Origin of the sequence: Streptomyces sp. NPDC051041 (genome assembly GCF_044456065.1) — a bacterium.
Lineage (GTDB): Bacteria > Actinomycetota > Actinomycetes > Streptomycetales > Streptomycetaceae > Streptomyces > Streptomyces glaucus.
Map to the genome: position 1 here is coordinate 283713 of NZ_JBITFM010000006.1, position 57421 is coordinate 341133.

The following is a 57421-nucleotide window of genomic DNA, read 5'->3' on the forward strand; positions in this document are numbered from 1 at the left end:
GCGGAGGAGGGCCTCGACCCGGCCTACGGCGCCCGCCCGCTGCGCCGCCTCGTCCAGTCCGCCATCGGCGACCGCCTCGCCAAGGAGATCCTCTCCGGCGAGATCAAGGACGGCGACACGGTCCGGGTGGACCGCTTCGGCGACGAACTCCTGGTGGGTCCGGCGACCGGCAAGACCCTGTGAGCGGCGCCGGCCGCCCGCGGACCCGCCCCCACCGGGGTGACGGGCCCGCGGGCGGCCGGCGGCGGACGCGCGGCGGGGGACGCGCGTGCATCCACCCGGCGGAGCGGGGCACTCCGTGAAGCGAAGGGAAGACCGCCGAAGGGGCGGCTGCGAGTGACCGGATCGTGTCAGCCCGGAGCTGACAGGACCGTCGGGGCTTGCCACCCCCCTCCCCGGATGAGGGAGGATGGCGGGATCCGTACGAAGGGAAAATCACGGTGAGCATCGACCCGTCCTCGATTCCGAACTTCGGGGGCCAGCCCGAGCCGCAGCCCCAAGGACCGGCGGGCCCCGTCGTCCCGGATCAGGACCTCGTGAAGCAGCTCCTCGACCAGATGGAGCTCAAGTACGTCGTCGACGACGAGGGCGACCTCGCGGCGCCGTGGGAGCAGTTCCGTACGTATTTCATGTTCCGCGGCGAGGGGGACCAGCAGGTCTTCTCGGTGCGGACGTTCTACGACCGGCCCCACAAGATCGACGAGAAGCCGCAGCTGCTGGAGTCCGTCGACGACTGGAACCGCCGCACCCTGTGGCCCAAGGTCTACACCCACACCCACGACGACGGCACCGTCCGCCTGATCGGCGAGGCGCAGATGCTGATCGGCATGGGCGTCGGCCTGGAGCACTTCGTCTCCTCGACGGTCAGCTGGGTGCGGGCCGCCATCGAGTTCGACAAGTGGCTCGTCGAGCAGCTCGGCCTGGAGCAGGAGATCAACGACGCGGAGAACCCGCAGGACGGCGAGGAGTAGTCCCCGCCCCGGTCCGCAGCGGTGCGCCGGCGGGTACGCGCCGGACGTGAGGGAGAGCCCGGTCGGGGCACGGACCACCGCGGTCGTGTGCCGGACCGGGCTCTCGCCGTGCGCGCCGGCGCTACAGCGTCTTCAGCCGCCGCACCGCCTCCTCCAGCACGGACGTCCGCTTGCAGAACGCGAACCGCACGAACGGGGCGCCCTCCTCGCGGTGGTCGTAGAAGACCGCGTTCGGGATCGCGACGACCCCCGCGCGCTCGGGCAGGGAGCGGCAGAAGGCGACGCCGTCGCTCTCGCCGAGGGGCCGGATGTCGGTGGTGACGAAGTACGTGCCCGCCGGGCGGAAGACCGTGAAGCCCGCCTCCGCCAGGCCCGCCGCCAGCAGGTCCCGCTTGGCCCGCAGGTCCTCGCGGAAGGCGGTGAAGTAGGACTCGGGCAGCGCCAGCGCCTCGGCGACCGCGTACTGGAACGGGCCCGACGACACGTACGTCAGGAACTGCTTCGCCGAGCGGACGGCCGCGACCAGCCCGGGGGAGGCCGTGACCCAGCCGACCTTCCACCCCGTGAACGAGAACGTCTTCCCGCTGCTCGAAATGGTGACCGTCCGCTCCCGCATCCCGGGAAAGGCCGCCAGCGGCAGGTGCTCGGCCCCGTCGAAGACCAGGTGCTCGTACACCTCGTCCGTCACCACCAGCAGGTCCCGCTCCACCGCCAGCCGGGCGATCGCCGTCAGCTCCTCCCGGGTGAGGACGGTGCCCGTCGGGTTGTGCGGGGTGTTGATCAGCAGCAGCCGGGTGCGGTCGGTGACCGCGTCGCGCAGCTCGTCGAGGTCGAGGCGGAAGCTCCCGCCGTCCGGCCGCAGGGTGACCGGCACCCGCCTGCCGCCCGCCATCGCGATGCAGGCGGCGTAGGAGTCGTAGTACGGCTCGAAGGCGATCACCTCGTCGCCCGGCTCCAGCAGGGCCAGCAGCGAGGCGGCGATGGCCTCGGTGGCGCCGGCGGTGACCAGGACCTCCGTGTCGGGGTCGTACGACAGCCCGTAGCGCCGCAGCTGGTGCGCGGCGACGGCCGAGCGCAGCTCCGGCACGCCCGGACCCGGCGGGTACTGGTTGCCCCGCCCGTCGCGCAGCGCCCGCACGGCCGCCTCCCGGACCTCCTCGGGACCGTCGGTGTCCGGGAAGCCCTGGCCCAGGTTGATCGACCCGGTCCGCACGGCCAGCGCGGACATCTCGGCGAAGACCGTCGTCCCGAACTCGGCGAGGCGGCGGTTGAGGAAGGGGCGCGGGGTGGAGGTCATGCCGGTCATCCTGCGCCGAAGCTCTGGAGTTCCTCAACTCCGCTTTGCCGCGCGCGGGAGACGGGCATCCCCCGGTCACACGACGCGCGAGGCGCCCACGGGGGGCCGCTTCGGGGGAACGGAAGGAGGGTGACGCCATGGTCGTCGGCATCATCCTGGTGGTGGTCGTCGCAGTGGTGGTCGCCGCGGTCGCGGCCGGTCGCAGGGGTGCGCGGAGGAGCCCGGTGCGCCCGGCGGCGTCCGGCCGGGGCGCGCGGCGCTCGTCGGGCAGGCGCAGCCGCGGCAGCGGCGGCGACAGCTGGTGGGCCGGATCCTCGTCCGGGGGCCACTCCTGCGGCGGCGGTTCCTCCTCCTCTTCCTGCGGCGGGGGGTCCTCCTGCGGGGGCGGGTCGTCCTGCGGCGGCGGAGGGGGATGCGGAGGCGGCAGCTGACACGGGGCAGCCGGGTCCCGGAGGGGGGACCGCGTCCGGGGAGCGGGGTCCGTGCCACACGGGCCCCGCTTCCTCGTGCCCGTGTTCCCGTCGTCCGGCGGGACGCCCGTGTCCCCCCGTTCGGCAGGCGCTCGAAGGATGGACGCGCGCCCCGGCGCACGCTCGGGCCGTGCCAGCGCACGCCGGGGTTGAACAGGTGAAAAGGTGAGCCCTCCGAGCGTGGAATCCCCCTGAACTTGGGTAAAAACGCTGTGGCGGCGGCACAGTTCGTGATTCCCTCTAAAACCAGCGCAGCCCCTCGGACACCCCGCGGACACGCCTCCGGCGACCGACTGGGCTGAAACCGGGCCGCACCCCCGGCGAGGCCGGGGTGACCGCAGGCCCACCCTTCCTCTCCTTGTGCGCTTGCGGAGCCGATCCATGCTCACGACCCTGAACACCGCCTACACCGACACGCGCGCCGCCGACCTCGCCTGGGCGCTGGGACGCGAACCGCTCCCCGCCCTGGCCACCCTCGATCTCGAACTGCCCGGCGCCAAACTCCAGTTGAGGCTTCTGGGCGCGTCCCACCAAGTGCTCCTGGAGGAACGCAGAGGCAGCTGCTCGGAGACGGTGGCGTGCATCCCGGGCAGCCGCACGCCGCTCCCGCTGGGCGTCGCCAAGCGGGTGGGCGACTGGGAGTACAGGTTCGCGGCCCGGGTCGAGGCGCTCTCCCCGGAATCCTTCGCGGGCCGCGCCCAGGAACTGCTGGCCCTGGTGACCGACCACCCGCACGGCCTCGCCGGCGTCTTCCCCGGCAGCCCGCACGCCTTCACGGCGCTGCTGGCCCAGCACCACGAGGGACAGGTGCACTGGCGGACCTGGCACGCGTACCCGCAGGACGGGCAGTTGGTGGCGACGTGGACCCGGGTCGGGGCGCGGGTGCCCGCGGCGCTGTGAGGCCCCCGGCGAGGCCCGTGCGCAGCTCCGGGCACAGGGGTCCGCGGCGCTCCGGCACCGGCGCGCACGGCCCGGTCAACTCGGGGCAATCGTAAACAAATCTCATACATGTGGGTGACGAAGCGCAGCACAGGAGTGACGTACCGTCACTTCGTGATTGAACAACGCACGCCCGCCCCGCCCGGCGCCCAGTCCCCCTGGGCCGGCCCCGGCGGCCCCGGCGCTCCCGCGTGGCTGCCCGTCCGGCCGGGCACCGGAAGGTTTCTGGTCCTCGCGGGTGTCTTCGTCTGCGCGGCCTGCGGACTCGTCTACGAACTCGAACTGGTCGCCCTCGCCTCGTACCTGATCGGCGACTCGGTCACCCAGGCGTCCGTCGTCCTGTCCGTCATGGTCTTCGCCATGGGCCTCGGCTCCCTCGCCGCCAAGCGGCTGCGCCGGCTCGCGGCGGCCGGCTTCGGCGCCGTCGAGGCCACGCTCGCCCTGGTCGGCGGCTGCAGCGCGATGGCCCTGTACGCCGTCTTCGCCTGGACCGGCGACTGGGGCGGCACGGGGGCGAGCGGCTCCCGCTGCCTGCTGGTCGCCTTCTCCCTCGCCATCGGCCTGCTGATCGGCGCCGAGGTCCCGCTGCTGATGGAGCTGATCCAGCGCATCCGCCACCAGGACGCGGGCGGCGCGGTCGCCGACCTGTCCGCGGCGGACTACGTCGGCGGCCTGGCCGGCGGTCTCGCCTTCCCCTTCCTCCTCCTGCCGCTGTTCGGCCAGCTGACCGGCGCCCTGCTCACCGGCGCGGTCAACGCGGTCGTCGGCGGCGCCCTGGTCCTCGGCCTGTTCCGGCGGGACCTGACCCGCCGCGCCCGCCGGCTGCTGCTCGCCGTCAACGCGGCCGTGCTCGCCGTCCTCGGCTGCGCCGCCGTCCTCGTCGACGACTTCGAACGCGCCGCCCGGCACGCCGTGTACGGCGACGACGTCCGGGTGGCCGTGCGGACCGACACGCAGGAGGTGGTCCTCACCGGCGGTGCGCGCGGCCGGCCCCTGAACCTGTACCTCGACGGGCGGCTGCGGGTCAGCGCCCGCGACGAGCGCCGCTACCACGAGGCGCTGGTCCACCCGGCCATGGCCGGCCGCCACGCGCGCGTGCTGATCCTCGGCGGCGGCGACGGCCTGGCCGTCCGCGAGGTGCTGCGCCACCCGGGCGTGCGCCGGGTCGACGTCGTCGACGTCGACCCCGGAGTGGTCCGGCTGGCCCGCCGCGACCCCGCCCTGTCCGCGCTGAACGGGCACGCCTACGACGACCCGCGCGTCCACGTGACCGCGGCGGACGCCTTCCACCGGCTGCGCCGGGCGCCGGCGGCCCCGTACGACGTCGTCGTCTCGGACCTGCCGGACCCCGGCGTCACGGCGTGCGCCAAGCTGTACTCGCAGGAGTTCTACGGCCTGGCACGGCGCGTGCTGGCGCCCGGCGGCCGGCTGGTGGTGCACGCCGGGCCCGTCTCCGCCCGCCCCCGGGCGTTCTGGACGGTGGAGTCGACGCTGCGCGCGGCCGGTCTGCGCACCGCTCCGTACCGCGTGGCCGGCCGCGCCCCCGGCCGCACGGCCGACGACGACCGCGTCGCCCGCCCCCGCTCCCGGACCCCGCACGACTGGGGATTCGTCCTGGCCGCCGCCGGTACGCCCCCGCCCCTGCGCCTCGACGCGCACGCCCCGCGCCCGCGCACCCTCACCCAGGCCCGCCTCACCGCGGACGCCCGCGCGGCGGCCCGCACCCGGCTGCCGGAGCTGCCGGCGTCGACGCTGGTGCATCCGCGGTACTGAGACACCGGCCGCGACGCGACGGGGCCCGGCGCGCACGGCACCGGCGCGGGGTGACTTTTCCACCGCCGGGGGTGCAGTCCGGCGCCCACTGGGTACGCTCCGCAGACATGGAGCACGAGGTGTTCGTTCCGGTTCCGGCCGAGCGGCTCAGGGAGGTGCTGGACGATCCCGCGCGGGTCGCCCGGGCGGTCCCCGGGCTCCAGCAGGACGCCGGCGCCGATCCCGGCACGGGCCGGCTGAAGGTGCGGGTCGGCGGCCACTCCGTCACCTACCGGGGCGCGCTCGGGCTGTCCCGCCGGGACGACGGGTCGTACGCCGTCCGGGGCGACGCCACCGAGGCGCGCGGCACCGGATCGGTCGCCTTCGCGCTCACCCTGCGCGTCAGGACCGCGGACGGCGGCGCCACGCTCGCCCTCGACGGCACGGCCACGGCGGACGGCCGCGTCACGGAGCTGCCGGCGGACGCGGTCGGCGCGGCCGTGACCCGGCTGCTGAACCGCTGGGCGGAGAACCTCGGGGCGCTGGCGGCCCAGGAGGCCGCCCCACCGGAGACCACGGTGTCCCTGGCCACGGAGGAGTTCGAGCCCGAGGCCACCACCGACTTCGAGACGACCCCGGACGCCGACGACGCCCCGCCGCCCCCGCCGCAGCCGGACACGGCCGCCCCCGCCCCCACCGGCGACGCCCCCACCGGCTCCGGTGCCGAAGCCCCCCCGCCCGCGCCCGCCCCCGGCGAGGACTTCCCGGAGGCCGCCGAGCCCCCCGCCGAGGCGGCGCACGCGCGGCGCACCATGATCGGGCGCAGCGCGGAGGAGGTCGACCACGCCCCGCCGCGCGGCCGTTACGCCCCCGTCCCCGCGCCCCGGACGGCCACGCCCTCCGCCCCCCTGCGCTGGGCGGCCCCGGCGGCCCTCGCCCTGGCGTCGGCGATCGCCCTGGGCCGGGCCCTGCGCAGACGCCGCTGAGCGTGCCGGGCCCGCGGACCGCACGCCCTCTTGATCGCCCCAGTAGGGTCGTCCCGTGAGCAACGAACCCATCACGCTGACCGCGGGCGACGCGGAGGTGACCGTGCTGCCGGGCAACGGCGGCCGGGTCGGAGGGCTCCGCGTCGGCGGCGTGGAACTGCTCCGCCAGGGCGAGCGCTTCGGCTGCTTCCCGATGGTCCCCTGGTGCGGGCGCATCCGCGACGGCCGCTTCCGGGACGGCGCCACCGTCCACCAGATGCCGTTGAACTCCCCGCCGCACGCCATCCACGGCACCGCCCGCGACGGCGCCTGGCGCACCGCCCGCACGGGCCCGCGCGAGGCGGTCCTCACCCACGACCTGGCCGACCCCTGGCCCTACCCCGGCCGCGTCACCCAGGCGTTCGCCCTCACCGAGGACACCCTGACGATCACCATGGCGGTGGAGACGTACGAGTCGTCCTTCCCCGCGCAGATCGGCTGGCACCCGTGGTTCAACCGGAACCTGGGCGGCGCCGACGTGCGGATCGGCTTCGAGGCGGCCTGGCAGGAGGAGCGCGGCGACGACCACCTGCCCACCGGCAACCGCGTCGCCCCCCGGCCCGGCCCCTGGGACGACTGCTTCGGCATGCCCGGCGGCGTCGACGTCACCCTGACCTGGCCGGAGCAGCTGGAGCTGAGGGTGACCAGCCCCGAGGAGTGGGTCGTGGTGTACGACGAGCAGGCGGAGGCGGTGTGCGTCGAGCCGCAGACCGGCCCGCCCGACGGCCTGAACACCCGGCCGCGCCTGGTCACGCCGCTCGAGCCGCTGGAAGCCCGCACGGTCTGGAGCTGGCGACGCCTTTAAGCTGGCCGGTATGACGGACGTACGCGGCGCGCTGCTGCAGCAGATCAAGGACAAGGCCGTGGTGCACGGCAGGGTGACCCTCTCCTCGGGACTGGCGGCCGACTACTACGTCGACCTGCGCCGCGTCACCCTCGACGGAGAGGCCGCCCCGCTGGTCGGCCAGGTGCTGCTGGACCTGACCGCGGACCTGGACTTCGACGCGGTCGGCGGGCTCACCATGGGCGCCGACCCGGTGGCCGCCGCCATGCTGCACGCGGCCGCCGCCCGGGGCCGGCGGCTGGACGCCTTCGTCGTCCGCAAGGCGGCCAAGGCGCACGGCCTGCAGAAGCGCGTCGAGGGACCGGACATCGCGGGCCGCCGGGTCCTGGTCGTCGAGGACACCTCCACCACGGGCGGCTCCCCGCTCACCGCCGTGGAGGCCGTGCGGGAGGCGGGCGCCGAGGTCGTGGCCGTCGCGACCATCGTGGACCGGGCGACGGGCGCCGCCGAGAAGATCCGGGACGGCGCGGGGGTGCCGTACCGGTACGCGTACTCCAAGGACGAGCTGGGCCTGGACTGAGCCCCACTCGGCTCATCCCGGTTCGTCTGGGAAGATGGGGCCGACGACGACGTCGCGCCGAGGTTCTAGGTCAGGGCCGTAAGCACGCACCACGCCGACCCGCACATACAAGGAGCGGACCCATGCCCATCGCAACTCCCGAGGTCTACAACGAGATGCTGGACCGGGCGAAGGCAGGCAAGTTCGCCTACCCGGCCATCAACGTGACCTCCACGCAGACCCTGCACGCGGCCCTGCGCGGCTTCGCGGAGGCGGAGAGCGACGGCATCGTCCAGATCTCGACCGGCGGCGCCGAGTTCCTGGGCGGCCAGCACAACAAGGACATGGTGACCGGCGCCGTGGCCCTGGCCGAGTTCGCGCACGTCGTCGCCGAGAAGTACGACGTCAACATCGCCCTGCACACCGACCACTGCCCGAAGGACAAGCTCGACGGGTACGTGCGTCCGCTGCTCGCGATCTCCGAGGAGCGCGTCAAGGCCGGCCGCAACCCGCTGTTCCAGTCCCACATGTGGGACGGCTCCGCGGAGACCCTCGCCGACAACCTGGCCATCGCCCAGGAGCTGCTGGAGCGCACCCACGCCGCCCGGATCATCCTCGAGGTGGAGATCACCCCGACCGGCGGCGAGGAGGACGGCGTCTCCCACGAGATCAACGACTCCCTGTACACGACGGTCGACGACGCCATCCGCACCGCCGAGGCCCTCGGCCTGGGCGAGAAGGGCCGCTACCTGCTGGCCGCCTCCTTCGGCAACGTGCACGGCGTGTACAAGCCGGGCAACGTCGTCCTCCGCCCCGAGCTGCTGAAGGAGCTGAACGAGGGCGTCGCCGCCAAGTTCGGCAAGCAGAGCCCGTTCGACTTCGTCTTCCACGGCGGCTCCGGCTCCAGCGAGGAGGAGATCCGCACCGCGCTGGAGAACGGCGTCGTGAAGATGAACATCGACACGGACACGCAGTACGCCTTCACCCGCCCGATCGCCGACCACATGTTCAAGAACTACGACGGCGTCCTGAAGGTCGACGGCGAGGTCGGCTCCAAGAAGACCTACGACCCGCGGACCTGGGGCAAGCTCGCCGAGGCGTCCATGGCCGCGCGCGTCGTCGAGGCCTGCCGCCACCTGCGCTCCACCGGCACGAAGATCAAGTAAGCCCGCCCGGCGGGATCCCGGAGCCCGGCGCCCGTGCGGTGCCGGGCTCTCGCGCGTACCGGGACGGTGCAGACTGGACCTCATGTCCATTCACGAGAACCTCCTCGGGGGACCGCCCCCGACCCACCTCCCCGACGACCCCGGCCCGCGCGAGCTGCTGGCGCGGGGCGCCGCGCCCGCCGAGGTCGCGGCCCAGTACCCCGCGTCCTCGCTGGCCTGGGCGCAGCTGGCCGACGAGGCGTTCGAGCGGGGCAGCGCCGTGGAGTCGTACGCGTACGCCCGTACCGGCTACCACCGCGGCCTGGACGCGCTGCGCCGCAACGGCTGGAAGGGCCACGGCCCGGTGCCCTGGGAGCACGAGCCGAACCGCGGCTTCCTGCGCGCCCTGCACGCCCTCGCCCGCGCCGCGCAGGCGATCGGCGAGAAGGAGGAGTACGAGCGCTGCACCCAGTTCCTGAAGGACTCCTCGCCGACGGCGGCCGAGGTGCTGGGCTGACGGCGGGACCGGGGGCCGTCACCCGCAAGGCCCGCCCGCGGCCGGGCGGGCCTTGCGCGGGGCGGAGGGGATTGCGCAGGATGCCGGTGGGGACCGGGGCCCCCGTGCCGGTAACGGCAGGGGCGGACCGCTACCCGGAGCGCACAACAGGAGACGGCGATGTCCCAACCGGCTCACGACCACCCTCGCACCGCTGAGGCGCACGAGCCCGAGACCCCGCATCTCGACTTCGAAGGCACCACGCCCTACGAGGACTACGTCAGGGCGGACGTGCTCACCCACCTCCAGCACCCCCTCTCCGACGATCCCGGGGAGATGGTCTTCCTGGTCACCACCCAGGTGATGGAGCTGTGGTTCACCGTCATCGTCCACGAGTGGGAGACCGCGGCGCGGGCGCTGCGCGGCGACGACGTGCCGACGGCGATCGCCGCGCTGAAGAGGTCCGTGCGGGAGCTGGAGGCGCTGAACGCCTCCTGGAAGCCGCTGGGGCAGCTCACCCCGGCGCAGTTCAACTCCTACCGCGGCGCCCTCGGCGACGGTTCCGGCTTCCAGTCGGCGATGTACCGCCGGCTGGAGTTCCTGCTCGGCGAGAAGTCCGCGTCCATGCTGGTCCCGCACCGGGGCGCGCCGCGCGTCCACGCCGAACTGGAGAAGGCGCTGCACGAGCCGAGCCTGTACGACGAGGTCCTGCGGCTGCTGGCGCGGCGCGGGTACGACATCCCCGAGGCCGTGCTGCGGCGCGACACGACGCGCGGGTACGAGCCGTCGCCGGAGGTGGAGGCGGTCTGGGCGGCGATCTACGCCGGTGACCAGAACGCCGAACTCGCCCGGCTGGGCGAGGCGTTGACCGACGTGGCCGAGCTGGTGTGGCGCTGGCGCAACGACCACCTGGTCGCCACCCGCCGCGCGATGGGCGCCAAGCCCGGCACCGGCGGCTCCGCCGGGGTGGCCTGGCTGGAGAAGCGGGCCCGCAAGAACGTGTTCCCCGAGCTGTGGACGGCGCGATCGTATGTCTGAACTGGTGTCGAAGGCGGAGGAACTGGACGCGGCCGACGAACTGGCCGGGCTGCGCGAGCGGTTCGTCCTCGATTCCGGGCCCGGTCACGCGGCCGGCGCCGCGGGGGTGTACCTGGACGGCAACTCGCTCGGCGCGCTGCCGGTGACCGTCCCGGACCGCGTCGCGGACGTCGTGCGGCGGCAGTGGGGCGAGCTGCGCATCCGGTCGTGGGAGGAGAGCGGCTGGTGGACCGCGCCCGAGCGGATCGGCGACCGGATCGCCCCGCTGGTGGGGGCGGCGGCCGGGCAGATCGTGGTCGGCGACTCCACCAGCGTCAACGTCTTCAAGGCGCTGGTGGGCGCGGTGCGGCTGGCCGGGGACGGCCGGGACGAGATCCTGGTCGACGCGACGACGTTCCCGACGGACGGGTACATCGCCGAGTCGGCGGCCCGGATGACGGGGCGTACGCTGCGGCCGGTGGCCCCGGCCGAGGTGCCGGGGGCGCTGAGCGGGCGCACCGCCGCCGTGCTGCTCAACCACGTCGACTACCGCACCGGCCGGCTGCACGACCTGCCGGCGCTCACCGCCGCGGTGCACGAGGCGGGGGCGTACGCCGTCTGGGACCTGTGCCACAGCGCGGGCGCGCTGCCGGTGGGCCTGGACGAGCACGGGGTGGACCTGGCGGTCGGCTGCACCTACAAGTACCTCAACGGCGGCCCCGGCGCGCCCGCGTACCTGTACGTGCGCCGGGAGGTGCAGGACCGCTTCGACTCGCCGCTGCCCGGCTGGAACTCGCACGCCGAGCCGTTCGGGATGCGGCCGGCGTACGCACCGGCTCCGGGCGCCCTGCGCGGCCGGGTCGGCACCCCGGACATCCTCTCCATGCTCGCCCTGGAGGCGGCCCTGGAGGTGTGGGACGGCGTGTCCGTCGAGGCGGTGCGGGCCAAGTCCCTGGCGCTGACGGACTTCTTCCTGGAGTGCGTGGCGGCGTACGCGGCTCCCGGCCGGGTGGAGTGCCTGACGCCGGTGGCGCACGCGGAGCGGGGCAGCCAGGTCGCGCTGCGCTGCGACGACGCCGAGCAGGTGATGCGGCGGCTGATCGAGCGGGGCGTGGTCGGGGACTTCCGCGCCCCGGACGTCCTGCGGTTCGGGTTCACGCCGCTGTACGTCGGCTTCGCCGACGTGGAGCGGGCGGCGCGGGTGCTGGGGGAGGTCCTGGCCCTCGCGGACGGCCGCCGGTGACGTACGTCCCGGCCGCCCGGGGCGGGGCCGTCCGGATCCGGGCGGCCGTGTCCCGGGCGGCCGTACCCCGGTGACGGCGGGCGCGTGCCGGGTGCGGCGGGCGCGGTGTTCTCCTCTGCGGGCTCTGCGGACCGCGGGCTCGGCGAGCTCGGCGGGCTTCGGCCGGTTCCGGCGGTTCCGGCGGGCTCCGGCGGCCGGCCCCGGCGGGCGGCGGACTTCGGCTTTCCCCGTGTCCTCGGCGGGCCTCGCGGGCTCTCGCCGTCCCCAGCGGGTTCCGGTGGCCCCCGGCGGCACGCCCGGCGGCGGTGTCCCGGCGTGGCGGAACGGCGGGATCGCAGGGCTTAACCGAGCGTGACATCCCCGTGTCCGCGCACGTCACCCGCCTGGTACCGTCCCGGCCAACGGCCGATTTTCTTCCCTGGTCCGCCAAGTTCGTTTCATCGCTGAGAGGTTGGGACATGCCGGACGACGCCGCAGCCCGCGCGGCCGCGGAGGCCCGCGCCGCCGAAGAAGAGAAGTCGGCGTTCTCGCACGCCCCCGTCGACCCCGACGGGACGGCCTCCTACGGGGACCATCCCGACCAGGTGATCGACTTCTACGCCCCGCGCGGACCGGGCGGGCCGGGCGGGCCGGCTCCCCTGGTCGTCGTCCTGCACGGGGGCGCCTGGCGGGCGCCGTACGACCGCCGGCACGTCAGCCCGTTCGCCGGCTTCCTGGCCCGGCGGGGCTTCGCGGTGGCCAGCGTGGAGTACCGGCGGGGCGCGGCGGGGGAGGCGGACGGCGACGCGGCCGCCGGGCGCTGGCCCGAGACCTTCGACGACGTGGCCGCCGCGCTCGACGCGCTCCCCGCGCTCGCCCGGCGGGCGCTGCCGCAGGCCGACCCGCGCCGCACGGTGCTCACCGGGCACTCGGCGGGCGGCCACCTCGCGCTGTGGGCGGCGGCCCGCCACGTGCTGCCCGCCGACGCCCCGTGGCGCACCGACGGCCCGCCTCCCCTGCGCGGCGTGGTCGCGCTCGCCCCGATCGCCGACCTCGCGGTCGCGGACGAGCTGGACGTGTGCGGCGGCGCGGTGCGGCAGCTCCTGGGCGGCGCCCCGGGCGACGACGGGCGGTTCGCCGAGCGCCTGCCGTACGCGGACCCCGCGCTGCTGCTGCCGACCGGCATCGCGACCACCCTGGTCCAGGGGCGGACGGACGTGGACGTCCCGCAGGCGGTCGCCGAGTCGTACGCGGACGCGGCGGCGAGGGCCGGCGAGGTGGTGGGGGTGACGCTGCTGGCGGACGTCGGCCACTTCCCCCTGATCGACCCGGCGACGGACGCGTGCGCGGTGGTGGCGGAGGAGATCGCGCAACTGGCGTGGTGAGGGGGCGGGCAAGGGCGGTGGGGGCGGCCCGGTCGTACCCGTAGTACCTGAGAGCCACACCGCGAGTGAGCTCCCCGGCGTGACGCGGACGACGCCGCGCGGTCCGTAACTTCCCCTCCGTGCCGGCCCGAAGGCCGGGCGGACGGGGAGGAGACGAGGACCGTGGGACGTGACGGGCGGGACAGCCGGCGGGACCGGGCGCGGAAACGGGGGCACGAGCGGGGCCGCGCACCCGCCCGTGCCCGCCTCCGCGGGCGGCGCCGTGCCGTCCGCGCCCTCCTCGCCGCCCTCGTCACCGCCGGCGTGGTCCTGCCCCTGTCCGCCGCCGCGCGCCCGCAGACCCCCGCCCCGGCCCCGGCGTCGCCCGCCGCCCCCGCCACACCGGCCGGGCTGGACCGGACGTACGCCGCCCACCGGGCCAACGCCGCCCGGGCCGCCCGGATGGCAGGCGCCCACGGCGACCACCGCCGCGCGGCCGTGGACCGCTCCCTGGCCGCCCCCTCCCGGCAGCTCCTGGCCTTCGACGGGCGCGGCACCGGCCGGGTCACGGAGGTCTTCGGCGGCCTCGCCCGCGCGGACCGCGTCGCCGTCCTGGTCCCGGGCTCCGACACCGGCCTCGACACCTACGGCCGCTTCCGCGCCGCCGCCCTCGCCCTGCACCGGCAGCTCGCGCGGCAGGCCCCGCCGGGCACGCGCACCGCGGTCGTGGCCTGGCTGGGCTACGAGACGCCCGGCACGGTCAGCGCGGCGGTCGCCACCACCGGCCGCGCCGAACGGGCCGCCCCGCGCCTGCGCGCCCTCGTGCGCGACCTGCACGGCGTCACCGGCCACCGGGCGCGGATCTCCCTGATCTGCCACTCCTACGGCTCGGTCGTCTGCGGGCGCGCCGCCCGCGGCCTGGACGTCTCCGACCTCGTCCTGATCGGCAGTCCCGGCACCGGCGCGGACTCCGCCCGCGCCCTGCGCGCCCGGGCCCGGGTCTGGGCGGCCCGCGGCGCCGGCGACTGGGTGGAGAACGTGCCGCACCTCGACGTCGACCTGTTCGGCACCACGGTCGGCTTCGGCGCCGACCCCGTCTCCCCGGCGTTCGGCGCCCGGGTCTTCGCCGCCGGCGACGCCGGCCACAGCGACTACTTCACCCCGGGCTCCGCCTGTCTGGCGAACCTCGCCCGGATCGCCCTCGGCGAGACCTCGGCGGTGACCCGTGACTGACCTGAAGGCATCCCTGCGCGGCGCGGGGGACGGCGTGCGGCGGCGCGCCGCCCGGATCGACGCCGCCACCCCGGCGGAGCGGGACCGCGCCGTGGACGCCCTGCGTGCCCTGGCCGTCCTCGGGGTCGTCCTCGGCCACTGGCTGGTGACGGCCCTGGTCGCGGACGGCCGCGCCCTGCGCACGGACAGTCCCCTGCGGCACCTGCCCTGGTTGGCCCCCGTCTCCTGGATGTTCCAGACCCTCGCCGTGTTCTTCCTGGTCGGCGGGCACGTGGCGACCCGCGGATACGCCTCGGCCCGCGCCCGCGGCGTCCCGTACCACCACTGGCTGCGCGGCCGTCTGGCCCGGCTGTTCCGGCCGGTCGCCGCCGTCCTCGCCCTGTGGGCGGTCGCCACGGCCGCGCTGCTGCTCTCCACAGCCGAGTACGCGACCACGCGCACGCTGGTGAAACTGGCGCTGTCCCCGCTGTGGTTCCTGCTGGTGTTCGCCGCCCTCACGGCCGCCACCCCGCTGCTGGCCCGGCTCCACCCGCTGTGGCCGCTGGCCGTCGTCCTCCACGTGGACCTGCTGCGCTTCGGCTTCGGCGGCCCCGCCTGGCTCGGCTGGGCGAACCTGGCCGCGGGCTGGCTGGTGCCCTACACGCTCGGCGCCGCCTGGGCGCGGGGCGAGCTGGACGGGCCCCGCGCGGGCCGGCTCCTGCTCGTGGGCGGTACGGCGGCGGCCGCGGCCCTGGTCGTGTGGGCGGGCTACCCGGCGTCGATGGTCGGCGTGCCGGGCGCCGGGGTGTCCAACCTGGACCCGCCGACGCTGGCCGCCGTCGCCTTCGGCGTGGCCCAGTGCGGTCTCGCGCTGCTGCTGCGGGAGCGGCTGCGGCGCGCGATGCGGCGGCCGGTGGCGTGGGCGGCGGTGGCGCTGGTCAACCTCCGCGCGATGACGGTCTTCCTCTGGCACCAGACGGCCCTGATGGCGGCCACGGCCACCGGGCTCCTCGCGGGCCGGCTGCCCGGCCTGCACACCCGCCCCGACGGCCTGGACTGGATCGCGGCCCGGCTCGCCTGGCTGCCGGTGTTCGCCGCGGTCCTGGCGGTCTGCCTGGCCGCCTTCCACTCCTGGGAGCGGGGCGGCGGGCGGGGCCGTGCGCGGGTGGTGCGGGCGCACCGGCCGTCGGGCCGGGGGACGCCGACGGGGCGGGCCGTGTCCAGGGTGTCGGAGGGCGGGGGCGGCCGTGTCCAGGATGTCGGTGCGGCGGGGACGGGAGCAGGCTGTGTCTAGGGTGGGCGGTGTGACGGAGACGGGGACGGACCGCGCCCTGCGGTGGCTGCGGGTGTTACGGGACGACCTGTGGACCATGCGGGCCGACCCTCTGCCCCCCTCGGTCTGGTTGCGCTGGCTGCCGCACGGGGTCGTGTGCCTGGCCGCGCTCGGGATCTTCGCCGGGGACCTGCCGCAGCTCCAGGACCACGGCCGGCTCGCCTTCGGGCTCGCCCTCCCCGTCGCCCTCGCGCAGGGCGGCGCGGTGGCGCTCGCGCTGTGGCGGCCGGTCCCGGCGTGGTGGCTGTCGATGGCGGCCATGGTGGTGGGGGCGTTCGCGGTGCGCGCCCTGATGGTCGTCGACGGATACAAGTTCACCTGGCCCTGGACCTCCGCGGGGATCATCGGGCACCTGCTCGTCTCGCTGCTGCTCGCCCTGCGGGTCCGCACCCGGGTGTCCGCGGAGGCGCTGGCGCTGACCGCGCTGGCCACCTACGTCGTCCAGGGCCTGGTGGGCGGGCGGAACTACCAGCCCACCGGGAAGCTCGCCGTCGTCCTGTACGCGGTCGTCGTCGTCCTCGGCATCGCCCTGCGCGGCCGGCGCGAGGCCCGTGCCGAGCTGGTGCGGCAGACCACGCTCACCACCGAGGAACGCGCCCGCCGCACCCTGCTGGAGGAGCGCAGCCGCATCGCCCGCGAGCTGCACGACGTGGTCGCCCACCACATGTCCGTCATCTCCATCCAGGCCCAGGTCGCCCCCCACCTGGTCCAGGACCCGCCCGAGGAGCTGCGGGAGAACCTCGCCGGGATCCGCCAGAACGCCGTGGAGGCGCTGACCGAACTGCGCCGGGTGCTGGACGTGCTGCGTTCCGAGCCCCTCGTCCCGCACGCGGGCGAGGACGGTTCCGGCGCCGCCCCGCACGCCCCGCAGCCCACCCTCGACCGGCTTCCGGCGCTGGTGGAGAACACCCGGGCGGCCGGACTGACCGTGACCACCGAGATCACCGGCGAACGCCGGCCGCTGCCGCCCGCCGTGGAGCTGTCGGCGTACCGGATCGTGCAGGAGGCGCTGAGCAACGTGCTGCGCCACGCCCCCGGCGCCACCGCCCACGTCGCCCTCGCCTACGGCCCGCGGGAGCTGCGGGTGGAGGTGGTCAACACCCGGCCCGGGCGCGCGGCACCGCCGTCCTCCGGCGCCGGGCACGGGCTGCTCGGCATGCGGGAACGGGCCGCGATGCTCGGCGGCAGCCTCACGGCCGGTCCCGGGGCGGACGGCGGCTACCGGGTCCGCGCCCTCCTCCCGGTCCCCTCCCGCACCGGCCCCGCGATCCCCGCTCCCGGCTCCCCTCCCAAGGACGGCACCGCATGATCCGCGTACTGATCGCCGACGACCAGCAGATGGTCCGGCAGGGCTTCACCGTGCTGCTGAACGCGCAGCCCGACATCGAGGTGGCCGGTCAGGCGGTGGACGGCCTGGACGCGGTCGCGCAGGTCGCCGAGCTGACCCCGGACGTGGTGCTGATGGACATCCGTATGCCCGAGCTCGGCGGCATCGAGGCCACCCGGCGCATCACCGCCGCCACCCCGCACGTCCGGGTGCTGATGCTGACCACCTTCGACCTCGACGAGTACGTGTACGAGGCGCTGCGCGCGGGCGCCTCCGGCTTCCTGCTGAAGGACGCGTCGGCCGATCAGCTCGCCGAGGCGGTCCGGGTGGTGGCGGCCGGGGACGCCCTGCTCGCGCCCGGGATCACCCGGCGGCTCATCGCGCAGTTCTCCCGCCTGGACGGCAGGCCCCGCCCGCCGCTGCGGGAACGCGTCGGCGGCCTCACCGAACGCGAGACGGAGGTGCTCGCGCTCATCGCGCAGGGCCTGTCCAACGCGGAGATCGCCGGGCGGCTGGTGGTCGCCGAGCAGACGGTGAAGACCCATGTGGGCCGGATCCTGGTGAAGCTGGGCCTCAGGGACCGCACCCAGGCGGCGGTGTTCGCGTACGAGTCGGGTCTGGTCCGTCCCTCGGGGTACTGAAGGGCCCCGCGCGGTCCGTGTAGTACCTGAGACGGACGCCGGGAAACCCGTCCCGGCGGGGACGACCGCCGCCACCCGGTCGGCCTACCGTGTGGGCGTGACCGATACCACTCATCCGCAGCCGCAGGCCCCGGCCTCCGGGGGCCGGGCCGGAACCCTCCGCAGCCCGGAGTACCGGCTGGCCCAGAAAGCCCTGCGCGGACTGCGCCAGGACCTGTTCCACGACGCCTTCGCCTACCGACCGCTGCCGCCCCGGCGCACGGACGGCCCGTTCACCGGCCGGCTGCCCGCCCGGCTGCGGCCGGCCGCGGAACACCTCCCGCACGCGGTGGTGGGGGCGGTCGCGCTGCTCGCCCTGGGCGTCGGCACGCTGGAGAGCGGCATGCCCGGCGGGGACGTGCCGGCCCTGCTGGCCGGCCTGCTGTGCGCGCTCCCGGTGCTCGCCACGCTGGTCCGGCCGGTCGGCGCGTTCTGGCTGTCGCTGGGGGCGACCGTGGTGGTGGCGTTCCTCCACGGCGGCGAGGGCGACTGGCCGTGGATGCCCGGCTCGTTCATCTGCCACCTGGCGGTGCTGGTCGTCGTGGCGCTGCGCACCCGGCCCCGCACCGCCGCGTGGATGTGGGTGCTGACCGTCGTGTACGCCCTCCTCACGGACGTGGTCTTCGGCGGGGCGTACTACTACACGAACGGCGGGCCCATGGTGGTGGTCTCCGCCCTCGCCCTGCTCGCGGTCGCCGTCTGGCACATCCGCCGCGAGGCCCGGCAGGAGGTGACCGCCCAGCAGACGGTGACCGAGCACGAGCGCTCCCGGCGCACCCTGCTGGAGGAGCGCACCACCATCGCCCGCGAGCTGCACGACGTGGTCGCCCACCACATGTCGGTGGTCGCCATCCAGGCGGAGGCCGCGCCCTACCGGGTGGAGAACCCGCCGCCGGAGCTGGAACGGGCCTTCGCCACCATCCGGGAGAACGCGGTGGCGGCCCTCACCGAGCTGCGCCGCGTCCTGGGCGTGGTCCGCGCCGAGGACTACCAGGCCCCGGACGCCCCGCAGCCCACCCTCGCCGACCTGGACGGGCTGCTGGCCAACGTGCGGGACGCCGGCCTGACCGTGGAGAAGGCGGTGACCGGCGCGGTGCGCGAGCTGCCGCAGGGCGTGGAGCTGTCGGCGTACCGGATCGTGCAGGAGGCGCTGAGCAACACCCTCCGGCACGCGCCCGGCGCGCGCGCCCGCGTCGAGATCGGGTACGTCCTCGGCGGCCTCGGCCTGCGCGTGGTCAACGACCCGCCGCCGGACCTCGCCCTGGTGAAGCCCTCGCCGGGAGCCGGGCACGGCATCACGGGCATGCGGGAGCGGGTGACCATGCTGAACGGCGAGATGACGGCGGGACCGACACAGGACGGCGGCTACGAGGTGACGGTGTTCCTGCCGGTGCCCGCCGCGGGTGAGGGCGGGGCATGACGATCCGGGTACTGATCGCGGACGACCAGATGATGGTCCGCGAGGGTTTCTCCGTCCTGCTGAACGCGATGCCGGACATCGAGGTCGCCGGCGAGGCCGTCAACGGCCGGGAGGCCGTCGCGAAGGTCCGCGAACTCGCCCCCGACGTGGTGCTGATGGACATCCGCATGCCCGAGCTGAACGGCATCGAGGCGACCCGGGAGATCGTCGCCGCGGACGGCGCGGCGAAGGTGCTGGTGCTGACCACCTTCGACCTCGACGAGTACGTGTACCAGGCGCTGCGCGCGGGCGCCTCCGGCTTCCTGCTCAAGGACGCCTCGGCCCGGCAGCTCGCCGAGGGCGTGCGGGTGGTGGCGTCCGGCGAGGCGCTGCTGGCCCCCTCGGTCACCAGGCGCCTGATCACCGAGTTCTCCAAGCTGTCCGACGCCCCCCGCCCGATGCCGTCCGGGCAGTCGGCGTACGGCGACCTGACCGAGCGGGAGACGGAGGTGCTGGTCCTGATCGCGCAGGGCCTGTCCAACGCGGAGATCGCCGGGCGGCTGGTGGTCGCCGAGTCGACGATCAAGACCCACGTCAGCCGGATCCTGGTGAAGCTGGGCCTCAGGGACCGCACCCAGGCGGCGGTGTTCGCCTACGAGGCCCGGCTGGTCACGCCGGGCTGACCCACCGGCCGCCAGGACCCCTGGCCGGGCAGGGGGTCGCCGGGCTAGCGTCCGTCCATGTCAGCCTTCGACCCGTGGGACCCGGCGTTCGTCGCCGACCCGTACCCCGCCTACGCCGACCTGCGCGCCCGAGGCCGCGTGATCCGCTACGAACCCACCGACCAGTGGCTGGTCCCGCACCACGCGGACGTCTCGGCGCTGCTGCGGGACCGCCGCCTGGGCCGCACCTACCGGCACCGCTTCACCCACGAGGAGTTCGGCCGCACCCCGCCCCCGCCGGAGCACGAGCCGTTCCACACGCTCAACGACCACGGGATGCTCGACCTGGAGCCGCCGGACCACACCCGCATCCGGCGCCTGGTGTCGAAGGCGTTCACCCCGCGCACGGTGGAGCGGCTGAAGCCGTACGTGCGGGGGCTCGCGGACCGCCTGGCGGCGGACCTGGTGGCGGCGGGCGGCGGCGATCTGCTGACGGACGTGGCGGAACCGCTCCCGGTCGCGGTGATCGCCGAGATGCTGGGCATCCCGGAGGCGGACCGCGCCCCGCTGCGCCCCTGGTCGGCGGAGATCTGCGGCATGTACGAGCTGAACCCGTCGCAGGAGACGGCGGCGCGGGCGGTCCGCGCGTCGGTGGAGTTCTCGGACTACCTCCGCGAGCTGATCGCCGAGCGCCGCGAGAAGCCGGGCGACGACCTGGTCTCGGCCCTGATCGCGGCCCACGACGAGGGCGACCGCCTGACCGAGCAGGAGATGATCTCCACCTGCGTCCTGTTGCTCAACGCGGGCCACGAGGCCACGGTGAACGCCACCGTCAACGGCTGGTGGGCCCTGTTCCGCAACCCCGGCCAGCTGGCGGCCCTGCGCGCGGACCACTCCCTGGTCCCGTCCGCCGTGGAGGAGCTGATGCGCTACGACACCCCGCTCCAGCTCTTCGAACGGTGGGTCCTGGACGACGTCGAGATCGACGGCACGGTGATCCCGCGGGGCTCGGAGGTCGCGCTGCTCTTCGGCTCCGCCAACCACGACCCGGCGGTCTTCACCGCCCCGGACCGCCTGGACCTCACCCGCAGGGACAATCCGCACATCTCCTTCAGCGCCGGCCTCCACTACTGCATCGGCGCCCCGCTGGCCCGCATCGAACTGGCGGCGTCGATGACGGCGCTGCTGGAGCGGGCCCCGGCCCTGCGCCTGGCGGCGGAGCCGGAACGCAAGCCGAACTTCGTGATCCGGGGGCTGAAGGGGCTGAGCGTCGAGGTCGGGTGACCACCCGTCGGGCCGGCCGCGCGGGGCGAGGCGTCCGGGGCGCGCCGGGGGCTCGGCGCACCGGTGCGCGCCTCGGGGAGGCCGCCGCGACGGTCACGGCACGGCGGCCGGCCGACGGGACCGGCGGGCCGTCAGCTCGCCAGGTCCCGCCGCCGCAGCCCCACCAGCCCCGCTCCCGTCAGCACCGCCGCGAGCCCGGTCAGGGCCAGCACCGGCCCCCACTCCAGCTCCCCGCCCGGCAGCTTCGGCAGGTGCCCGAACGGCGAGAGGTCCAGCACCGCCCGGGGGAGGTCGAGCGCCGGCCCGACCCAGCCGATCAGCAGGGCCGTCCCGGCGACCGCCCACGCCGCCGGCGCCGCCCGCGGGACCAGGCCGTACAGCAGCACCGCCACCCCGCCGACCACCCACACCGCGGGCACCTGCACCAGGCACGCGGCCAGGATCGGCCCGGTCCGCCCGCCGTGACCGGCGGCGCAGCCGAGCGCCGCGAGCAGCATGATCCACACGGTGCCGGCGAAGGCGATCACCAGATGCCCGGCGGCCCACCGCAGCCGTCCCACCGCGCCCGCCAGCACCGGTTCCGCGCGCCCCGAACCCTCCTCGCCGGACAGCCGCAGCACCGACGCCACGACGTACAGCGCGGCGATCAGCCCGAGCACGCCGATCATCGCCGACAGGAACGCGTCCGCCGGCCCGGTCTGCCCGCCCATCCGCTCGATGACGCGCCGGGCGTCGTCGTTGTCGCCGAGCAGATCCGTCGCGGCCCCGGCCATCCCGCCGTAGACGGCCCCGGCGAGGAGGAAGCCGACGCTCCAGCCCAGCACGCCGCCCCGGTGCAGCCGCCAGGCCAGTGCCCCGGCGCCGCCCAGGCGGCCGGTGGCCGGTCCCGGCCGGGCCGGCAGGAAGCCCATGCCGACGTCCCGGCGCCCGGCCAGCGCGTACGCCACCGCCCCCTGCGCCAGCACCGCCCCCAGCGGCACCAGCAGGACCCACCAGCGCTCGCCCGCGAACGCCCGCAGGTTCTCCAGCCAGCCCAGCGGCGACAGCCAGGTCAGCGGGGACGAACCGTCGTCCGCCGCCGCGTCGCCCGCCGCGCGCAGGACGAAGGCGGCGCCCAGCACCGCCGCCGTCAGGCCCCGGGCCGGCCGCGCGCTCTCCGTCAGCTGGGCCACGACCGCAGCCGCCGTCGCGAAGACCATCCCGACGCCCGCGAGCCCGAGTCCGAACGCCACTGCCCCCGCCGCGCCCTGCCCGGCCAGCCCGGCCGTCACCAGCAGGGCCAGGGCGGCGTTCGCGGCCAGCGCCGTCAGCAGGGCCGCCGTCAGCGGCGCGCGGCGCCCCACCGCCCCGGACGCCAGCAGTTCCTGACGGCCGCTCTCCTCCTCGTCGCGGGTGTGCCGCACGACGATCAGCAGGCTGGTCACGGCGGCCAGCGCCCCCGCGTACACGCCGGTGCGCCAGGCCGTCAGCGCGCCGAGGGAGTCGCCGAAGACGGGGCCGGTCATGGCGCGCAGGGCGGCGCTGGTCTCCACCTGCCGCAGCAGGCCGGCGCGTTCGACCGCCGTGCCGTACAGGCTGCCGAGCGTGTTCGGCATGGAGAGGACCAGCAGCGCGTTCACCGCGACCCAGACCGGGATCAGCACGCGGTCGCGGCGCAGGGCGAAGCGCAGCAGGACCGCCGTGCCCGCCAGCGGGCGGGAGCCGCCGGAGCGGGTGGGGAGGACCGCGGTGGTCATCGGGCCACCGCCTCGTCCCGCTCACCCTGCTCGTCCCGTTCGTCCCGGTAATGCCGCAGGAACAGCTCCTCCAGCGTCGGCGGCGTCGAGGTCAGGGACCGCACTCCCACGCCGGTCAGCGCCCTGAGGGCGGCGTCCAGCCCGTCGGTGTCGACCTGGAACCGCACCCGCCGCCCCCGCACGTCGAGGCCGTGGACGCCGGGCAGGGCCGCGAGCCCGTCCGGCGGTCCGGCGAGTTCGGCGGTGACGCTCGTCCGCGTCAGATGCCGCAGCTCGGCCAGCGAACCGCTCTGCACGGTCCGGCCCCTGCGGATGATGCTGACCCGGTCGCACAGCTCCTCCACCTCGCTGAGGATGTGCGAGGACAGCAGCACCGTCCGCCCGCGCTCCCGCTCCTCCCGCACGCACCGCTGGAAGACCGCCTCCATCAGCGGGTCCAGCCCCGAGGTCGGCTCGTCCAGGATCAGCAGGTCGACGTCCGAGGCGAAGGCGGCGACCAGGGCGACCTTCTGCCGGTTGCCCTTGGAGTACGTACGGCCCTTCTTGGTCGGGTCGAGTTCGAAGCGCTCGATCAGCTCGGCGCGGCGCCTCGCGTCCAGCCCTCCGCGCAGCCTGCCGTACAGGTCGATGACCTCGCCGCCGGAGAGGTTGCGCCACAGCGTCACGTCGCCGGGGACGTAGGCGATGCGGCGGTGCACCTCCACCGCGTCCCGCCACGGGTCGTGGCCGAGGACGGACGCGGTGCCCGCGTCGGCGCGCAGCAGGCCGAGCAGGATCCGGATGGCGGTGGACTTGCCGGCGCCGTTGGGCCCCAGGAAGCCGTGCACCTCACCGGCTTCGACCCTCAGGTCGAGACCGTCGAGCGCGTGCGTCCGGCCGAACGACTTGTGCAGTCCGGACGTTTCGAGAGCGGGGCGTGCCTTCGTCATGCTTCAGAACGTACGCTTCTTTCAGAAATTTGTGAAGTTAAGGAAATGGGCGAATCGTGGGTAGGCTTGCGGACGGCGGCTGAGCAGGGGAGATGATCGGAGCATGGCGGAGGCGGACGGGACGCGCCGGGACCCGGAGGCGGTGTCGCGCTTCGTGGAGCACTTCGCGGCGCAGCTCGTGGAGGCGGGGCTGCCGCGGATGCCCGCCCGGGTCTTCGCCGCGCTGCTCGCCTCCGACTCCGGTGCCCTGACCTCCGCCGAGCTGGGCGAACAGCTCAGGATCAGCCCCGGCGCGGTCTCCGGGGCGGTGCGCTACCTGGCGCAGGTGCACATGCTGTCGCGCGAGCGGGAGCCCGGGTCGCGGCGCGAGCGGTACCGGGTGCACAGCGACCAGTGGTACGAGACGCTCACCAGCCGCGAGGCGGTCCTCAAGCGCTGGGAGGACGCCCTGCGCGAGGGCGTGGCCGGCCTGGGGGCCGACACCCCGGCGGGCCGCCGGATCGCCGAGACGCTCGCCTTCTTCGAGTTCCTCGAGCAGGAGTTCACCGCGCTGATGGAGCGCTGGCGCGTGCACCGCGAGAAAACCTTCGGCGGCGCCTGAGAAACCCTTCCCGGCACCTGGCGGGCCCTTCCCGGCACCCGACGGGCCCTCCCCGGCCTCCGAGAAGACCCTCGCGGTACCGGAGGAGCCCTTCCCGGCGCCCGACGCCGGGCCCCGGCCGGGGCACCCCTTCATCCCCGCCCGGTCCCGCTCCCCACTCCCGGCTCTCCCCTCACCCCGCCCCCGGCAGCACCAGCCCCCACGCCCTCTCCCGCACCTCCCACGTCCGCGTGCCCACCGGCCCGGACACCGCCGCGTCCGCCCGGTAGCGGAAGTGCGCCCCCGACACCGTCACCGTCCGGCCCCGCGCCAGCAGCGGCGCCGCCTCCGCGCCCAGCGACACCGGCCGCACCTCGACGTCGGCCGTCCCCGGGCCGCCCGGCGCGACCGACACGGCCTCCACCGGCTGGCCGAGGTCGACCAGGGTCTCGCCGTCGACCTCGACCCGCAGCCGGGCCGGCCCGACCGCGGACACGGCCGCGGTCCGGGGCGGGCGGACCGGCACCAGGGTCCGCACCAGGGACTGGTACGTCCGCAGCCAGGGCCGGGCCGGCATCGCCGCCGCGGCCTCCCGCGCCGAGACCGGGGGGATGCGCAGCGCCCCCAGCACCACCCCGTCGCTGTCGTCGGCCAGCAGGTCCAGCCGCCGCTCCGTCCCGTCCAGCGCCGCCCGCGCCGCCGCCACCGCCCCCGTCGGCACCCCCAGCGACCGGACGAGCGCGAGGGCCGGGCCCACCGGCACCACCGCCAGGGCGCAGTGCGCCAGCTCCCGCTGCCGGTGCAGCAGCGACACCGCCCGGACCAGCGTCCGGTCGTCGCCGACGACCACCGGCCGCCGCGATCCGCGCCGGGCGAGCGCGCGGGCGAACTCCTCCGGGCCGTCCGGCAGGCACAGCTTCATGCCCGCCGCGCCCGCGCCGAGCACGTCCTTCGCGATCCGGACGGACTCGCCGTCCGCCCGACGGGCGACCGGGTCGATGACCACCAGCAGCTGATCGGGCGTCGCGGAAGTCGCCACCTCGGCCATGCCTCGCTTCCTCGGGTAGCATCTTTGTGCAAGAGCCCCTTTGCGCTATTGCGCCAGGGGCTTCGTCTATTCCGGGGCATCCGGTCCGACGGTTGGCGGCCAACGGTGGTCGCGGTGCACGCGGCGGAAACCCTCCGCGTACGCCCCTGACCTTGGACATGCCCCGCCCGGAAGGGGTGTACGCGCGTGCCCGCACTTGTGCTGCTCGGTGCTCAGTGGGGTGACGAAGGCAAGGGAAAGGCCACGGACCTGCTCGGCGGGTCGGTTGACTATGTGGTGCGTTACCAGGGCGGCAACAACGCCGGCCACACGGTCGTCGTCGGCGACCAGAAGTACGCGCTGCACCTTCTCCCTTCCGGAATCCTGTCGCCCGGCTGTACGCCGGTCATCGGAAACGGCGTCGTCGTCGACCCGTCGGTCCTGCTCTCCGAGCTGAGCGGGCTGAACGAGCGCGGCGTCGACACCTCCAAACTGCTGATCAGCGGCAACGCCCACATCATCACGCCGTACAACGTCACCGTCGACAAGGTGACCGAGCGCTTCCTCGGCAAGCGGAAGATCGGCACGACCGGGCGCGGGATCGGGCCGACGTACGCCGACAAGATCAACCGGGTCGGCATCCGCGTGCAGGACCTGTACGACGAGTCGATCCTCACCCAGAAGGTCGAGGCGGCCCTCGACGTCAAGAACCAGATCCTCACCAAGCTGTACAACCGGCGCGCCATCGCCGCCGGCCAGGTCGTCGAGGAGCTGCTGGACTACGCCGAGAAGCTGCGGCCGTACGTCGCCGACACGGTGCTGGTCCTCAACCAGGCCCTCGACGAGGACAAGGTCGTGCTCTTCGAGGGCGGCCAGGGCACCCTGCTGGACATCGACCACGGCACGTACCCGTTCGTGACGTCCTCGAACCCGACCGCGGGCGGCGCCTGCACCGGCACGGGCGTCGGCCCGACCCGGATCAGCCGCGTCATCGGCATCCTCAAGGCGTACACCACGCGCGTCGGCGCCGGCCCCTTCCCGACCGAGCTGTTCGACGAGGACGGCGAGGCGCTGCGCCGCATCGGCGGCGAGCGGGGCGTGACCACGGGCCGCGACCGGCGCTGCGGCTGGTTCGACGCGGTCATCGCCCGGTACGCGACCCGGGTCAACGGCCTGACCGACTTCTTCCTGACCAAGCTCGACGTGCTCACCGGCTGGGAGGAGATCCCGGTCTGCGTGGCGTACGAGATCGACGGCAGGCGGGTCGAGGAACTGCCGTACTCGCAGACCGACTTCCACCACGCGAAGCCGGTCTACGAGACGCTGCCGGGCTGGTCCGAGGACATCACGGGCGCCAAGACCTTCGCCGACCTGCCGAAGAACGCGCAGAACTACGTCAAGGCCCTGGAGGAGATGTCCGGCGCCCCGATCTCCGCGATCGGCGTCGGCCCGGGCCGCGACCAGACGATCGAGATCAACTCGTTCCTCTGATCCTCCCGGGCGCTTCACCACGGCAGCGGGACAGGGCGGCCCACGCTCCACCGGGGACGGTGGGACGTGGGCCGTCGGCGTAGCGGGATGCGGGTGGTGCGGGGCGGTCCAACGGGTAGGCTTGAGACGTCAACTCGCTGACACGGAAGCATATTTGGGGGAGTATGCGCCTGGTCGTCACCACCCGGGGCAGCGATCCGGGCGGTACCCACGAACTGCGCCGCTGGCTGGCCGGCGAACCACGCCTGCGGGGCCGGATCCGGAAGGGCGGGGACGCCGCTCCGCCGCCGGGAACCATGGGAGCCGGCACCGACGCGCTGATCGCGCTGCTGGAGCCCGGTGGGGTGGCCGCGGTGTTCGCCGGGGCGGTGGTGGCCTGGGTGCAGAGCCGCCGGGGCAGCCAGACGGTCACGGTCACCCGGCCCGACGGCACGGAGATCACCATCACCACGACGCAGGTGAAGGGGCTGGACGCACGGCAGACGGCCGAGCTGGCGCAGCAACTGGCCGCCGCGGTCGATCCCCCGTCCGCCGCGCCGGACGGGGATCCGGGGCCGGGCGGGCATCCGGAGCCGGACGGGGATCCGGAGCCGGACGAAAGGCGGCGGCCGGACGGCCGTGCGGAGCCGGGTGACGCAGGTCCGCCCGCCTCATGAACACCGCCGCGTCGCTCGCCTCGCCGGGGACCTGCGCCGTGCTCGTCGGCACCGGCCGCCACGCACCGGGATCCGCACTGCCGGACCTGCCGTCCGTGGACGCCACCCTGGACGCGCTCCAGCGGGTGCTGGTCGAGGTCTGCGGCCTGGATCCCGGACAGGTCCGGCGGGTGCCGGGCGACGCCGGGCCGCAGGACGTGGTCGGCGCGGTGGAGGCCGCGGTCGCCGAGGCGACGGGGACCGTACTCCTCTACTACGTGGGTCATGGCCTGCTGGGGCCGCGCGACGAGCTGTACCTCGCCACGCACGGCTCCCGGTCCGCGGAATCGGTCGCCGGCGCGGTGCCGTACCGGACGCTGCGGGACCTGCTGGGGGAGGCCGCCGGGGGCGGTGTCGTCGTACTCGACTGCTGCTTCTCGGGGCGGGCCGCGGCACCGGCCGACGGCCGCCCGCGCGAACCGTACGCCTCGGCCCGGCCCGACGGCAGCCTCCTGCTCGGCTCCGCCTCGCACTTCGCCCTGTCCTTCGCACCCGAGGACGAGCCGTACACCCTGTTCAGCGGGCGGCTGCTGCGGCTGCTGGAGGAAGGGGACCCGGCCGGCCCGCCGTGGCTGACCTGGGACCACCTGTACGCGGCCCTGGACCGGGAGTTCGCGGACGGGCCGGTCCGTCCGCGCCGCCGAAGCGACGGCGACCTCGGCCGGCTGGCCGTCGCCCGCAACCGCGCGTACCGCCCGGACGCCCCGCCCGCCGCGACGCCCCCGGCGGACGTGCCGTGCCCCTACCCCGGCATGGAGGCGTTCCGCGTCGAGGACAGCGGGCACTTCTTCGGCCGGGAGGAACTGACCGGCCGGCTGCTCGACATGGTCTGCGCACCCGGGGACCGGACCCGGGCCGTCGTGCTCGTCGGCGCGTCCGGCGTGGGCAAGTCGTCGCTGCTGCGGGCCGGGCTGCTGGCCGCCCTGGAGCGGCGTCACGAGACCGGCCGGGACGACACCCCCTGGCCCGCCCTGCTGCTGCCCTCCCCCGACGAGCGGCCCCTGCACGCGCTCGCCGAACTCTGGGGCCGGGCCACCGGCCGGGGCACGGACGACACCCTCGGCGAACTCTCCGCCGGCCGGTTCCCGGCACCGCTGCCGGGACGGCGGCCCTGCCGGCTGCTGGTCGTCGACCAGTTCGAGGAGGTCTTCACCCGCTGCCGGGACGGCGGGGAACTCGCCCGCTTCCTCACCCTGCTCACCGGGGACGCCCCCGGACGCCCACGCGTCGTCCTCGGCCTGCGCGCCGACCACTACGGCAGTGCCCTCGCCCACCCGGCACTCGCCCACGCCCTGGAGCACGCGCAGCTGGCCGTACGGCCCATGAACGACGACGCGCTGCACGCGGCCATCGAGGAACCGGCCCGTGCCGTCGGGCTCACGCTGGAGGAGGGGCTCGCCGACCGCCTGCTGCACGACCTGCGGCAGGGCCACCGGAGCCACCGGGAGGGCCAGGAGCACGATGCCGCCGGCCCGGGTCCGGGCGCGGCGCTGCCGTTCCTCGCCCACGCCCTGCGCGAGACCTGGCTGCGCCGCAGCGGGGCGACGCTCACCCTCGCCGGCTACCAGGCGACCGGCGGGATCTGGCACTCGGTCACCACCACGACGGAGGCGCTGTACCAGTCCCTGGACGGAGCCGGCCGGCAGGTGCTGCGCGAGATGCTGCTGCGCCTGGTGCAGCTCACCGCCGACGGCACCGAACCCGTCGTACGGCGCCGTACGGGCTCCGACGCGCTGCTCGACGGATTCACGCCGAGCCGGCAGCGCACCGGGACGGTCGTCCTGAACCGGCTCGCCGAGGCCCGGCTGGTCACCGTGGACCGGGCCGAGGTGCGGATCTCCCACGAGGCGCTGCTGCGCGCCTGGCCCCGGCTGCGCCGCTGGATCGAGGAGGACCGGGCGGAACTGCTGCGCCGCCAGCAACTGGAGGAGGCCGCCGACGCCTGGGAGTCCGCCGGACGCGATCCCGCCTACCTCTACCGGGGCACCCGGCTGGCCGCCGTGGACTCGTGGGCGGAGGCGCGGGTCCGGTCGTTGCGCGCGCTGGACCGGGAGTTCCTGGACGCCAGCCGCACCACCGCGCGGGCCGAACGGGACCGCGAGCAGCGCCGGACACGGCGCCTCAAACAGGCGCTCACCGGCGTCGCGGTCGCCCTGTGCCTGGCGCTGCTGGCGGGCGGGGTGGCGTTCCAGCAGCGCCTCACCGCGCAGGAGCAGCGGACACAGGCCGCGTACCGGGCACTCATGGTCGAAGCCGAGAATCTGCTGGCGTCCCGGCCGCATACCGCCATCCGGCTCCGCCTTGCCGCCTACAGACTCCGGCCCTCGGCGGAGACCCGGGCCGCGGTCTTCGACACCCTGGCGCGGACACCCTTCATGGGGAGCACCACGACGCCGGATTTCTCTTCACCCGGCCCCAACAAGATCCTCGCCCCCGACGGCCGCGTGCTGGTCACCCACGACGGGGAACACCCGGGGGTGACCTTGTGGGATGTCAGCACCGGTACGCGGCAGCGTCGACTGGAGCCGATACTCAGCGACTGTTCCTCTGAAGGGAAGAACATCGCCTTCAGCCAGGACAGCCGCATCTTCGCCGCAGTGTGCGGCGACGGCATGCTCAGCTTGTGGGAGGTGCGCGGCGGCACCCGCATCCGCCGGACGGCCACCGTGCGCACCGGCCTCCGGGGCATGCCGGCCGGGGTGGCGTTCAGCCCCGACAACTCGCTCCTGGCGGTGAACACCGGTGAGCAGCTACTGCTGTGGGACGTACGGGATCCGGCCGGCCCGGAACGGCTGAGCGTCACCGAGAACGAATCCATGACAGGAGCTGTCGCCTTCAGCTCGGACAACCGGATGCTTGCCACCGCCTCGGACAGCGCGGAGACGGACGAGGAGCAGCCGACCGGCGGAGCGCTCTGGGACATCACCGATCCTCGCCGTCCACAGAGACTGAGAAGCCTGGGGGCATCGACCTGTCAGGCGTTCCTGCCCGGTGGCCACTCCCTGGTCCAGTGTGAGAACGGTGCCATCCGAATCCTGGACTTCTCCCGTGCCGAGCGACCCGTGCGCCGGGCCCAGTGGCACACGGGTCACCGCTGGGGCGTCAGCGCTCTGGCTGTCAGTCCGGACGGCACGGCTTTGGCGACCGGCAGTGGCGACAACACCGTGATGCTGTGGGATGTCACCGATCCGGACAAGCCCAGGAAGTCGATGACGCTGGCCCAGCATGAGGAAGCCGTTCAATCGCTGGCGTTCGGAGACGACGGCGACACTCTCACCTCCATGGACGAGCGGACGGTGGTCCGCTGGAAACTCACCGGCTCCTCAGGGGTTCCCGGGCGGCTTGCCACCGTCAGGGATCCTGATCGCGCCATCGGAACAGTGGAGTTCTCTCCGCAGGACGAGACACTCGTGACCGTCGGTGTCGACGGCGCCGTGGTGCTGTGGGACCTCTCCGACCCCGCCCGTCCCCGGAAGATCGCGACTGCAACCGGTCGTACCAGCACCGTCACCGCTGTCGCGATCAGCGCGGACGGCAGAACCATGGCTGGCATCGGCTCCGGAGAATTGCTGCTCTGGGACATCACCGATCGTTCCCGTCCACGGCGGGCAGCCACCATTTCCCTCCCGGCTTCAGCGAAATCATTGGTCTTCACCAGCCATGGGACGAAGCTCGCGGTAGGGGGCGGAGAAAGGTCGACCATATGGGCAGGGGTGTGGGACGTCGGTGATCCCGACCGCCCCGAAAAGGTTCGCAGCCGGCCCGGCGGGGGCGGTTACGTGAGCGGGTTCAGCCGTGACGGAAGGTATGTGGCACTCGCGTACGTACAAGAGCGACAGACCTGGTCGTTGGACCCCACGCTCCAAGCGTCCCTGTGGGACACGACCACGCCCGACGAGTACGTCACCCTGCCCGCTGGCAGCAGCATCTCCGCGTTCGCTCCGAACGGAACGACTCTGGCGACCGGCGACTACGATGACGCCACAACCGTCATCCTGTGGGACATAGCCGACCCTACCGCCCCCCGGAAGATCGCCGAAGCGGTCGCCGAGGCCGGGAATGACGAGCTGACCTCCTGGATCCGCCAGCTTGTTTTCCATCCCGACGGGAACCTGCTCGCCGGGATCAGCGCGGACCGTACGGTCACCCTCTGGAACGTCGGCGAACGCACCGAGCCCCATACGGTCACTACCCTGCCCGGTCTCGTGAACGACCTAGCCTTCAGCCCCGGGGGCCGGTATCTGGTCACAGCCGAAGACCACACGACCACCGTCTGGGATCTCTCCGGCCTGCCGGCGATCAGCGCCGATCCCGTCGGCACGGCCTGCGAGATCGCCGGCGGCGGCCTGACGCGCGAGGAGTGGGACGAGTACGTTCCCGGCCAGCCGTACGAAGCGTCCTGTCCGTGACCGGGCTCAGCTGAACACGATCATCGACCCCTGCGCCAGGCTCCGGGTCGCCGCCGCGTGCAGGCCCAGCCAGACGTGGCGCTCGCGGGCGAAGGGGCTGGGGTCGTACGCGGAGGGGGCGGCCGGTTCCTCCAGCTCCGTGGGGCCCGGGGGCGGCTGGGGAGCGGTCGGCGGGTTGGCCGGGTCGATGCCGATGGCCGGGGCGACGAACTGCAGCTCCCGCAGCAGGGCGTGGGAGGAGCCCAGCGGGCCGCCGCCGGCGAGGAGTTCGTCGTCGGCCAGGGGGTGCGGGAAGTCCACGGGGACGTACGCGCCCGCGTGGTCGTAGTGCCAGACCAGGTGCGACTGCTGGGCGGTGGTCTCGAACATCTCCAGCAACTGCTGGTAGTCGCCGCCGAGTTCGTCCACCGGCGTCACCGGCAGGCCGCACACCTGGAGCAGGTACGCCCGGCGCAGGAAGTGCAGGGCGTCGTAGTCGAAGCCGGCGACCGGGGCGACGTCCCCGGACAGCCCCGGCATGTACGGGTACACCGGCACCGGCGGGAGCCCGGCCTCGGCGAGCACCTTGTCGTATTGCGCGAGTTCCTCGGCGAACGGGTTGTCCGGCGTGTGGCACAACACGTCGACGAGCGGTACCAGCCACAGGTCACAGGCCAAAAGAGGGCTCCTCACACAGCATGGTGGTCAAGGCAGGGTAGTCGGTGCGGTACGAGGGCGGCTTCCCTCGTGCAGGTCCCATACCCACCGGGCGCCCGCCCGCAGCGCGCGGCGGGCCGGTCGTTCGCCGGCGGAACCCCGCTCGCGCGGTGTCCGGCGGCGGGCCGCCCGCTCACCCGGCGGCGAGCCGCTCGACGAGGGCGAGGGAGTGGGTGTCGTACGCGGCGACGATCGCGCGGGCGGCTGCGGTGTCGTGGCGCGTCAGGGCGTCCACCAGCTCGGTGTGGCCGGACCACAGGCGGCCGCGCAGCTCGACCGGCCGGCACAGGTGCTGCACCGTGCACACCCAGGTCTGCACGCGCAGGCGGTGCAGGAAGTCGGCGAGGTAGGGGTTGCCGAACAGGGCGCTGAGCTCGCGCCAGAACCGCAGGTCGTAACCGATGAGAACGGTCAGGTCCCCGGCGCAGGCGGCGCGCTGCGCCTCCTCGCCGCGGCGGCGCACCCCGGCGAGGGCGGGGGCGACGAGCGGGTCGTCGGGGCGCAGGTAGCCCTTGCGGCGGTCGGCGAGGGCGTGGAACATCCCGTCGATGACCAGGCTGCGGGCCTCGATCATGCCGCGGAAGTCACGGACCGAGTACTCGCGCACCCGGAAGCCCCGGTGCTGGTCGGCGTCGAGGAGCCCTTGCGCGGAGAGGTCGACGAGGGCCTCGCGCACGGGCGTCGCGGACACCCCGTACTGTTCGGCGATCTCCTTGACCGTGAACTCCTGTCCCGGCTTCAGCCGTCCGGCCAGCACCTCGTCGCGGAGCGCGTCGGCGATCTGCTGTCGCAGGGTGCTGCGCGTCACGGCGCCGCTGCCGGTGCTGGCGGGCATGGTCGGGGCGTCTCCTCGTCGCGTCAGGGTGGCGTGCACGGACATGTCCTCGTACATGTTTACGAGATGCGCGTCTGTGAGCACGCCACCTTACGCGTTCAGGTGTGCGGTTTGACCCGCGTAGCCCCTCTTCGGCCGAGTCTGTCGGCCGGAGGGGGCGGGGCCGGGACGCCGGCCCGCCCTCCTGCTCCGCCTACTCCGTGTACTCGTCGGCCACCGACAGCGCGGTGTCCAGGGCGGCCAGGCCCTCCTTCAGGTCGGCCTCGGCGATGTTGCACGGCGGCACCACGTGGGTCCGGTTCATGTTCACGAACGGCCACAGCCCGGCGGCCTTCGCGGCGGAACCGAACGCCGCCATCGCGGCGTTGGCCTCACCGGCCGCGTTGTAGGGCACCAGCGGCTCGCGCGTCTCGCGGTCGCGGACCAGCTCCAGCGCCCAGAACATGCCGACGCCCCGCACGTCCCCCACGCTGGGGTGCCGCTCGGCCAGCTCCCGCAGGGCGGGTCCGAGCACCTCGGAGCCGAGCCGGGCGGCGTTCTCCACGACGCCCTCCTCGGCCATGACGTTGATCGTCGCGACGGCGGCCGCGCAGGCCAGCGGGTGCCCGGAGTACGTCAGTCCGCCGGGGTAGGGCCGCCGGGCGAACGTCTCGGCGATCCTCTCGGAGATCGCCACCCCGCCCAGCGGCACGTACCCGGAGTTCACGCCCTTGGCGAAGGTCATCAGGTCCGGTACGACGCCGAACAGGTCGGCCGCGAACCACGTGCCGGTCCGTCCGAACCCGGCCATGACCTCGTCCAGGACGAAGACGATGCCGTGCTTGTCGCAGATCTCCCGCACGCCCGCCAGGTAGCCCGGCGGCGGCACCATGATCCCGGCCGTGCCCGGGATCGTCTCCAGGACGATCGCGGCGATCGTCGACGGGCCTTCGAAGGCGATCGTCGTCTCCAGGTGCTCCAGCGCCCGGGCGCACTCCTGCTCCTCGGTCTCGGCGTAGAAGCGGGAGCGGTACAGGAAGGGCGCCCAGAAGTGCACGACGCCCGCGGAGCCGCTGTCGCTGGCCCAGCGGCGCGGGTCGCCGGTGATGTTCACGGCCTGCTGGGTGCCGCCGTGGTACGAGCGGTACGCCGACAGCACCTTCGGCCGCCCGGTGTGCAGCCGCGCCATGCGCACCGCGTGCTCCACGGCGTCGGCGCCCCCGTTGGTGAAGAAGATCTTGTCCAGGTCGCCCGGTGTCCGCTCGGCGATCAGCCGGGCCGCCTCCGACCGCGCCTCGACGGCGAACGCGGGCGCGAAGGTCGTCATCCGCGCCGCCTGCTCCTGGATCGCGGCGACCACCTTCGGGTGCTGGTAGCCGATGTTGGTGAAGACGAGCCCGCTGGTGAAGTCGAGGTAGCGCCTGCCGTCGTAGTCCCAGAAGTACGAGCCCTCCGCACCGGCGACGGCGAGCGGGTCGATGAGCTCCTGGGCGGACCAGGAGTGGAACACGTGCGCGCGGTCCGCGGCCTTCACGGCGGCACCGGCCTGGGGATTCGGCTGAGGGGTCATGCGGGGAGCGTAGAGGCCCGCGGCGCGGACGCGGTATCGGCGTCCTGTCCGCGGTGCGGGGGTTTCCGCGACACGTTGTCGACGACGCGTGGCCGACGGCAGGCGGCCGACGACTCGTCGGCGACGTCCCGTCGCCGACGGCGGACGGGCCGGTGCCCGCGCCGGACCCGGCCACGCGGCCCTCGCCGGCCGTCCGGCCGGGGCCCCGGGGAGGCGGGTCCGCCGCGGCGGTGGGGGTGCCACCGCGGTGCGGGGTGCCGCGGCGGCTGCCGGGGGCGCCGGGCGGGCCGCCGGCGGCTGTTACGGAACCGTGGACGCGGGCCCGTCCGGCCTCGCGCGCGCCCGCACTATCGTGGAGCCGTTGCACGGGCGCGTTGCGGGGGAGGGGCCTGCGATGGAGAAGCTGGGGCCGGGGGATCCGCCCCGGATCGGGGCGTACCGGCTGCTGGCGCGGCTCGGTGCGGGCGGGATGGGGCACGTCTATCTGGCCCGGTCCGACCGCGGCCGCACCGTCGCCGTGAAGCTGGTGCGCGAGGAGCTGGCCGCGCGGGAGGAGTTCCGGGCGCGGTTCCGGCAGGAGGTGCAGGCCGCGCGGCGGGTCGGCGGGTACTGGACGGCGCCGGTGCTGGACGCGGACACCGAGGCCGCCGTGCCGTGGGTCGCCACCGGGTACGTCGCCGGGCCCAGCCTGCAGCAGGTCGTCGGGCGCGACCACGGGGCGCTGCCCGAGCGGTCGGTGCGCATCCTCGCGGCCGGGCTCGCGCACGCGCTGAAGGACATCCACGCCGCCGGGATCGTGCACCGCGACCTGAAGCCGTCCAACGTGCTGGTGACGATCGACGGCCCGCGCGTCATCGACTTCGGGATCGCCCGGGCGCTCCAGACCGTGACCGACGGGGGCCTGACCCGGACCGGCGCGCTCGTCGGCTCGCCCGGCTTCATGGCGCCCGAGCAGGTCCGCGGCGACCGGATCACCCCGGCCTGCGACGTCTTCTGCCTCGGCGCGGTGCTCGCCTACGCCGCGACCGGCTCCCTCCCCTTCGGCAGCGCCGACAGCGGCGTGCACGCCCTGATGTTCCGCATCGCCGAGGAGGAGCCCGACCTGACGGGCGTGCCCGAGGGCATCGCCGACCTGGTCCGCGACTGCCTGCGCAAGGACCCGGGCGCCCGTCCGACGCTGGACCGGATCCTGGAGCGCACCGGCGCGGACGACACCGTCGCCGACGGCCGCTCCCGCGACCCCTGGCTGCCGAGCGCCCTGGTGGCCCAGCTGGGGCGGCACGCGGTGCGGCTGCTGGACACGGAGGACCCGGAGGGGGCGTCCGGCGCCCGGCCCCGTCCCGGCCCCCCGCCCGGGCACGCCTCCCCCGAGCACGCCGCCGCCCCGGACGCCGTCGTCCCGCAGAAGGGCACGGGGCCGGTTCCCGTCCCGCCCCCGGGACAGTCCGGCGGCGGGACGCCGCTGGACCACACCCCCACGCCGGTCGCGGGACAGGGGAACGGGTCCGCGCCCGCGGCGCCCCCGCCCGGCACCTCCGCGCCCCCGTCGCAGTCGCCCCCGCCCGCCCCCGCCGCGTACGGCTTCCCCCGGCAGTCCCGGCAGCCCTCGGCCTACGGCTACCCGCACCAGCCCGGTCCCGGCGCCTGGCCCGGAGCCCCGGGCGCGCCCGGGGGAGCCGCGTCCCGTCCGCCGTACGGCGGCCCCGGCTCCACCCCGCCGTACGGGCCGCCCCCGTACGCCGGCCCCGCAGCCCCGCAGGAGCCGCCGCGCAGGAGCGGGCGTTCCACGGTGCTGCTGGTGGCGGTCGCCCTGGTCGTCGCGCTGGCCGCAGGCGGCTCGGTGTACGCGCTGATGAGCGGCGCCGGCGGCGGCCGGGGCGGCGACGCCACCGCCGCCCCGACCGCCACCGGCGGCCCCGCGGACCCCACGCCGTCCCCGACGCCCTCCCCCACCGCCACCGCCGGCACCTCGGCGCCGGCGGACGGCGCGGTCCCGGCGGCCTACCTGGGCACCTGGACCACGACCATCGACAACGCCGACGGCCGGCACACCCGGCGGCTCACCCTCCAGCAGGGCGAGGTCGGTGACACGGTCCTGTCCCTGACCGCCGACGGGCCCGCGGGCGGCGGCACCTACCACTGCGTGTTCCAGGCCGCGCTGACCGAGGAGCCGGGGGCGGACGGCCCGCTGCGGGTCGGCCCCTCCACGGTGACCGTCGGACGGCCGCGTTCGTCCTGTTCGCCGGGGGCGGCCACCGAGATCACCCTGCTGGCGGACGGCCGGCTCCGGCGGGTGAACGTGAGTACCGGGGAGACCCTGACGTACACCCGGCGGTGAGCTGGTTGAACGTACGGCGAACTTCTGCGCCGGGGTCCTGACCGGCCGGTCGCACGGGCCTACGGTGTGACCCCACGATCCGGCTCTGGAGTGGCGGGGGGGCACCGGTGGAGTGGCTGAACACGGAGAACCTCGTGGCCGTCGGCACCGCGGTGCTCGGCATCGTCGCGTCCGCGGGGATGCTCTGGTACGACCGCCGGGTGCCGCGCCGCAAGCGCATCGGCTACCGCGTGCAGATGGACAGCCCCATCGGCGACGAGGCGCGGTCGGGCCGGCCCAACCCGCGCCTGGGGGAGTTCGACGTCCCGGTGATGGCCGACGCGACCCTCGTCCTGCTGCGGATCGAGAACGACGGCTCGCAGAGCATCGTCGCCACCGACTACACCGGTCCGGCGGACCAGCCGCACGGCCTGACCGCCGAGTTCGCGGGGCGCACCATCCAGGCCGTTTCCGTCACCCAGCCGTCCGGGATCGAGCACCTGACGGACCACTTCACGGCCGAGCGCGGCTTCCGCTACGAGGGCAACCGGGTGTACATCCCGCGGGTCCCGCTCAACCCCGGCCACCACTTCAAGCTGCTCGTGCTGCTGTCCGGCGGCGAGGTGGAGGGCGGGGTCAAGCTGATCGGCGGCCTCCAGGACGGCGCGGTGCACCGCAACAGCGCGGCCCGGCCGGACGAGAAGCCGCGCCTGTTCAGCTTCCCGGCCCGGCTGTTCACCGCACTGCTCACGCTCGCCGTGCTCGGGCTGGCGGGCATCATCGTCTTCCGCGACGGCAACCCGATCGAGTGCGAGCAGGGCCGGCTGACCGTGACGGGCTCGACCGCCTTCGAGCCCGTCGTCGAGACGCTCGCGCGGCAGTACGAGGACAAGTGCCAGGGCGCCGACATCGCGGTGGAGACCCGCGGCAGCGAGGAGGGCGTCGCCGAACTCTCCCGGCTGGGCCGGCGGTCGGAGGACGACGCCCGGTCGGTGATCGCCTTCTCGGACGGCCCGATGGGCGAGCGCTGGGGCTTGGTGGGCGAACCGGTGGCGCTGTCCGTCTTCACCCTCGTCGTCCACCCGGACGTCGACCTCGGCGAGCACGGCCTGTCCCTGCGGCAGGTGCGGGGCATCTACGCGGGCGAGTACACGCACTGGGGGCAGGTCCTGCCCGGGCGGGAGGCGATCGACGGCCTGCCCGTCGTCCTGGTCAGCCGGGGCGACGAGTCGGGGACGCGGCAGATCTTCCAGGAGCGGGTGCTCAAGGGCTGGGAGAAGGCCCCGAGCACCTCCCTCGACTGCGTGCCCGAACCGGCCGGCGGCACGGTCACCCGCTGCGAGCTGGCCACCACCCGGGACGTGCTGGACAAGGTGGCGGAGCAGCCCGGGGCCATCGGCTACAGCGAGCTCGGCCTCGCCGAGCAGCGGGGCGACGCCGTGCGCGAGGTGCCCCTGGACGGCGACCGGCCCGACGACGGGCAGATCGAGCGGGGCGGCAGCCGCTACCCGTACCGGGACGTCGAGTACGCCTACACCTACGGCGCCCGGCGCCCCGGCTCCCTCGCCGCCGGTTTCCTCGCCTACCTCGACGAGTCCACCAGCCAGAAGGTGATCCGGGACAAGGGGCACCTGCCGTGCCTGCGGGACCCGGCGCTGTGCGGGTGACACCGGCCCGCCCTTGAGGATTCTTGATATGTCCACGACCATGAGCGGGTGTGCGTGACCGGGCCGGCCAGGGGAGGACGCATGGGTCCCACGAGGAGAGCGGTGCTGACCGCGACGGGCGCGACGGCGCTGACCGCCGCGGCGACCGACGGGACGGCCGCCGCGGCGGCCGGCGGGTCGGGGGCCGCGCGGCCGGGCTCCCGCCCGCCGGCCACCGCCCAGCCCCCGGGGCGCGAACTGCGCGCCCTGCTGCGGGAGATCGACCCGTCCCGCATCGAGGCGACGGTCCGCAAGCTGGTCTCCTTCGGCACCCGCCACACCCTCTCCGCCCAGGACGACCCGGACCGCGGCATCGGCGCGGCCCGCGACTGGCTCCTGGCCGAACTGCGCTCGTACGCCGCCGCCTCCGGCGGCCGGATGACGGCCGGGCTCCAGTCGTACGTCCAGCAGCCGGCGTCCCGCATCCCCACGGCCACCCGCATCACCAACGTCGTCGCGACCCTGCGCGGCTCGGTGACCCCGGAGCGCGTCTACGTGGTCTCCGGCCACTACGACTCCCGCGCCACGGACGTCATGGACGCCACGTCCGACGCGCCGGGCGCGGACGACGACGCGTCCGGCGTGGCCGTGGTCCTGGAACTGGCCCGGGTGCTGGCCCGGCGCCGCCCGGCGTCGACGATCGTGTTCGCGGCGGTGGCGGGGGAGGAGCAGGGCCTGTACGGGGCGGCGCACATGGCGCAGCGGTTCGAGGAGGCCGGGACGGACGTCCGGGCCATGTTCACCAACGACATCGTCGGCAGCTCCACGGCGGACGACGGCACGAGGGACCCGTACACCGTCCGCCTCTTCGCGGAGGGCGTCCCCTCCTCCGAGACCCCCGAGCAGGCGGCGATCCGCCGCTCGGTGGGCGGCGAGAACGACTCCGCGACCCGCCAGCTGGCCCGTTTCGTCCGGGACGTGGCCGACAACGACGCGACCGGCATGCGCGTCCGCGTGATCCACCGCCGGGACCGCTACCGCCGCGGCGGCGACCACATCCCCTTCCTCGAACGCGGCTACCCGGCCGCCCGCTTCACCGAGCCGGCCGAGGACTTCGCCCACCAGCACCAGGACGTCCGGGTCGACGAGACCGGCAAGCAGTACGGCGACCTGCCGGAGTTCTGCGACTTCGACTACATCGCGCGGGTGGCCCGGGTGAACGCCGCGGCCCTGTGGACCCTGGCCCAGGCCCCGGACGCCCCCCGCGACGCGAAGATCGTCACGGCCACGCTGACGAACGCGACCGAGCTGGTGTGGACCCGCGGCACGGAACCGGACCTGGCCGGCTACGAGGTCGTCTGGCGCGAGACGACGGACCCGGAGTGGACCCACGTCGTCCCGGTCGGGGACGTGACGCGCCACGAGGTGGACCTGTCGAAGGACAACGTGTTCTTCGGGGTGCGGGCGGTCGACCGGGCGGGGCTGCGCAGCCCGGTGGCGTTCCCGGACCCGCAGAGCTGACGGACCGGGCCGCGGGGGCGTCCCCCGCCCGGGGAGCGGGCGCCCGGAGGGCTCACCGCGGCTCCGGCGGCCGCTGCCGCGGCATGTTGGGCCGCGCGGTCCCCGGCGGCAGCGGCAACCGCCCGTGGGATCCCCCCGGCTCCTGCCGTCCCGCACCCGGCGGGACCGCCGACTGGATCCCCAGCGGCGCGCCCCCGGTGCGGAACTCCACCATCCAGTCGGCGGTCTCCACCCGCACCAGTTCCGTCACGTCCTCGGAGAACCGCCGCAGCACCCCGAGGCACCGCTCCGCCGCCTCGCTCGCCGTCCCCTCCGTCGGCCCCAGCACCTCCCGCACGTTCTCCGACTCCCAGTCGAACTGGAGGGCCTGCAGCCGCCGCTGCACCGCCTGCGCCGTGGCCACGTCCCTTATCCACCCGGACGTCACCCCGAAGTACCGGTCCCCGGCCACGCACGCCACCCCGAGCAGCAGCGCCAGGTATCCCCAGGGGGCGACCCCGCCGACGACCCCGGTCATGTCCAGCAGCGGCAGCGCCGCCCCGGCGACCGCGCCCGTCGCGGTCCCGGCCCGCAGCAGCCGCGCCGCCCGCCGCTTCCACAGCCGGTCCGCGAGGTACCAGGCCGCCGTGTCCAGCGCTCCGCGCTCCACCCACCGGTACAGCTCCTCCAGCCGCTGCGCGGGCTCCCCCCAGTCCCCGGGCGGAAACGCCCGTCCGGCCAGGTCGCCCGGCCGCAGCCCGGCCGGTCCCTCGCCCCGCCCGTCCTGAGCCGGCCCCTCGGGCTGCATCTCCGGCTGAGCCACCCGGCACTCCCTACTGATCACGGTGCGTGACGTCCCTGCGGCGCTGACGTGACACCTGAGGCTGACGCGCCGCTCCCTTTCCTACCGCCCAACGGGTGGCGAAGGCCGGGTTTCGCATCTTTTCCGCCCGGAAGAGGGCCTTGTTCGGGTATGAGGCGCGCGGTCGGCTCACTCGAAGGAGTGACGGGGCGCGGTCCGCGTGGACCACGTAGGCTCGTGCCGAACGGGAAAACCCGTACCGACAAGGAGCTGATCGTGATCCCCGGTGGTGGCCAGCCCAATATGCAGCAGCTGCTCCAGCAGGCCCAGAAGATGCAGCAGGACCTGCAACGGGCGCAGGAGGAGCTGGCGCGGACCGAGGTCGACGGACAGGCGGGCGGCGGCCTGGTCAAGGCCACCGTCACCGGCGCCGGCGAGCTCCGCGCCCTGAAGATCGACCCGAAGGCGGTGGACCCGGAGGACACCGAGACCCTCGCCGACCTGGTCGTCGCGGCCGTGCAGGCGGCCAACGAGAACGCGCAGGCCCTCCAGCAGCAGAAGCTCGGCCCGCTCGCCCAGGGCCTGGGCGGCGGCAGCGGCATTCCCGGTCTGCCTTTCTGAGACGGCCGGCGGGCATCTACCGTACGTGGTGAAGGAACCCCAGGAAGGGCGGCAGTCCGTTGTACGAAGGCGTGGTCCAGGACCTGATCGACGAGCTGGGGCGGCTGCCCGGCGTCGGTCCCAAGAGCGCCCAGCGGATCGCCTTCCACATCCTGCAGGCCGAACCGACCGATGTGCGGCGGCTCGCGCAGGCGCTCATGGAGGTCAAGGCCAAGGTCCGCTTCTGCGCGATCTGCGGCAACGTCGCGCAGGAGGAGCACTGCTCCATCTGCCGCGACGCCCGCCGCGACCCGGCCGTCATCTGCGTCGTCGAGGAGCCGAAGGACGTCGTCGCCATCGAGCGCACCCGTGAGTTCCGCGGCCGCTACCACGTCCTCGGCGGCGCGATCAGCCCGATCGACGGGGTGGGTCCCGACGATCTGCGGATACGGGAACTTCTCGCGCGGTTGGCCGACGGGACGGTCACGGAGCTCATCCTGGCCACGGATCCGAATCTCGAAGGCGAGGCCACGGCGACGTACCTCGCCCGCATGATCAAGCCCATGGGTCTCAAGGTCACCCGCCTGGCCAGCGGCCTCCCGGTGGGTGGCGATCTGGAATACGCGGACGAGGTCACGCTCGGCCGTGCCTTCGAGGGGAGACGACTCCTAGATGTCTGACGCCACGCTGCACGCGACCCACCAGAACCCGGACGACTTCGCCGTCCAGATCGCGGACCAGATCGAGAGCTTCCTGGTCGCCGTCACCGAGGTCGCCAAGGGCGACGAGCCGGACTCGGTGGTCCCCTTCCTCCTGCTGGAGGTCTCCCAGCTGCTGCTGGCCGGCGGCCGGCTGGGCGCCCACGAGGACTTCGTCCCCGACGAGCGCTACGAGCCCGACCCGGGCCCGGAGCAGGACGTGGACGAACTCCGCGAGAACCTCGCCCGCCTCCTCGACCCGGTCGACGTCTACTCGGAGGTCTTCGACCCCTACGAGCCCCGCCGGGCCCCGGTTCCGGCCCGGATCTCCGACGACCTGGCCGACGTCATCGCCGACCTGCGCCACGGCATGGTCCACTACCGCGCGGGCCGCACCACGGAAGCCCTGTGGTGGTGGCAGTTCTCCTACTTCTCCAACTGGGGCTCGACCGCCTCGGCGACCCTGCGGGCGCTGCAGTCGGTCGTCGCCCACGTCCGCCTCAACCAGCCGCTGGAGGAGCTGGACGGCCTGGACACCGACCAGGGCATGGGCGACGAGACCCTGGAGTTCGAGGCGGGCCGGGTGATGGAGGCGGAGATCGGGGCGCAGCTGGGGTTCCGGCCGGCTCGGTGACGCCGGGCCGTCCGGCGGCGGGCGGCGGGCGGCTCAGTGGCGCGTCCAGCCCGCCAGGCTCTTCCAGACGGCGCTGCGCACCGAGCTGACCGGCACCTGCTCCGGCACGTACTGGTCGCAGCGACGGTTGTGGCAGGGGCCCGCGGTCCAGTGGGGGGTGAAGACGCCCATCCTCTTGTGCCGTTCCACGACGGCGTCCACCGGCTGCTTGCAGGAGGGGCAGACGTAGGCGCGGCCAGTCGGGGAAGTTGTCCGGGTTTTCCGCTCATTGTCCATAGTTGTCATTTTAAGACCGCTTTGCATGGTTTTGGGAATCCTTTGACCGGACAGGAGGGCGCAGCAGGCTGAGCCCGACGGAGACGGCCAGGACGGCGACGATGACCCCGAGGCTGAGGGGCGAGGGCACTTCGGGAATGGCGGGGCTGATCATCTTGTGGGACGCCTGGAGGATCAGCTTGACGCCGATGAAGGAGAGGATGATCGCCAGCCCCGTGCTGAGGTAGTGGAACCGGTCGAGCAGGCCGGCGAGCATGAAGTACAGGGCGCGCAGGCCCAGGATGGCGAAGGCGTTGCTGGTGTAGACGATGAAGGCGTCGCTGCTGACGGCCAGCACGGCGGGCACGCTGTCCACGGCGAAGACCAGGTCGGCGGCCTCGATCGCGGCGACGACGGCGAGCAGCGGGGTGGCGACGCGGCGTCCGGCCTCCTTGACGAAGAAATGCGCTCCGGCGTACTCGTCCCGCACCGGGACGATCCTGCGGAGCAGGCGGACGGCGATGCTCTTGCCGGGGTCGAAACTGTCGTCCTCCTCCTTCAGGATCTTGTACGTGCTGTAGAAGAGGATCACGGCGAAGACGAACAGGACGGCCGTGAAGCGGCTGACCACCGCCACGCCTGCGGCGAGGAAGACCCCCCGGAAGACCAGGGCGCCGAGGACGCCGAGGAACAGCACCCGGTGCTGGTAGGCGCGCGGCACCTTGAAATAGCCGAAGATCAGCGCGAAGACGAAGAGGTTGTCGACCGACAGGCTCTTCTCCAGCAGCCACGCGGTCGTGTACTCCACCCCGGGCGTCGTGCCCACCACGAGGAAGACGACGACGCCGAAGACGATCGCCAGCCCCACCCAGACCCCGCTCCACGCGGCGGCCTCGCGGAAGCCGATGACATGGGCCTGCCGGTGCGCGAGCAGGTCGATCGCCAGTGACACCAGGACGGTGACGGCGAAGGCCATCCACAGCCACAACGGCACGTCGTACACGGTTTCGGCCTCTCGTCGAGCGCTTCGACCGGCGGTTCCCTCCAGTCTGGGACACGCGGTGGTGGTTGTCGCCTCGTGCGCCCGTCACCGGGGCGCGGAGGGGATCACCGGGCCACGGCGGAGAGCAGGGCCTCCGCGTCGTCGCCCGCCGCCGGAACGTCGTGCTGCGGGCGTTGCCGTTCGAGCGGGTGATCAGCGACGCGCTCATGGGTCCCGTCGGGCACGTGAAGGGACGGCCGCCCGGCCGTCGTGCGCAGCCGGCCGGAGGGCGGCCGCCGCCGGCACGCGGAGAAGCTCCCCTTCGGCGCCGCAGTCCGGCTTCCCGCTCCCGTGGACATCACCCTGGACACCACCCCATCGAGGGCCCCGCCGGTCCCGCCCGCCGACCGGACGGCGATCGGACGGGGTGACCTGAACCACTTTCGGCGTGGCACGTCAGGGGATGGGGAAGGGCTCACCGGGGCGCGCCGGAGCCGTCCGCGGTGATCATTCAGTGAGCCGGGCGTCTCACGATGCGATATCACCGGGAGTGATTTCGGCCGCTCGATAGACTGAGCCGACCCGCAGTACACCGGCGTATATGCGGAAAGAACACAAACGGAGCGAGGAGCGCACGTGGGCCTTGTCGTGCAGAAGTACGGAGGCTCCTCCGTAGCCGATGCCGAGGGCATCAAGCGCGTCGCCAAGCGGATCGTGGAAGCGAAGCAGAACGGCCACCAGGTGGTGGCCGTGGTTTCCGCGATGGGCGACACGACGGACGAGCTGATCGATCTCGCCGAGCAGGTTTCCCCGATGCCTGCCGGGCGCGAGCTCGACATGCTGCTGACCGCCGGAGAGCGTATCTCCATGGCCCTGCTGGCCATGGCGATCAAAAACCTGGGCCACGAGGCCCAGTCCTTCACCGGCAGCCAGGCAGGTGTCATCACCGACTCGGTCCACAACAAAGCCCGGATCATCGACGTCACGCCGGGCCGCATCCGCACCGCGCTGGACGAGGGCAACATCGCCATCGTCGCCGGCTTCCAGGGCGTCAGCCAGGACACCAAGGACATCACCACCCTCGGCCGCGGCGGCTCCGACACCACCGCGGTGGCCCTGGCCGCCGCGCTGGACGCCGAGGTGTGCGAGATCTACACCGACGTCGACGGCGTGTTCACCGCCGACCCGCGCGTGGTGAAGAAGGCCCGGAAGATCGACTGGATCTCCTTCGAGGACATGCTGGAGCTGGCCGCGTCCGGGTCCAAGGTGCTGCTCCACCGCTGTGTGGAGTACGCCCGCCGCTACAACATCCCGATCCACGTCCGCTCCTCCTTCAGCGGGCTGCAGGGCACGTGGGTCAGCAGCGAGCCGATCGAGCAAGGGGACAAGCAGGTGGAGCAGGCCATCATCTCCGGTGTCGCGCACGACACCTCCGAGGCCAAGATCACGGTCGTCGGCGTGCCGGACAAGCCGGGCGAGGCCGCCACGATCTTCCGCACGATCGCCGACGCCGAAGTCAACATCGACATGGTCGTGCAGAACGTGTCCGCCGCCGCCACGGGCCTGACGGACATCTCCTTCACGCTGCCGAAGACCGAGGGCCGCAAGGCCATCGACGCGCTGGAGAAGAACAAGGCCGGCATCGGCTTCGACTCGCTGCGCTACGACGACCAGATCGGCAAGATCTCCCTCGTCGGCGCCGGCATGAAGACCAACCCGGGCGTCACGGCCGACTTCTTCACGGCCCTGTCCGAGGCGGGCGTGAACATCGAGCTGATCTCGACCTCCGAGATCCGCATCTCGGTCGTCACCCGCGCCGACGACGTGCCCGAGGCCGTCCGCGCCGTGCACACCGCCTTCGGGCTGGACTCCGACAGCGACGAGGCCGTCGTCTACGGAGGCACCGGCCGCTGATGGCCGAAACCGTACGGTCCACCCGGGCCGGACGTCCGACGCTCGCGGTCGTGGGGGCGACCGGAGCCGTCGGCACGGTCCTGCTCCAGATCCTGTCCCAGCGGGCGGACGTCTGGGGCGAGATCCGCCTGATCGCCTCGCCGCGCTCCGCCGGCCGCAAGCTGGCCGTGCGCGGCGAGGAGGTCGAGGTGGCGGCGCTGACCGAGGAAGCCCTCGACGGCGTCGACATCGCGCTGTTCGACGTCCCCGACGAGGTCGCCGCCGAGTGGGCGCCGCGCGCCGCCGCCCGCGGCGCGGTCGTCGTCGACAACTCCCGCGTCTTCCGCATGGCCGCGGACGTGCCGCTCGTCGTGCCCGAGGTCAATCCGCACGCCGTGCGCACCCGCCCGCGCGGGATCGTCGCCAACCCGCGCTGCACGACCCTGTCCATGATCGTGGCACTGGGCGCGCTGCACGCCGAGTTCGGGCTGCGCGAGCTGGTGGTCTCCTCGTACCAGGCGGTGAGCGAGGCGGGCCGGGCCGGCGTGGAGACGCTGCGCCGGCAAATGTCCCTGGTGGCCGGCACGGAACTCGGGACCAGCCCCGGCGACCTGCGCCGGGCCGTCGGGGACGGCACCGGGCCCTTCCCGGAGCCGGTCGCCCTGAACGTCGTCCCGTGGACCGGGACGCTCCAGGACGACGGCTGGTCGTCGGAGGAGACGGCGCTGCGGGACGAGTCCCGCAAGATCCTCGGGCTGCCGCGGCTGCCGGTGGCCGTCACCTGCGTACGGGTGCCGGTGGTCACCGCGCACGCGCTGACCGTGCACGCCCGCTTCGAGGGCGAGGTCACCGTCGACAAGGCCCGGGAGATCCTCGCCACCGCGCCCGGCGTCGTGCTCTTCGACAACCCGGCGGCCGGCGAGTTCCCCACGCCCGCCGACGTGGTCGGCACCGACCCGACCTGGGTCGGACGGGTGCGGCGGGCGCTCGACGACCCCACCGCCCTGGAACTGTTCGTCTGCGGCGACAACCTGCGCAAGGGGGCCGCGCTCAACACCGCGCAGATCGCGGAACTGGTGGCGGCGGCACCGTCGTCAGACGGCGGAATCGCTGAGGGGCGGCGGCACCGCTGAGGGGCGGCGGAATCGCTGAGGGGTGGCGGAACCGCTGAGGGATGGTGGCGGAACTGTCGTGAAAGGGCTCCGGCGCAGAAAAAGTCCCGGCCGGTGCGGGATCGGTCAGTAGGATCCGGGTGCGGGATGTGACCCGAAAGATCGTTCGGAACACTTGTACGCGCCTCTTTCGGCATTAGAGGATTTCCTCCCCGCCCTCCGCAACCACGCGGAGGGCGGGGGGCGTCTTTGCGGTCGCCCCTTCGGGCCGTGGGAGCGCTTCAACAGGCGTGGGGACGCCGAGGAACGAGCGTGGGGACGCTCGTTCTCATGGGACATAGGGGGAGATCAGGACGCATGAGGGCATTTGATGTGCCGTCGGTCGTGCTGCCGGCCGTGAGAACGCGGCCGGCGGCGCAGGCGGACGCCGACGCGAACGCGGCGCCCGGCACGTACAACCCTTGCGGGGGGACGCGTGTCCAACTGGCGTGGCAGAGGTACTCGACTTCTCTCCCAAGCTCTTCGAGCAGGGGATACCCCCAGCGGCGACGCGCGGCACGGCCCTGCGGCCGCCCCGTCGGCCCGTCCGGCCCCGCGCGGCGGGCGCGTCCGGTGGCATGCCGGTGATCGCGCCCATGCCCGCAGCGCGGCCCGCCCGCATACCGGACCAGCGCGACGGCGCCGAGCACCCCGAGAACGCGGTAGCCGCCGGTACCACCGTCGATCACCTCACCGAGACCTACCGCACCCACTACCGGTCGCTGCTGGGTCTCGCCGCACTCCTCCTCGACGACACCGCCTCCTGCGAGGACGTCGTCCAGGAGGCCTTCATCCGCGTCCACTCGGCACGCAAACGCGTCCGCGACCCGGAGAAGACCCTGGCGTATCTGCGGCAGACGGTCGTCAACCTCTCCCGGTCGGCGCTGCGTCGCCGCATCCTCGGCCTCAAGCTGCTGTCGAAGCCGATGCCGGACATGGCGAGCGCCGAGGAAGGCGCCTACGACCAGCTGGAGCGCGACTCCCTCATCAAGGCGATGAAGGGACTGCAGCGCCGCCAGCGCGAGGTGCTGGTCCTGCGCTACTTCGCGGACATGACGGAGGCGCAGGTCGCCGAGACGCTCGGCATCTCCCTGGGCTCGGTGAAGGCGTACGGCTCGCGTGGCATCGCGGCGCTCCGGCTGGCGATGGAGGCGCCCGCATGAGCGACGGCGACGACGGGCGGCGCGACGCGCCCCCACGCCACGAGCTCCACGAGTGGCGCGAGCCGACCAGGACGAACGAGCAACAGCCGAAGCACTCGCACGCTGGGAACGGAACTGTGAACCACGGCCCCGACGACCAGGGCCCCGACGTTCAGGGGCCCGACGGGCTCGAATCGGACGAGCTGGCACTGCGCAGGATGCTGCACCAGGCGGTCCAGGGGGTGGAGCCGCGCGACGGCACCCTGGAGTATCTGCGGCGGGCGGTGCCCGCCCGGCGGGCCCGCAAGCGGCAGGCAGCCGTCGGCATGGCGGCCGCCGCCCTCTTCATCGGCACCGCGATCCCCGCCCTCGTGCACGTCTCCCACACCACCGGCCCCGACGCCAACCCGTCCGTGGCCGGGCACGCCTCCCAGGCACAGGGCGGCGTCGGCCAGGGCAAGGACCCCGGCGGCGGGGAGAGCACCGCCGGGAGCGGCTCGGGCAAGGCCGAGGGCAAGGACAAGGGGGAGGCGAAGGAGGAGGACAAGGACACGGTCAGGGACCCGGACACCGGCACCGGAACCGGCCCCGACAAGGGCGCCGGCCCCTCCTCCAGCAGCGCGGCCTCCACCGCCGCGTGCACGGCCGCCCAGCTCGGCTCCGCCACCGGGAGCACCGCCGCCCCCGACTCCACCGGAGCCGTCTACGGCTCCTTCCGCGTCACCAACGTCTCCGGCGCCGGCTGCACCGTCGGCGGCCCCGGCGGGGTGAGCGTGCTCGCACAGGGCGCTGCGGACCAGGCCAAGCTCGGCACGGCCCGGCACGTGGCCGGGGACGCGGCGGCCGGACTGCCCGCCCCGTCCCAGGAGGCCGCGCAGCTGGTGCTGGCGCCGGGCGCCGCCTACGAGGTGAAGTTCGCCTGGGTGCCCTCGGAGACCTGTCCCACGACCGGCGGCGGCACCGACGGCGGCACGGGCGGCGGCGCGGGCACCGTCGACCCGACCCCGGAGCCCACGCCGACGGAGGGCACGAGCGCCGACGGCGGCACCACCACCGACACCGAGACGGGCACGGCGGCCCAGCTGATGACGGCGGACGGCCCGGCCGACGGCAGCGTCGTGGTGACGTACACGGCGGAGACGGGCGCGGCGTCGGCGACGGTCACCGTGCCCAACGCGTGCGCGGGGACCGTGTACTGGACGGGACTGCTGGCGGGGGCGTAGCGGGCCGGCGGCCGGCCGGGTCGCGGGCGCACCGCCGGCCGGGCCGGACCGCCGCGGTCCCACACCGGCCGGGCTGTGCCACCGCCGTCCCACGGCGGCCGGGCTGTGCCACTGCCGTCACACGCCGGTCAGGCCGTACCGCCGGGGTCGCACCACGCCGGCCGGGTTCCGTCGCTGCCGTCACACGCCGGTCGGACTGGGCTGCCGCCGCTCCTCCTCGGCGACCAGGCCCAGCTCCGCGTCCCGCGCGAACTCCACCTCCCGGCGCAGCAGCCGGAACCACATGAAGATCACGAAACCCACGAAGGCGAACCACTCGGCCGTGTAGCCGAGGTTCTGGAACGCCTTCAGATCCAGGCCCGTGTTCTGCGGCGTGGTCGCGGGCACGGCCCGCATCCCGGAGTCGCCCCGGTTGAGCGTGACCCACGCGTCGTGCACGTCGTCCGGCACCAGGTTCACCAGCGACGCCGCGCTGATCGCCGGCGTCTGCCCGGCCGGCAGGCCGCTGCGCGCGGGAACGCCGTTCTCGCCCGGGGTCTCCGAGGCCTGCAGCGCTCCGGTGACCGTGACCTCGCCGGTGGGCGGGGCCGGCGCCTTCGCCGGGTCGGCCGCACCGGGCAGCCAGCCCCGCACGACGGGCAGCACCCGGCCGGAGTCGGTGCGCAGCAGCGTCAGGACGTAGAACCCGCTCCTGCCGTCGAGCTTGCGGTCCGGGACGAGCAACTGCTTGCCGTACCGGCCGGTCGCGGTGACCTGCCTGCCGACGGTCGCCTTGTCCACGGGCAGCAGCTCCGCCAGCGGACGGGGCGCCTCCTTGCGGGCGGACGCGGCCTGCGCGCCGGCGCTGCGGTGGTCCTGCACACGGTCCTCGAACCGGCCCAGCTGCCACGACCCCATGAAGATGCAGAAGGGGACGGCGAGCAGCACGAAGACGTTGATCCCCCACCAGCGGGGCGTCAGCAGAAACCGGTACACGCCCTCCACGGTACGGGGCGGACGGGCGAATCCCGGCCGCGGGGTGCCGTGCCGCCCGGGGAAGTCCCGGCTCCGCCGCCCGCCGGCCGAGCCACGGGCGCGATGCGGTGTCCGGCCTCGGCGGCCACCCACAGGGGCACGACTGTGCTGCGCAGATCGGTCATGGCCAGGAGTGTGCACCCCGCCACTGACAATCGGCCCCGCCCCGCCCGCCCAGCCCGGCACAGACGGCGCGGCGCGCGACCGTCGGTGCATGACGCGCGGCGCGCGGTCGTCGGCGTGCGACCGCTCGGCGCACGACCGTCGGTACACGCCCGTTCGGCGCACGACCGCTCATCGCACGGTCGCGGGGTCGTCCACAGGTCGGAGTTGTCCACAGGCTGAGGAGCTGACCGGCCATGTGTCGGCGGAGGCAGGCAGTATGGGGCCATGACTGAGAGCAACAAGTCCGTCTCGCGGGACGAATGGGATCAGCGGGGGCAACGAGGACAGAGCGAGGAGATGCCGGACTGGGAGAAGCGCTTCCGGGCGCCCCGGGTGTCACTGCCCGACTGGGCGGAGGACGCGCCGGACCGCTCCTTGTTCGTCTCGAACGCGACGGGGACGTACGAGCTGTACGCCTGGGACCGGTCGACCGGTGAGCAGCGCCAGGTCACGAACCGGCCCAACGGCACGACGGACGGAGTGCTCTCACCGGACGGCGAGTGGATCTGGTGGTTCGACGACAAGGACGGCGACGAGTTCGGCGTCTGGCGCCGTCAGCCCTTCGCGGGCGGCGAGGACGAGCTCGCGGCGCCCGGCCTCGACCCGTCCTACCCGGCGGGCCTCGCCCTCGGCCGGGACGGACGCACGGCGGTCGTGGGCCGCTCCACGGACGAGGACGGCACGACGATCCACCTCGTCCGCACCGGCGAGGCGCCGGTGGAGATCTACCGCCACCGCGAGTCGGCCGGCGTCGGCGACCTGTCGTACGACGGCTCGCTGATCGCCGTCGAGCACACGGAGCACGGCGACGCCATGCACTCGGCGCTGCGCGTCCTGCGCCCCGACGGCACGACGGTCGCGGAACTCGACGACACCGGGAACGGCACGCGGGAGCTGGGCCTGGAGGTGCTGGGCTTCGCCCCCGTCGACGGCGACACCCGGCTGCTCGTCGGCCACCAGCGCCGCGGCCGCTGGGAGCCCCTGGTCTGGGACGTGGCGACGGGCGAGGAGACGGACCTGGCGCTGGAGCTGCCGGGCGACGTCGGCGCCGAGTGGTACCCGGACGGCACGGGCCTGCTGATCGTGCACGGTTTCGAGGCCCGCAGCGAGCTGTTCCGCTACGACCTGGCGAGCCGCGAGCTGGCGAGGGTCCCGACCCCGCCCGGCACGGTGTCGGGCGCGACGGCCCGTCCGGACGGCAGCGTGGAGTACCTCTGGTCGTCGGCCGCACAGCCCCCGGCGGTCCGCTCGACCACGGGCAGGGTCGTCCTGGACCCGCCCGGCATGAAGTCCCCGGGATCCGTCCCCGTGGAGGACGTGTGGGTGGAGGGCCCGGGGGGCCGCATCCACGCCCTGGTCCAGAAGCCGGCGGGCGCGACGGGCTCCCTCCCCACGGTCTTCGACATCCACGGCGGCCCGACCTGGCACGACAGCGACTCCTTCGCGGCCGGCCCCGCGGCCTGGGTCGACCACGGATACGCGGTGGTCCGCGTCAACTACCGCGGCTCGACGGGCTACGGCCGGGCCTGGACCGACGCCCTGAAGCACCGCGTCGGCCTCATCGAGCTGGAGGACATCGCCGCGGTCCGCGAGTGGGCGATCTCGTCCGGCCTCGCGGACCCCGGCCGGCTGATCCTCACCGGCGGCTCCTGGGGCGGCTACCTCACCCTCCTCGGCCTGGGCACCCAGCCGGACGCGTGGGCGCTGGGCATCGCCGCGGTCCCGGTCGCCGACTACGTCACGGCGTACCACGACGAGATGGAAGCCCTGAAGGCCATGGACCGCACCCTGTTCGGCGGCACGCCCGAGGAGGTCCCGGAGCGCTTCGAGGCATCGTCCCCGCTGACCTACGTCGACCAGGTCAAGGTCCCGGTCCACATCTCGGCCGGCGTCAACGACCCCCGCTGCCCCATCCGCCAGATCGACAACTACGTCAAACGCCTGGAGGCGAGGGGCGCGGTCCACGAGGTCTACCGCTACGACGCGGGCCACGGCTCCCTGGTGGTCGACGAACGCATCAAGCAGGTCCGCCTGGAGCTGGACTTCGCGGCGAGGCACCTGCCGGGTTAGCCGAAGGACCGCCCGGTCCGCGCCGTGCCCGCCCGGTCCGCGTCGTGCCCGCCCGGACCGGGCCGTGAGCGGACAAGGCCCGGGCCTCGAGGCCCGGGCCCGGTGCCGGGGCTTGGCGGAGCCTTCGGCGGATCGCGGAGGGGGAGGGGACCCGCCCCTGCGGCCCCCTCCCCGGCCCCGCGGCCCGCCCCCCGGCCCCACGCTCCGGCGCCTACGGCCCCGACCCCTGCGCCCCGGCCCGCTCCCGTGTCCGCCGCCCCAGCAGCTCCGCCAGCCCTCGCCTGGTCGCGGCCAGCACCACCCGGTCCTCGCCGCGCAGCACATACGTGTCGGGCAGGTCCCACACCAGTCCCGACGCCCGCGCCCCCTCGCCGGCGCCGTCGGCCCCCGGCCGCACGCGCCGCTCCTCGGTCGCCCCCGCCGTGTCCAGCGCCAGCACCCGCCACGCCCCCGCCCGGAACGCCTCGCCGACCGTCTTCCCCTCCAGCTGCGGATGTCCGGCCACCTCCACGGCCGCGAACAGCAGCACCCGCCGCTCCACCGGGATCGCCCCCAGGATCTGACGCCCCATCATCGCCCCGGCGAACGCGGGCGCGGCCAGATGCGACACGCTCCGGCTCCGGGTGAGCGCACCGGGGTGCGCCGCCCGCAGGGTGCGGTACACGGCGGTCGCGAAGTCGTCGTCGTACAGCCGCAGCACCACCCGCAGATCGGGCCGCACGGACCGGGCGTACAGCACGGCCTCCAGATTCGTGGTGTCCGCGCTGGTCAACGCCAGCAGCGCATGTGCCCGGTGGATCTTGGCGGCTTCCAGGACGCCCTCCTGCGTGACGTCCCCGAGCACCACCGGCACCCGCAGCCGCCGCGCCGTCGCCAGTCCCCGCGCCTCCGGGTCGGCCTCGACGCACACCACGGGGATGTGCAGCTCGCGCAGCCGGGTCAGCACCCGCGTGCCGATCTTCCCGAGTCCGAGCAGCACCACGTGCCCCCCGAGCCCGCGCGGCGGCTTCCGCAACGCGGACGCGCTGCGGAACGTCCCCAGCGCTTCGAGCACCGCCGCCAGCAGCACCGGCAGCAGCAGCAACCCGACCAGCGCGGACAGCAGTTGCAGCAGCTGACGCGGCACCGACTGGTGCTCCGCCGGCTCGTTGATCGCGAACAGGTCGAGCAGCGTGACGTACGTGGCGTACAGCAGGTCCTTCCCGGTCACCACCGACAACGCCACGGCGAGCGCGACCACGCACCCCACCAGCCCCGTCAGCGACCACCGCAGCCGCCGCGAGAACAGCGAGGCCAGCGGCGGCACCCCGGCGCCGCGCCCCGAGGCCGCCGAGGCCCCGGCGTACGACACCTGCTCCAGCACCACCGTCCCGCGCCCGGTCGCCGCCGCCACCGCCGCCGCGTCGGGCAGCAACTGCGGCCCCTGCTCGCCGCTGCTCTCCGAACCGTCCGCGCCCGCCGGGTCGTTGCTCGTCGCGGACAGCAGCGCCAGCGTGCACAGCCCCGGATCGGCCACCGTGCCCGGCCGGGGCGGCGGCCGTTCCACCGCGCGCAGCAGCAGCCCGTCCGTCTGGACGACCTTGCTGGTCCCGGCGAGCGCGGTGGCGGCCAGCGCGGGCGCGGCGGTGTCGGCGTCGGACAGCACGGTCGTGGAGGCGTCGATGTCCGGCCCCGGGGAGCCCTCGGACGCCAACGCCGCCGCCTGGTCGAGCAGTTCCTCTATGTGCTGCCCCAGCCGCCGGTTGTAGAGCCGGAGGACCAGCCGCAGCCGGGGGTTGAGGCGGCGGGCGGTGAGGGCGGCGCGGATGTTGGTCTCGTCGTCGTCGTACACGAGCGCCAGCGCGGCGGCCCGATCCACGCCCACGTCGGCGAGCACCGCCTCGGTCAGCTCGGCGGCCTCCACGACCCGGCCGTCACCGCCGCCCGTGCCCCGGTTGGCGGTCACGTTCACCACCCGGCCCAGCAACGCCACGGCGCGGGCCCGCCCGACCACCGGCTGCCGTACGCCGCGCCGGGAGGGCGGGACGACGAGCGTGACCTGTTCGCCGTACACGCTCCGCAGTTCGGCGGCGAGCCGGTGCGCGAGCCCGTCGTCGCCGCACACCACCATGTGCGCCGACGGATCACCCCCCGGCCTCTGCCCCTGTCCCGGCCCCGGACCCTGATTAGGAACGCTCCCCACGAGGGGAGAGACTGCCCCGACGGGGCGGGTGGTTCCAGTGGTCACCGAACGACGGCCGGTGCCCCGCCGTACGGGAGGGGAAGCCGGGCGGCCGGCGCCCGGCCCCGCCACGGGGCGGCGGAGCAGCGGTTCGCGTCGGCGAGGACCCCCCCCGTCCTTGCCGCCGCCGTCGCCGAGTCCCCGGAACTGCCGCCCGCGCCGGCGGCACCGGCGACGCCCTGCTCGCCCCGTCGATCACCCGGCGCCTGGTGGAGCGCTTCGCCACCCCGTCCGCCCACCCGCCCACCGTGCACGCCGACCTCTCGGCCCCGACACCCCGCGAACGGGAGGTCCTCACCCTGCTGGGCCGCGGCCTGTCCGACACCGAACTCGCCACCGAGCTGACCCTCGGCGAAGCCACCGTGAAGTCCCACGTGGCCCGCATCTTCGCCGAACTGGGCCTCCGTGACCGGGCCCAGGCCGTCGTGCTCGCCTACGAGACCGGACTGGTCAGACCGGGCGGCTCCGGCGGGCACGGCTCCCCGGCCCCGTGAACCGGACCCACCCGCGCCCCGCGGACCCGAGCGCCCTCGGCGGCCGCTCCCGGTGCGGCCTGCGCGGTCCCCGGCGGACCGGCGCGTCCGCAAGCGTCTCAGAGGTGCTGCTTGGCTGCTCCGACCAGTCGGCTGATGCCGTCACGGGTCCGTACCCTGGCATCGTCGAGTTCGGTTCTGCTGCCTGTCCTGGACAGCGCCATGATGTCTGCCAGCACGTTCTCCGCGGCCCGGCTCAGCGCCTCGTCGTCGGTGAGCATCTGCACCCGGAACAGCGCCTCCTGGGCGCTGGAGCGCAGATCGTAGGCGCGGATCCGCACGGTGTCGGGGTCCTCCGGCGGTGGGTGTTCGTGTTCGCAGAACCAGAGGTGAATCAGGCAGCGGCGGTAGTTGACCAGCGCGCCGGCGTAGGCGGAGTAGGCGTCGAGTCGTTCCTGCCGGAGCTTCTCACGGCGGGTGAACTGGTGGCTCCTGTCGGTGGTGCGCTGCTGGAACGCCAGGGTGATCCCCGAACCGAGCAGCGTCCCCAGGACGGCTATGCCGCTGGCGATGATGGTCTCCATACCCCAAGCTGATCACGCATCGCCGTCCTTCGCGGGGCGCAGCCCGACTTCGGTGCCGGCGCGCTTCCTCCTTGCGCCGGTGGGGTGTTGGGGACTCGGGGCGTTCGCCGGCTGCCGGCTGGCCGGGGTGACCGGCACGCGATTCCCGACCGAGCGGCCAGGGCGGCAGCAGCGACCGCCGGGCTCGGCGGCAATCGCGCCGTTGGCGTCCACCGCGGGAACGGGCGGCTCGCCGCCGTGGTCACCGGCCGAGCTGCCGCGGAATCGATACGGAGCGAAGGTCTGCGGATCCGGCCGGCGGGTCCGCGGACACCTCGGGTGAGGCCTTCTCTACAGGGCGGACGAGGCGATGACCGCGGTGAGAGCGGCGACCGTGGTGCGGATCGTGTCTCCGAGTGCCGCGGCCGGGCCCTGCCCCTCGGCGATCGCGGCCAGACGGTACTCGGGTGCCCTCCCCCCGGAATCCCGCGGCAAGACGGCCTGGAGACCCGCATGGTGCAGCACGGTGATCAGTGCCGCTGTGCGCTCATCGGGGTTCTGGTCCTGTGCGAGGACGGCTGCCAGCCGCCCTCGCAGCGCCACGAGTTCCGGCAGGCCCGTGACCGGGTACTTCACCGATCCGAAGACGCCGAGGACCCGCCGTCCCTGCCTTCGTACCAGTCCCTTCTCCCATAGTCCCCGGTACGCCATGCCGAGTGCCTGCTCGCGTACGGCCAGCAACCACTCCCGGGGTGTCTCCTCGGGATGGCTCCGCATGTGCTCGGCCATGGCCGCGGCCGCCGGACCCACCGGCGTCGACGCTCCAGCGACGACGAGTGAGCCGTCACGCTCCGTCAGGTGCCCGGAGAAGCCCAGTTCCAGCAAGGCGGCCGCAGAAACCGCCAGGGACACCCGCAGCGGCGCTTCGCGCAGGATGCCGGTCTCTTCGTCCAGAGTGAGCAACACGACCTGCTCGCCGATCGTCAGATCCTCGGCCATGGATTCCCCTCCCGATGGAGGGACGCTCCACAGGAAGCCGGGGTTCCCGGCGCACGTCGGCGAAGTCGAGCGATCGGTCCGGATCCGACGGCCGATTGGACTGGACAGTTCACTTTCCGCTCGATCCGGGAGAATCCGACGCCCGTAGTGCCCCTTCCGGCAGGTTCCCGAGCTTTCTCGTGGATCCG

Annotated in this window: 48 protein-coding genes and 1 pseudogene (1 of these 49 running past the window's edge); 35 read left to right on the top strand and 14 right to left on the bottom strand. The window is 74.3% G+C overall.

The annotated features are described in order from the left end of the window. Positions 1–183, top strand: partial view of an ATP-dependent chaperone ClpB gene (gene clpB / locus ACIBAI_RS13705; protein ID WP_399033847.1) — the 3' end only. It extends 2415 nt beyond the left edge of the window; 183 of the gene's 2598 nt are visible here — the last part of the coding sequence; its start codon lies off the left edge, out of view; it ends in the stop codon at positions 181–183. Between the two features lie 257 nt (positions 184–440). Next, positions 441–971: a YbjN domain-containing protein gene (locus ACIBAI_RS13710; protein ID WP_344605504.1), complete on the top strand. Its 531-nt coding sequence runs from the start codon at positions 441–443 to the stop codon at positions 969–971. 121 nt (positions 972–1092) lie between these two features. Here ACIBAI_RS13710 and ACIBAI_RS13715 read toward each other — a convergent pair whose 3' ends face one another. Further along, positions 1093–2277, bottom strand: coding sequence for a pyridoxal phosphate-dependent aminotransferase (locus ACIBAI_RS13715; protein ID WP_399033849.1), 1185 nt, complete (start codon positions 2275–2277; stop codon positions 1093–1095). An 842-nt stretch (positions 2278–3119) separates the two neighbouring features. Between ACIBAI_RS13715 and ACIBAI_RS13720 the strand changes: the two genes are divergently transcribed. The 17 genes from ACIBAI_RS13720 (at position 3120) to ACIBAI_RS13800 (ending at position 20938) form a co-directional block, all read left to right on the top strand. Next, positions 3120–3638, top strand: coding sequence for a DUF2617 family protein (locus ACIBAI_RS13720; protein WP_399033851.1), 519 nt, complete (start codon positions 3120–3122; stop codon positions 3636–3638). A 153-nt stretch (positions 3639–3791) separates the two neighbouring features. After that, complete coding sequence (locus ACIBAI_RS13725; RefSeq protein ID WP_399033853.1) at positions 3792–5450, top strand: polyamine aminopropyltransferase; 1659 nt, start codon at positions 3792–3794, stop codon at positions 5448–5450. Between the two features lie 107 nt (positions 5451–5557). Next, positions 5558–6415 (top strand): SRPBCC family protein, encoded by an 858-nt coding sequence (locus ACIBAI_RS13730; RefSeq protein WP_399033854.1) that lies wholly within the window; start codon positions 5558–5560, stop codon positions 6413–6415. A 55-nt stretch (positions 6416–6470) separates the two neighbouring features. Then, entirely contained in the window at positions 6471–7259 is a 789-nt protein-coding gene (locus ACIBAI_RS13735) for an aldose 1-epimerase (protein WP_399033856.1), read from the top strand. Positions 7260–7269: 10 nt separating this feature from the next. Then, a complete protein-coding gene (gene pyrE / locus ACIBAI_RS13740) occupies positions 7270–7818 on the top strand; it encodes an orotate phosphoribosyltransferase (RefSeq protein WP_399033858.1) in 549 nt (182 codons plus the stop codon). A 122-nt stretch (positions 7819–7940) separates the two neighbouring features. After that, positions 7941–8963 carry a class II fructose-bisphosphate aldolase gene (gene fbaA / locus ACIBAI_RS13745; RefSeq protein ID WP_344607485.1) on the top strand — a complete coding sequence of 341 codons (1023 nt, stop codon included), beginning with the start codon at positions 7941–7943 and terminating at the stop codon, positions 8961–8963. Positions 8964–9045: 82 nt separating this feature from the next. Next, positions 9046–9459, top strand: a complete 414-nt coding sequence (locus ACIBAI_RS13750; RefSeq protein WP_399033861.1) for a DUF3151 domain-containing protein — start codon at positions 9046–9048, stop codon at positions 9457–9459. A 159-nt stretch (positions 9460–9618) separates the two neighbouring features. After that, entirely contained in the window at positions 9619–10476 is an 858-nt protein-coding gene (locus ACIBAI_RS13755) for a tryptophan 2,3-dioxygenase family protein (protein ID WP_399033862.1), read from the top strand. Further along, positions 10469–11698, top strand: coding sequence for a kynureninase (kynU, locus tag ACIBAI_RS13760; RefSeq protein WP_399033863.1), 1230 nt, complete (start codon positions 10469–10471; stop codon positions 11696–11698). The genes ACIBAI_RS13755 and kynU overlap by 8 nt, the downstream gene beginning before the upstream one ends. A 458-nt stretch (positions 11699–12156) precedes the next feature. Next, entirely contained in the window at positions 12157–13062 is a 906-nt protein-coding gene (locus tag ACIBAI_RS13765) for an alpha/beta hydrolase (protein ID WP_399033864.1), read from the top strand. Positions 13063–13224: 162 nt separating this feature from the next. Next, positions 13225–14274: an alpha/beta hydrolase gene (locus ACIBAI_RS13770; RefSeq protein WP_399033866.1), complete on the top strand. Its 1050-nt coding sequence runs from the start codon at positions 13225–13227 to the stop codon at positions 14272–14274. Continuing rightward, entirely contained in the window at positions 14267–15547 is a 1281-nt protein-coding gene (locus ACIBAI_RS13775; protein WP_399033868.1) for an acyltransferase, read from the top strand. Before ACIBAI_RS13770 ends, ACIBAI_RS13775 begins: the two co-directional genes overlap by 8 nt. After that, complete coding sequence (locus tag ACIBAI_RS13780; protein WP_399033870.1) at positions 15540–16895, top strand: sensor histidine kinase; 1356 nt, start codon at positions 15540–15542, stop codon at positions 16893–16895. Before ACIBAI_RS13775 ends, ACIBAI_RS13780 begins: the two co-directional genes overlap by 8 nt. Further along, positions 16892–17554, top strand: coding sequence for a response regulator (locus ACIBAI_RS13785; protein WP_399033871.1), 663 nt, complete (start codon positions 16892–16894; stop codon positions 17552–17554). The genes ACIBAI_RS13780 and ACIBAI_RS13785 overlap by 4 nt, the downstream gene beginning before the upstream one ends. Positions 17555–17651: 97 nt before the next feature. After that, positions 17652–19013: a sensor histidine kinase gene (locus tag ACIBAI_RS13790; protein WP_399033872.1), complete on the top strand. Its 1362-nt coding sequence runs from the start codon at positions 17652–17654 to the stop codon at positions 19011–19013. Further along, positions 19010–19675: a response regulator gene (locus ACIBAI_RS13795; protein ID WP_399033874.1), complete on the top strand. Its 666-nt coding sequence runs from the start codon at positions 19010–19012 to the stop codon at positions 19673–19675. Before ACIBAI_RS13790 ends, ACIBAI_RS13795 begins: the two co-directional genes overlap by 4 nt. Before the next feature lie 57 nt (positions 19676–19732). Continuing rightward, complete coding sequence (locus ACIBAI_RS13800) at positions 19733–20938, top strand: cytochrome P450 (protein ID WP_399033875.1); 1206 nt, start codon at positions 19733–19735, stop codon at positions 20936–20938. 131 nt (positions 20939–21069) lie between these two features. Here ACIBAI_RS13800 and ACIBAI_RS13805 read toward each other — a convergent pair whose 3' ends face one another. Next, the gene (locus tag ACIBAI_RS13805; protein ID WP_399033877.1) at positions 21070–22674 is read right to left on the bottom strand and encodes an ABC transporter permease; all 1605 of its coding nucleotides are present in this window, start codon (positions 22672–22674) and stop codon (positions 21070–21072) included. After that, complete coding sequence (locus ACIBAI_RS13810) at positions 22671–23603, bottom strand: ATP-binding cassette domain-containing protein (RefSeq protein WP_399033879.1); 933 nt, start codon at positions 23601–23603, stop codon at positions 22671–22673. Before ACIBAI_RS13810 ends, ACIBAI_RS13805 begins: the two co-directional genes overlap by 4 nt. Positions 23604–23706: 103 nt before the next feature. Between ACIBAI_RS13810 and ACIBAI_RS13815 the strand changes: the two genes are divergently transcribed. After that, positions 23707–24204, top strand: coding sequence for a GbsR/MarR family transcriptional regulator (locus tag ACIBAI_RS13815; RefSeq protein ID WP_399033881.1), 498 nt, complete (start codon positions 23707–23709; stop codon positions 24202–24204). 172 nt (positions 24205–24376) lie between these two features. On the opposite strand, the gene ACIBAI_RS13820 is transcribed toward ACIBAI_RS13815, so the two are convergent. Continuing rightward, positions 24377–25231 carry a diacylglycerol kinase family protein gene (locus tag ACIBAI_RS13820; protein WP_399033882.1) on the bottom strand — a complete coding sequence of 285 codons (855 nt, stop codon included), beginning with the start codon at positions 25229–25231 and terminating at the stop codon, positions 24377–24379. A gap of 186 nt (positions 25232–25417) precedes the next feature. Between ACIBAI_RS13820 and ACIBAI_RS13825 the strand changes: the two genes are divergently transcribed. The 3 genes from ACIBAI_RS13825 to ACIBAI_RS13835 all read left to right on the top strand — a co-directional run bounded on the left by ACIBAI_RS13825 (position 25418) and on the right by ACIBAI_RS13835 (position 31805). Beyond that, the gene (locus ACIBAI_RS13825; protein ID WP_399033884.1) at positions 25418–26701 is read left to right on the top strand and encodes an adenylosuccinate synthase; all 1284 of its coding nucleotides are present in this window, start codon (positions 25418–25420) and stop codon (positions 26699–26701) included. Between the two features lie 164 nt (positions 26702–26865). Next, positions 26866–27357, top strand: a complete 492-nt coding sequence (locus ACIBAI_RS13830) for a hypothetical protein (protein ID WP_399033886.1) — start codon at positions 26866–26868, stop codon at positions 27355–27357. Next, positions 27354–31805, top strand: coding sequence for an AAA family ATPase (locus ACIBAI_RS13835; RefSeq protein ID WP_399033888.1), 4452 nt, complete (start codon positions 27354–27356; stop codon positions 31803–31805). Before ACIBAI_RS13830 ends, ACIBAI_RS13835 begins: the two co-directional genes overlap by 4 nt. 6 nt (positions 31806–31811) lie before the next feature. Here ACIBAI_RS13835 and ACIBAI_RS13840 read toward each other — a convergent pair whose 3' ends face one another. From ACIBAI_RS13840 to ACIBAI_RS13850, 3 genes are all read right to left on the bottom strand, one after another. Further along, on the bottom strand, positions 31812–32462 hold the full coding sequence (locus tag ACIBAI_RS13840; RefSeq protein ID WP_399033890.1) for a hypothetical protein: 651 nt from the start codon (positions 32460–32462) through the stop codon (positions 31812–31814). Positions 32463–32634: 172 nt separating this feature from the next. Then, positions 32635–33336 carry a GntR family transcriptional regulator gene (locus tag ACIBAI_RS13845; protein WP_399033892.1) on the bottom strand — a complete coding sequence of 234 codons (702 nt, stop codon included), beginning with the start codon at positions 33334–33336 and terminating at the stop codon, positions 32635–32637. 193 nt (positions 33337–33529) lie between these two features. Beyond that, positions 33530–34885 (bottom strand): aspartate aminotransferase family protein, encoded by a 1356-nt coding sequence (locus ACIBAI_RS13850; protein ID WP_399033894.1) that lies wholly within the window; start codon positions 34883–34885, stop codon positions 33530–33532. Between the two features lie 394 nt (positions 34886–35279). On the opposite strand from ACIBAI_RS13850, the gene ACIBAI_RS13855 reads away from it, so the two are divergent. The 3 genes from ACIBAI_RS13855 to ACIBAI_RS13865 all read left to right on the top strand — a co-directional run bounded on the left by ACIBAI_RS13855 (position 35280) and on the right by ACIBAI_RS13865 (position 40369). After that, positions 35280–37223, top strand: coding sequence for a serine/threonine-protein kinase (locus ACIBAI_RS13855; RefSeq protein ID WP_399033896.1), 1944 nt, complete (start codon positions 35280–35282; stop codon positions 37221–37223). 107 nt (positions 37224–37330) lie between these two features. Continuing rightward, a complete protein-coding gene (locus ACIBAI_RS13860) occupies positions 37331–38869 on the top strand; it encodes a substrate-binding domain-containing protein (protein ID WP_399033898.1) in 1539 nt (512 codons plus the stop codon). Between the two features lie 102 nt (positions 38870–38971). Then, on the top strand, positions 38972–40369 hold the full coding sequence (locus ACIBAI_RS13865; RefSeq protein ID WP_399033901.1) for a M28 family metallopeptidase: 1398 nt from the start codon (positions 38972–38974) through the stop codon (positions 40367–40369). Positions 40370–40421: 52 nt separating this feature from the next. On the opposite strand, the gene ACIBAI_RS13870 is transcribed toward ACIBAI_RS13865, so the two are convergent. Further along, positions 40422–41171 carry an SLATT domain-containing protein gene (locus ACIBAI_RS13870; RefSeq protein ID WP_399033903.1) on the bottom strand — a complete coding sequence of 250 codons (750 nt, stop codon included), beginning with the start codon at positions 41169–41171 and terminating at the stop codon, positions 40422–40424. A gap of 255 nt (positions 41172–41426) precedes the next feature. On the opposite strand from ACIBAI_RS13870, the gene ACIBAI_RS13875 reads away from it, so the two are divergent. From ACIBAI_RS13875 to ACIBAI_RS13885, 3 genes are read left to right on the top strand one after another with little or no spacing between them, the layout of a single operon-like run. Next, entirely contained in the window at positions 41427–41771 is a 345-nt protein-coding gene (locus ACIBAI_RS13875) for a YbaB/EbfC family nucleoid-associated protein (protein ID WP_344607500.1), read from the top strand. Between the two features lie 59 nt (positions 41772–41830). Then, positions 41831–42430 carry a recombination mediator RecR gene (gene recR, locus ACIBAI_RS13880; RefSeq protein ID WP_344607437.1) on the top strand — a complete coding sequence of 200 codons (600 nt, stop codon included), beginning with the start codon at positions 41831–41833 and terminating at the stop codon, positions 42428–42430. Continuing rightward, positions 42423–43082, top strand: a complete 660-nt coding sequence (locus ACIBAI_RS13885) for a DUF5063 domain-containing protein (protein WP_344607436.1) — start codon at positions 42423–42425, stop codon at positions 43080–43082. The genes recR and ACIBAI_RS13885 overlap by 8 nt, the downstream gene beginning before the upstream one ends. A gap of 33 nt (positions 43083–43115) precedes the next feature. Here the strand turns inward: ACIBAI_RS13885 and ACIBAI_RS13890 are convergent, their stop codons facing one another. Both ACIBAI_RS13890 and ACIBAI_RS13895 read right to left on the bottom strand, forming a co-directional pair. Beyond that, complete coding sequence (locus tag ACIBAI_RS13890) at positions 43116–43358, bottom strand: hypothetical protein (RefSeq protein WP_344607434.1); 243 nt, start codon at positions 43356–43358, stop codon at positions 43116–43118. Between the two features lie 10 nt (positions 43359–43368). Continuing rightward, positions 43369–44340, bottom strand: a complete 972-nt coding sequence (locus ACIBAI_RS13895) for a TerC family protein (RefSeq protein WP_399033905.1) — start codon at positions 44338–44340, stop codon at positions 43369–43371. A 615-nt stretch (positions 44341–44955) separates the two neighbouring features. Here ACIBAI_RS13895 and ACIBAI_RS13900 point away from each other — a divergent pair. From ACIBAI_RS13900 to ACIBAI_RS13915, 4 genes are all read left to right on the top strand, one after another. After that, positions 44956–46233, top strand: coding sequence for an aspartate kinase (locus tag ACIBAI_RS13900; RefSeq protein ID WP_399033906.1), 1278 nt, complete (start codon positions 44956–44958; stop codon positions 46231–46233). Further along, positions 46233–47345 (top strand): aspartate-semialdehyde dehydrogenase, encoded by a 1113-nt coding sequence (locus tag ACIBAI_RS13905; RefSeq protein WP_399033908.1) that lies wholly within the window; start codon positions 46233–46235, stop codon positions 47343–47345. The genes ACIBAI_RS13900 and ACIBAI_RS13905 overlap by 1 nt, the downstream gene beginning before the upstream one ends. 467 nt (positions 47346–47812) lie before the next feature. Then, on the top strand, positions 47813–48526 hold the full coding sequence (locus tag ACIBAI_RS13910) for a SigE family RNA polymerase sigma factor (RefSeq protein ID WP_399033910.1): 714 nt from the start codon (positions 47813–47815) through the stop codon (positions 48524–48526). Then, on the top strand, positions 48523–49728 hold the full coding sequence (locus ACIBAI_RS13915; protein ID WP_399033912.1) for a hypothetical protein: 1206 nt from the start codon (positions 48523–48525) through the stop codon (positions 49726–49728). Before ACIBAI_RS13910 ends, ACIBAI_RS13915 begins: the two co-directional genes overlap by 4 nt. 180 nt (positions 49729–49908) lie before the next feature. Here ACIBAI_RS13915 and ACIBAI_RS13920 read toward each other — a convergent pair whose 3' ends face one another. Beyond that, positions 49909–50703 (bottom strand): SURF1 family protein, encoded by a 795-nt coding sequence (locus tag ACIBAI_RS13920; RefSeq protein WP_399033914.1) that lies wholly within the window; start codon positions 50701–50703, stop codon positions 49909–49911. Positions 50704–51132: 429 nt separating this feature from the next. On the opposite strand from ACIBAI_RS13920, the gene ACIBAI_RS13925 reads away from it, so the two are divergent. Beyond that, positions 51133–52977, top strand: a complete 1845-nt coding sequence (locus tag ACIBAI_RS13925) for a prolyl oligopeptidase family serine peptidase (RefSeq protein ID WP_399033916.1) — start codon at positions 51133–51135, stop codon at positions 52975–52977. 211 nt (positions 52978–53188) lie between these two features. On the opposite strand, the gene ACIBAI_RS13930 is transcribed toward ACIBAI_RS13925, so the two are convergent. Further along, positions 53189–55087, bottom strand: a complete 1899-nt coding sequence (locus ACIBAI_RS13930; protein WP_399033918.1) for an NAD-binding protein — start codon at positions 55085–55087, stop codon at positions 53189–53191. Positions 55088–55347: 260 nt separating this feature from the next. Here ACIBAI_RS13930 and ACIBAI_RS13935 point away from each other — a divergent pair. Beyond that, positions 55348–55692: pseudogene (locus tag ACIBAI_RS13935) on the top strand (response regulator transcription factor); the annotation flags it as partial. A gap of 98 nt (positions 55693–55790) precedes the next feature. Here ACIBAI_RS13935 and ACIBAI_RS13940 read toward each other — a convergent pair. Next, positions 55791–56255, bottom strand: coding sequence for a hypothetical protein (locus ACIBAI_RS13940; protein ID WP_399033920.1), 465 nt, complete (start codon positions 56253–56255; stop codon positions 55791–55793). Positions 56256–56585: 330 nt separating this feature from the next. Continuing rightward, positions 56586–57233 (bottom strand): GPP34 family phosphoprotein, encoded by a 648-nt coding sequence (locus ACIBAI_RS13945; RefSeq protein WP_399033921.1) that lies wholly within the window; start codon positions 57231–57233, stop codon positions 56586–56588. Between the last annotated feature and the right edge of the window lie 188 nt (positions 57234–57421).

Excerpts from the sequence above, each read along its gene's own strand:
- ACIBAI_RS13715 (WP_399033849.1), bottom strand. The coding sequence starts at position 2,277 with ATGACCGGCATGACCTCCACCCCGCGCCCCTTCCTCAACCGCCGCCTC.
- ACIBAI_RS13720 (WP_399033851.1), top strand. The coding sequence starts at position 3,120 with ATGCTCACGACCCTGAACACCGCCTACACCGACACGCGCGCCGCCGAC.
- ACIBAI_RS13730 (WP_399033854.1), top strand. The coding sequence starts at position 5,558 with ATGGAGCACGAGGTGTTCGTTCCGGTTCCGGCCGAGCGGCTCAGGGAG.
- pyrE (WP_399033858.1), top strand. The coding sequence starts at position 7,270 with ATGACGGACGTACGCGGCGCGCTGCTGCAGCAGATCAAGGACAAGGCC.
- fbaA (WP_344607485.1), top strand. The coding sequence starts at position 7,941 with ATGCCCATCGCAACTCCCGAGGTCTACAACGAGATGCTGGACCGGGCG.
- ACIBAI_RS13750 (WP_399033861.1), top strand. The coding sequence starts at position 9,046 with ATGTCCATTCACGAGAACCTCCTCGGGGGACCGCCCCCGACCCACCTC.
- ACIBAI_RS13755 (WP_399033862.1), top strand. The coding sequence starts at position 9,619 with ATGTCCCAACCGGCTCACGACCACCCTCGCACCGCTGAGGCGCACGAG.
- kynU (WP_399033863.1), top strand. The coding sequence starts at position 10,469 with ATGTCTGAACTGGTGTCGAAGGCGGAGGAACTGGACGCGGCCGACGAA.
- ACIBAI_RS13765 (WP_399033864.1), top strand. The coding sequence starts at position 12,157 with ATGCCGGACGACGCCGCAGCCCGCGCGGCCGCGGAGGCCCGCGCCGCC.
- ACIBAI_RS13785 (WP_399033871.1), top strand. The coding sequence starts at position 16,892 with ATGATCCGCGTACTGATCGCCGACGACCAGCAGATGGTCCGGCAGGGC.
- ACIBAI_RS13795 (WP_399033874.1), top strand. The coding sequence starts at position 19,010 with ATGACGATCCGGGTACTGATCGCGGACGACCAGATGATGGTCCGCGAG.
- ACIBAI_RS13800 (WP_399033875.1), top strand. The coding sequence starts at position 19,733 with ATGTCAGCCTTCGACCCGTGGGACCCGGCGTTCGTCGCCGACCCGTAC.
- ACIBAI_RS13805 (WP_399033877.1), bottom strand. The coding sequence starts at position 22,674 with ATGACCACCGCGGTCCTCCCCACCCGCTCCGGCGGCTCCCGCCCGCTG.
- ACIBAI_RS13810 (WP_399033879.1), bottom strand. The coding sequence starts at position 23,603 with ATGACGAAGGCACGCCCCGCTCTCGAAACGTCCGGACTGCACAAGTCG.
- ACIBAI_RS13815 (WP_399033881.1), top strand. The coding sequence starts at position 23,707 with ATGGCGGAGGCGGACGGGACGCGCCGGGACCCGGAGGCGGTGTCGCGC.
- ACIBAI_RS13820 (WP_399033882.1), bottom strand. The coding sequence starts at position 25,231 with ATGGCCGAGGTGGCGACTTCCGCGACGCCCGATCAGCTGCTGGTGGTC.
- ACIBAI_RS13830 (WP_399033886.1), top strand. The coding sequence starts at position 26,866 with ATGCGCCTGGTCGTCACCACCCGGGGCAGCGATCCGGGCGGTACCCAC.
- ACIBAI_RS13835 (WP_399033888.1), top strand. The coding sequence starts at position 27,354 with ATGAACACCGCCGCGTCGCTCGCCTCGCCGGGGACCTGCGCCGTGCTC.
- ACIBAI_RS13845 (WP_399033892.1), bottom strand. The coding sequence starts at position 33,336 with ATGCCCGCCAGCACCGGCAGCGGCGCCGTGACGCGCAGCACCCTGCGA.
- ACIBAI_RS13850 (WP_399033894.1), bottom strand. The coding sequence starts at position 34,885 with ATGACCCCTCAGCCGAATCCCCAGGCCGGTGCCGCCGTGAAGGCCGCG.
- ACIBAI_RS13855 (WP_399033896.1), top strand. The coding sequence starts at position 35,280 with ATGGAGAAGCTGGGGCCGGGGGATCCGCCCCGGATCGGGGCGTACCGG.
- ACIBAI_RS13885 (WP_344607436.1), top strand. The coding sequence starts at position 42,423 with ATGTCTGACGCCACGCTGCACGCGACCCACCAGAACCCGGACGACTTC.
- ACIBAI_RS13890 (WP_344607434.1), bottom strand. The coding sequence starts at position 43,358 with ATGGACAATGAGCGGAAAACCCGGACAACTTCCCCGACTGGCCGCGCC.
- ACIBAI_RS13905 (WP_399033908.1), top strand. The coding sequence starts at position 46,233 with ATGGCCGAAACCGTACGGTCCACCCGGGCCGGACGTCCGACGCTCGCG.
- ACIBAI_RS13915 (WP_399033912.1), top strand. The coding sequence starts at position 48,523 with ATGAGCGACGGCGACGACGGGCGGCGCGACGCGCCCCCACGCCACGAG.
- ACIBAI_RS13925 (WP_399033916.1), top strand. The coding sequence starts at position 51,133 with ATGACTGAGAGCAACAAGTCCGTCTCGCGGGACGAATGGGATCAGCGG.
- ACIBAI_RS13930 (WP_399033918.1), bottom strand. The coding sequence starts at position 55,087 with ATGGTGGTGTGCGGCGACGACGGGCTCGCGCACCGGCTCGCCGCCGAA.
- ACIBAI_RS13940 (WP_399033920.1), bottom strand. The coding sequence starts at position 56,255 with ATGGAGACCATCATCGCCAGCGGCATAGCCGTCCTGGGGACGCTGCTC.
- ACIBAI_RS13945 (WP_399033921.1), bottom strand. The coding sequence starts at position 57,233 with ATGGCCGAGGATCTGACGATCGGCGAGCAGGTCGTGTTGCTCACTCTG.